General features: G+C 41.1%; 49 protein-coding genes, 9 tRNA genes, 3 rRNA genes and 1 pseudogene (2 of these 62 cut by a window edge). 54 read left to right on the forward strand and 8 right to left on the reverse strand.

From position 1 onward, the window contains the following. The 5 genes from QUF94_RS26395 to QUF94_RS26415 all read left to right on the forward strand — a co-directional run. Positions 1–485: the 3' portion of an ECF transporter S component gene (locus QUF94_RS26395; protein ID WP_289318659.1), read on the forward strand. It extends 43 nt beyond the left edge of the window; only the last 485 of its 528 coding nucleotides appear in the window; the start codon falls outside the window, past its left edge; it ends in the stop codon at positions 483–485. A 174-nt stretch (positions 486–659) separates the two neighbouring features. Then, entirely contained in the window at positions 660–809 is a 150-nt protein-coding gene (locus QUF94_RS26400) for a hypothetical protein (RefSeq protein WP_289318660.1), read from the forward strand. 464 nt (positions 810–1,273) lie between these two features. Next, complete coding sequence (locus tag QUF94_RS26405; protein ID WP_289318661.1) at positions 1,274–1,699, forward strand: DUF2521 family protein; 426 nt, start codon at positions 1,274–1,276, stop codon at positions 1,697–1,699. Positions 1,700–1,784: 85 nt separating this feature from the next. Further along, complete coding sequence (cwlD, locus tag QUF94_RS26410; protein ID WP_289318662.1) at positions 1,785–2,501, forward strand: N-acetylmuramoyl-L-alanine amidase CwlD; 717 nt, start codon at positions 1,785–1,787, stop codon at positions 2,499–2,501. Positions 2,502–2,642: 141 nt separating this feature from the next. Beyond that, positions 2,643–3,701: an Mrp/NBP35 family ATP-binding protein gene (locus QUF94_RS26415; protein WP_289318663.1), complete on the forward strand. Its 1,059-nt coding sequence runs from the start codon at positions 2,643–2,645 to the stop codon at positions 3,699–3,701. Between the two features lie 38 nt (positions 3,702–3,739). Here QUF94_RS26415 and gerD read toward each other — a convergent pair whose 3' ends face one another. Next, a complete protein-coding gene (gene gerD / locus QUF94_RS26420; protein WP_289318664.1) occupies positions 3,740–4,315 on the reverse strand; it encodes a spore germination lipoprotein GerD in 576 nt (191 codons plus the stop codon). 138 nt (positions 4,316–4,453) lie between these two features. Here gerD and QUF94_RS26425 point away from each other — a divergent pair, with 138 nt between their 5' ends. After that, on the forward strand, positions 4,454–5,140 hold the full coding sequence (locus QUF94_RS26425) for a KinB-signaling pathway activation protein (RefSeq protein ID WP_289318665.1): 687 nt from the start codon (positions 4,454–4,456) through the stop codon (positions 5,138–5,140). A 91-nt stretch (positions 5,141–5,231) separates the two neighbouring features. Here QUF94_RS26425 and pdaB read toward each other — a convergent pair whose 3' ends face one another. Then, positions 5,232–5,984, reverse strand: coding sequence for a polysaccharide deacetylase family sporulation protein PdaB (pdaB, locus tag QUF94_RS26430; RefSeq protein ID WP_289318666.1), 753 nt, complete (start codon positions 5,982–5,984; stop codon positions 5,232–5,234). A 133-nt stretch (positions 5,985–6,117) separates the two neighbouring features. Between pdaB and QUF94_RS26435 the strand changes: the two genes are divergently transcribed. The 14 genes from QUF94_RS26435 (at position 6,118) to rocF (ending at position 13,535) form a co-directional block, all read left to right on the forward strand. Then, positions 6,118–6,354 (forward strand): hypothetical protein, encoded by a 237-nt coding sequence (locus QUF94_RS26435; RefSeq protein WP_289318667.1) that lies wholly within the window; start codon positions 6,118–6,120, stop codon positions 6,352–6,354. Between the two features lie 280 nt (positions 6,355–6,634). Further along, a 16S ribosomal RNA gene (locus tag QUF94_RS26440) occupies positions 6,635–8,185 on the forward strand. Between the two features lie 175 nt (positions 8,186–8,360). After that, a 23S ribosomal RNA gene (locus QUF94_RS26445) occupies positions 8,361–11,293 on the forward strand. Positions 11,294–11,357: 64 nt separating this feature from the next. Continuing rightward, a 5S ribosomal RNA gene (gene rrf, locus QUF94_RS26450) occupies positions 11,358–11,473 on the forward strand. The 16S, 23S and 5S rRNA genes sit together here with 9 tRNA genes alongside, the layout of an rRNA operon. 45 nt (positions 11,474–11,518) lie before the next feature. Further along, positions 11,519–11,593: transfer RNA gene (locus QUF94_RS26455), tRNA-Asn, on the forward strand. Between the two features lie 3 nt (positions 11,594–11,596). Then, positions 11,597–11,669 (forward strand) — tRNA-Thr (locus tag QUF94_RS26460). A gap of 31 nt (positions 11,670–11,700) precedes the next feature. Further along, positions 11,701–11,775 (forward strand) — tRNA-Glu (locus QUF94_RS26465). A gap of 18 nt (positions 11,776–11,793) precedes the next feature. Beyond that, positions 11,794–11,869 (forward strand) — tRNA-Val (locus QUF94_RS26470). A gap of 14 nt (positions 11,870–11,883) precedes the next feature. Further along, positions 11,884–11,959 (forward strand) — tRNA-Thr (locus QUF94_RS26475). Positions 11,960–11,977: 18 nt separating this feature from the next. Next, a tRNA-Tyr gene (locus QUF94_RS26480) sits at positions 11,978–12,061 on the forward strand. Positions 12,062–12,165: 104 nt separating this feature from the next. Beyond that, a tRNA-Gln gene (locus tag QUF94_RS26485) sits at positions 12,166–12,240 on the forward strand. A 3-nt stretch (positions 12,241–12,243) separates the two neighbouring features. Then, positions 12,244–12,315 (forward strand) — tRNA-Gly (locus QUF94_RS26490). A gap of 21 nt (positions 12,316–12,336) precedes the next feature. Beyond that, positions 12,337–12,412: transfer RNA gene (locus QUF94_RS26495), tRNA-Ala, on the forward strand. A gap of 220 nt (positions 12,413–12,632) precedes the next feature. After that, positions 12,633–13,535, forward strand: a complete 903-nt coding sequence (gene rocF, locus QUF94_RS26500) for an arginase (RefSeq protein WP_289318668.1) — start codon at positions 12,633–12,635, stop codon at positions 13,533–13,535. Between the two features lie 138 nt (positions 13,536–13,673). On the opposite strand, the gene QUF94_RS26505 is transcribed toward rocF, so the two are convergent. Then, positions 13,674–13,859, reverse strand: a complete 186-nt coding sequence (locus QUF94_RS26505; protein WP_289318669.1) for an aspartyl-phosphate phosphatase Spo0E family protein — start codon at positions 13,857–13,859, stop codon at positions 13,674–13,676. A gap of 172 nt (positions 13,860–14,031) precedes the next feature. Here QUF94_RS26505 and sigW point away from each other — a divergent pair, with 172 nt between their 5' ends. From sigW to QUF94_RS26645, 28 genes and pseudogenes are all read left to right on the forward strand, one after another. Beyond that, positions 14,032–14,595 carry an RNA polymerase sigma factor SigW gene (sigW, locus tag QUF94_RS26510; RefSeq protein ID WP_289318670.1) on the forward strand — a complete coding sequence of 188 codons (564 nt, stop codon included), beginning with the start codon at positions 14,032–14,034 and terminating at the stop codon, positions 14,593–14,595. Positions 14,596–14,611: 16 nt separating this feature from the next. Next, entirely contained in the window at positions 14,612–15,235 is a 624-nt protein-coding gene (locus QUF94_RS26515) for an anti-sigma factor family protein (RefSeq protein WP_289318671.1), read from the forward strand. Positions 15,236–15,452: 217 nt separating this feature from the next. Next, entirely contained in the window at positions 15,453–16,277 is an 825-nt protein-coding gene (gene cdaA, locus QUF94_RS26520; protein ID WP_034304935.1) for a diadenylate cyclase CdaA, read from the forward strand. Next, on the forward strand, positions 16,270–17,628 hold the full coding sequence (locus QUF94_RS26525; protein ID WP_289318672.1) for a CdaR family protein: 1,359 nt from the start codon (positions 16,270–16,272) through the stop codon (positions 17,626–17,628). The genes cdaA and QUF94_RS26525 overlap by 8 nt, the downstream gene beginning before the upstream one ends. Before the next feature lie 53 nt (positions 17,629–17,681). Then, on the forward strand, positions 17,682–19,031 hold the full coding sequence (glmM, locus tag QUF94_RS26530) for a phosphoglucosamine mutase (protein WP_289318673.1): 1,350 nt from the start codon (positions 17,682–17,684) through the stop codon (positions 19,029–19,031). Positions 19,032–19,495: 464 nt separating this feature from the next. Further along, positions 19,496–21,298, forward strand: a complete 1,803-nt coding sequence (gene glmS, locus QUF94_RS26535) for a glutamine--fructose-6-phosphate transaminase (isomerizing) (protein ID WP_289318674.1) — start codon at positions 19,496–19,498, stop codon at positions 21,296–21,298. Positions 21,299–22,198: 900 nt separating this feature from the next. After that, positions 22,199–22,390: pseudogene (locus QUF94_RS26540) on the forward strand (thioredoxin-disulfide reductase); the annotation flags it as partial. Positions 22,391–24,085: 1,695 nt separating this feature from the next. Next, entirely contained in the window at positions 24,086–24,277 is a 192-nt protein-coding gene (locus QUF94_RS26545; protein WP_289318675.1) for a hypothetical protein, read from the forward strand. Between the two features lie 102 nt (positions 24,278–24,379). Then, positions 24,380–24,583, forward strand: a complete 204-nt coding sequence (locus QUF94_RS26550; RefSeq protein WP_289318676.1) for a hypothetical protein — start codon at positions 24,380–24,382, stop codon at positions 24,581–24,583. A gap of 1,284 nt (positions 24,584–25,867) precedes the next feature. Next, a complete protein-coding gene (locus QUF94_RS26555; protein WP_289318677.1) occupies positions 25,868–26,224 on the forward strand; it encodes a hypothetical protein in 357 nt (118 codons plus the stop codon). Beyond that, the gene (locus QUF94_RS26560; protein WP_289318678.1) at positions 26,208–26,870 is read left to right on the forward strand and encodes an ATP-binding cassette domain-containing protein; all 663 of its coding nucleotides are present in this window, start codon (positions 26,208–26,210) and stop codon (positions 26,868–26,870) included. Before QUF94_RS26555 ends, QUF94_RS26560 begins: the two co-directional genes overlap by 17 nt. A gap of 1 nt (position 26,871) precedes the next feature. Next, positions 26,872–27,366 carry a stage II sporulation protein M gene (locus QUF94_RS26565; protein WP_289318679.1) on the forward strand — a complete coding sequence of 165 codons (495 nt, stop codon included), beginning with the start codon at positions 26,872–26,874 and terminating at the stop codon, positions 27,364–27,366. 11 nt (positions 27,367–27,377) lie between these two features. Then, positions 27,378–27,932, forward strand: a complete 555-nt coding sequence (locus QUF94_RS26570; RefSeq protein WP_289318680.1) for a hypothetical protein — start codon at positions 27,378–27,380, stop codon at positions 27,930–27,932. A gap of 76 nt (positions 27,933–28,008) precedes the next feature. Next, positions 28,009–29,235: an efflux RND transporter periplasmic adaptor subunit gene (locus QUF94_RS26575; RefSeq protein ID WP_289318681.1), complete on the forward strand. Its 1,227-nt coding sequence runs from the start codon at positions 28,009–28,011 to the stop codon at positions 29,233–29,235. Beyond that, entirely contained in the window at positions 29,232–29,912 is a 681-nt protein-coding gene (locus QUF94_RS26580; protein WP_289318682.1) for an ABC transporter ATP-binding protein, read from the forward strand. Before QUF94_RS26575 ends, QUF94_RS26580 begins: the two co-directional genes overlap by 4 nt. After that, entirely contained in the window at positions 29,909–31,108 is a 1,200-nt protein-coding gene (locus QUF94_RS26585) for an ABC transporter permease (protein WP_289318683.1), read from the forward strand. The genes QUF94_RS26580 and QUF94_RS26585 overlap by 4 nt, the downstream gene beginning before the upstream one ends. Before the next feature lie 1,273 nt (positions 31,109–32,381). Next, on the forward strand, positions 32,382–33,551 hold the full coding sequence (locus QUF94_RS26590) for an ATP-grasp domain-containing protein (RefSeq protein ID WP_289318684.1): 1,170 nt from the start codon (positions 32,382–32,384) through the stop codon (positions 33,549–33,551). Positions 33,552–33,563: 12 nt separating this feature from the next. Further along, the gene (locus tag QUF94_RS26595) at positions 33,564–35,258 is read left to right on the forward strand and encodes a methyl-accepting chemotaxis protein (RefSeq protein ID WP_289318685.1); all 1,695 of its coding nucleotides are present in this window, start codon (positions 33,564–33,566) and stop codon (positions 35,256–35,258) included. Between the two features lie 321 nt (positions 35,259–35,579). Further along, positions 35,580–35,780 (forward strand): cold-shock protein, encoded by a 201-nt coding sequence (locus tag QUF94_RS26600; RefSeq protein ID WP_034304915.1) that lies wholly within the window; start codon positions 35,580–35,582, stop codon positions 35,778–35,780. A 536-nt stretch (positions 35,781–36,316) separates the two neighbouring features. After that, positions 36,317–36,688, forward strand: coding sequence for an ArsR/SmtB family transcription factor (locus tag QUF94_RS26605; RefSeq protein ID WP_289318686.1), 372 nt, complete (start codon positions 36,317–36,319; stop codon positions 36,686–36,688). Then, a complete protein-coding gene (locus QUF94_RS26610; RefSeq protein WP_289318687.1) occupies positions 36,681–38,804 on the forward strand; it encodes a heavy metal translocating P-type ATPase in 2,124 nt (707 codons plus the stop codon). Before QUF94_RS26605 ends, QUF94_RS26610 begins: the two co-directional genes overlap by 8 nt. Before the next feature lie 402 nt (positions 38,805–39,206). Beyond that, a complete protein-coding gene (gene hflX, locus QUF94_RS26615) occupies positions 39,207–40,472 on the forward strand; it encodes a GTPase HflX (RefSeq protein ID WP_289318688.1) in 1,266 nt (421 codons plus the stop codon). Between the two features lie 713 nt (positions 40,473–41,185). Further along, positions 41,186–42,544 (forward strand): NAD(P)-dependent oxidoreductase, encoded by a 1,359-nt coding sequence (locus QUF94_RS26620; protein WP_421156999.1) that lies wholly within the window; start codon positions 41,186–41,188, stop codon positions 42,542–42,544. Positions 42,545–42,570: 26 nt separating this feature from the next. Continuing rightward, positions 42,571–43,857, forward strand: a complete 1,287-nt coding sequence (gene preA / locus QUF94_RS26625) for an NAD-dependent dihydropyrimidine dehydrogenase subunit PreA (protein ID WP_289318690.1) — start codon at positions 42,571–42,573, stop codon at positions 43,855–43,857. A gap of 14 nt (positions 43,858–43,871) precedes the next feature. Next, on the forward strand, positions 43,872–45,290 hold the full coding sequence (gene hydA / locus QUF94_RS26630) for a dihydropyrimidinase (RefSeq protein WP_289318691.1): 1,419 nt from the start codon (positions 43,872–43,874) through the stop codon (positions 45,288–45,290). A gap of 42 nt (positions 45,291–45,332) precedes the next feature. Continuing rightward, positions 45,333–46,817: an NCS1 family transporter gene (locus QUF94_RS26635; RefSeq protein WP_289318692.1), complete on the forward strand. Its 1,485-nt coding sequence runs from the start codon at positions 45,333–45,335 to the stop codon at positions 46,815–46,817. A 17-nt stretch (positions 46,818–46,834) separates the two neighbouring features. Beyond that, positions 46,835–47,050 (forward strand): hypothetical protein, encoded by a 216-nt coding sequence (locus QUF94_RS26640; RefSeq protein WP_057915016.1) that lies wholly within the window; start codon positions 46,835–46,837, stop codon positions 47,048–47,050. Between the two features lie 265 nt (positions 47,051–47,315). Next, positions 47,316–48,950, forward strand: coding sequence for a PucR family transcriptional regulator (locus QUF94_RS26645; protein ID WP_289318693.1), 1,635 nt, complete (start codon positions 47,316–47,318; stop codon positions 48,948–48,950). Positions 48,951–49,074: 124 nt separating this feature from the next. On the opposite strand, the gene yhfH (QUF94_RS26650) is transcribed toward QUF94_RS26645, so the two are convergent. Genes yhfH (QUF94_RS26650) through yhfH (QUF94_RS26670) form a run of 5 tightly spaced genes read right to left on the reverse strand, consistent with a single transcriptional unit; the run spans position 49,075 to position 49,892 of the window. After that, entirely contained in the window at positions 49,075–49,215 is a 141-nt protein-coding gene (yhfH, locus tag QUF94_RS26650) for a protein YhfH (RefSeq protein ID WP_289318694.1), read from the reverse strand. A gap of 28 nt (positions 49,216–49,243) precedes the next feature. Next, the gene (yhfH, locus tag QUF94_RS26655; protein ID WP_289318695.1) at positions 49,244–49,381 is read right to left on the reverse strand and encodes a protein YhfH; all 138 of its coding nucleotides are present in this window, start codon (positions 49,379–49,381) and stop codon (positions 49,244–49,246) included. A gap of 27 nt (positions 49,382–49,408) precedes the next feature. Further along, positions 49,409–49,546 carry a protein YhfH gene (gene yhfH, locus QUF94_RS26660; protein ID WP_289318696.1) on the reverse strand — a complete coding sequence of 46 codons (138 nt, stop codon included), beginning with the start codon at positions 49,544–49,546 and terminating at the stop codon, positions 49,409–49,411. Positions 49,547–49,575: 29 nt separating this feature from the next. Beyond that, positions 49,576–49,713: a protein YhfH gene (gene yhfH / locus QUF94_RS26665; RefSeq protein ID WP_289318697.1), complete on the reverse strand. Its 138-nt coding sequence runs from the start codon at positions 49,711–49,713 to the stop codon at positions 49,576–49,578. A 44-nt stretch (positions 49,714–49,757) separates the two neighbouring features. Next, positions 49,758–49,892 carry a protein YhfH gene (gene yhfH / locus QUF94_RS26670; RefSeq protein WP_289318698.1) on the reverse strand — a complete coding sequence of 45 codons (135 nt, stop codon included), beginning with the start codon at positions 49,890–49,892 and terminating at the stop codon, positions 49,758–49,760. 512 nt (positions 49,893–50,404) lie between these two features. On the opposite strand from yhfH (QUF94_RS26670), the gene QUF94_RS26675 reads away from it, so the two are divergent. The 6 genes from QUF94_RS26675 to QUF94_RS26700 all read left to right on the forward strand — a co-directional run. Next, on the forward strand, positions 50,405–51,295 hold the full coding sequence (locus tag QUF94_RS26675; RefSeq protein ID WP_289318699.1) for a diacylglycerol/lipid kinase family protein: 891 nt from the start codon (positions 50,405–50,407) through the stop codon (positions 51,293–51,295). Between the two features lie 306 nt (positions 51,296–51,601). Beyond that, positions 51,602–53,635 (forward strand): Na+/H+ antiporter, encoded by a 2,034-nt coding sequence (locus tag QUF94_RS26680; protein WP_289318700.1) that lies wholly within the window; start codon positions 51,602–51,604, stop codon positions 53,633–53,635. A gap of 118 nt (positions 53,636–53,753) precedes the next feature. Then, entirely contained in the window at positions 53,754–54,272 is a 519-nt protein-coding gene (locus tag QUF94_RS26685; protein ID WP_289318701.1) for a GNAT family N-acetyltransferase, read from the forward strand. Between the two features lie 172 nt (positions 54,273–54,444). Then, on the forward strand, positions 54,445–55,830 hold the full coding sequence (locus QUF94_RS26690) for a protoporphyrinogen oxidase (RefSeq protein ID WP_289318702.1): 1,386 nt from the start codon (positions 54,445–54,447) through the stop codon (positions 55,828–55,830). Positions 55,831–56,001: 171 nt separating this feature from the next. After that, entirely contained in the window at positions 56,002–56,544 is a 543-nt protein-coding gene (locus tag QUF94_RS26695) for a helix-turn-helix domain-containing protein (protein ID WP_289318703.1), read from the forward strand. A 74-nt stretch (positions 56,545–56,618) separates the two neighbouring features. Continuing rightward, positions 56,619–57,671, forward strand: the 5' portion of a protein-coding gene (locus QUF94_RS26700; protein WP_289318704.1) for an ABC transporter ATP-binding protein. It continues 57 nt past the right edge of the window; 1,053 of the gene's 1,110 nt are visible here — the first part of the coding sequence; the start codon lies at positions 56,619–56,621; its stop codon lies off the right edge, out of view.

Raw genomic sequence — 57,671 nt, forward strand, 5'->3', positions numbered from 1 at the left:
CCTTAGTCATCAATGCCCTTTTCATCGCATTAACCATTGTAGCGACATTCATCAACATCAAGCTCCCGATAATGGGTAACGGAGGCCTAATCCATCTGGGTAACGTTCCTCTTTTTATAGCAGCCTTGGTTTACGGCAAAAAAACAGGGGCCATAGCTGGAGCATTCGGAATGGCCCTATTCGATCTTTTATCTGGTTGGGCAGCATGGGCACCGTTTACATTCATCATAGTAGGTGCAATGGGCTTTTTAGTAGGACTCATATCCGAAAAGGTACCCGGCAAAAGAGAATATGTATACACGTTGGCCATTGCCGTTGCGTTGATCATAAAAATCGTGGGCTATTATTTTGCTGAAGTTATCCTTTACGGTAACTGGATACAGCCATTCGGCTCCGTCCCTGGTAACGTAATGCAGGTCATAATAGCCGGTATAATTGTAGTGCCGCTTGTAGGCCGCTTAAAGAAAAGAGCCGGACAGATATAGGGATTGATGTTACGACCAAAAAAAGTATCCGTTTGATGACAAACTGCGCCGGGAATTCCGGACAATTAAAAATAAGATACCTGCTAATTAAGCAGCTATTAAATGACTTCGCTATTATAAAAAGTTATATCATGGACATCCGTTTATCAGGGATGTCCTTTTTATTTAATCTTAATGCCAAGATTAAAACTTTTTCACGCTTATATATTTGATCATTTTTCTACTTTCTCCATGACATCCGTCTGTTTTGTTAAAGGTGATTCATTTGTCATCCTAATCGACTCTTTACTAAGGGGGAAAGAAGAGGAAACAAAACATGGATAAGCATGATGAATAATTAGGATTGATCAATGTCCAGAGAGACATACGAAGTGAGCTACCCAAGTCGGCAAAGGCAGCCTCGGGTAGCAGCCTGAGTTGCAAGTTATCGGGGGAGAAAGTTTCTTCGGTCCAAATGATCTAAGTGTAAAAGCGAGAAAACTCCGGAATATTCAATCGTATGCCTTGTTACCCAGGAGGTGCGTTTTTAGGTACGCGCGAATCGCTTCATATTTCAAAGGTAATACTGGTTCCTTCTTAACGGCTTACATCTCTGTTCTATAATCCGTACAGGCAGTCTTCTTTTTAACAGTGTTCTTATAAAACTAGATCATCGTCCTGCGCCTGCTGAACTTATCCTCATTATTTTTTGCCAATAGAATAAATGAATGGTTCAAAATAGAACGCAAAAACTAAATTATGTCTTGGGAAATAATTTGGGAAATGGGGAAATGCCCCGGAGGTGAAATATGGCTGTGATATTAGGTTTACAGGAGATGCAAAGGGAAAGGCAACTGAAGTTCGAACGTAGATTGCTCAAGGATCTTTCTATCGAGGATATGAAGGGAAGAATCCAGCGTTACTTTGGACAGGATTTGATGGATGTCTTGGAAGAAGGCTACTTTGATGTTGCAATCGAGGCTTATTTATTAGGGGCGAACTATAGTAAGTTTGGCTATTACGGTGAGTCAGAAGACGATGTAAGGGCCAGGTCCTGGAAGGAAGAAAAGTTTTTGATCGATACTCTTTTTAACTTTATTTTGTATTGGCGGGAAGTTACAGCAAATAACGCTTTCGATGAAGGTTTGTTTTATTGCTGTGAGGGGTTTGTGGGAGAGTGGTGGCTGGACGGCTTTAAGACTGGTGAAAAACGATATAAAATGAAACTGCATTAAGAAGGCAAAAATCACTCGTTCCTTGTTCTAATTCCATGGTTTGTCCCATACTTTTTAATAGAGGGATCATGGAAGGGGAACGGTCATGCGCAAAAAGCTGAAATATACAGGAATCGCTATGGGATTGTTTGTCCTTTTTTTAATTGTGACTTTTAAATTTGTTGAAGATGATTCTTGGGACTCTTGGAACCTTCCGTTGGCAGGTAAGGTAATCATACTGGATGCTGGTCATGGAGGGATGGACGGAGGGGCAAATGTACAAAAGGTAATGGAAAAGGAAATTGCCCTTTCCGTTTCATTGAAGGTCAGGGACTATTTACAGGAACAGGGTGCCCTTGTCATCATGACCCGTGAGAAGGATGAGGATTTGGCACAGGGTAATACAAAGGGGATCCGCCAGCGCAAACAGGAAGACTTACGGAATCGGGTTGAAATGATCAATGATTCGGAAGCGGACTTATTCTTAAGCATTCATTTGAACTCTTTTCCATCAGCGTCATCGAAAGGAGCCCAAACCTTTTATACAAACAGGTTTGAGGAAAATGAACAGGTAGCAAAATTCATTCAGACTGAAATCATTAGAAACCTGGAAAATACAAAGCGTGATGCAAAAACGATCAATAATGTGTATTTGATGAATTATGCTAAAAAACCGGGAGCGCTTGTGGAAATTGGCTTTCTTTCCAATACTGAGGAAAGGGAACGCCTTATCAGTGATGGGTATCAAGAAAAGGTTGCCAGTTCGATTTATATGGGCATTTTACGTTACTTTACAGAGGAAAAACTATCGGATGAAGAGTGACGTCTGGGTCTTGTAAAGTACAAGGCCTTTTTACTATGGGAAATAATCGGTTACGAATACAGGACAGATAATAAGCTTTATTTCGGTAATATGTTATACTGAAAAATGGGAAAAAAAAACGAATTCAAAGGGGTGCTCGACTTGTTAACAGAAGAGAAAGTACTGAATTTATTGAAGGATCTTAAAGACCCTTTTTTACATAAAAACCTTGAAGAGACAAATGGAATTATAGAAATAAAAATAAAGCCTGAAAAGAATCATGTAAGCGTTAAACTTGCGATTGCGAAAACTGGGACTGCCGAGCAAATGCAAATGCAATCAGAAGTGGTGGACTTGCTGAAAACGAACGGAGCGGAATCTGTAGGCATCCGTTTCACGGAACTTTCTGAAGGTGAGTTGGCTAAGCACCGTGAAAGCATTCCGCAGGGTGAAGCGGACCAAGGTTTGCTTGGACCTAATAACAAGACACAATTCATCGCGATCGCCAGTGGTAAAGGCGGAGTGGGAAAATCTACGATTTCAGTGAATTTCGCTACTTCACTTGCCCGTTTAGGTAAAAAGGTCGGACTGGTTGATGCCGATATTTATGGATTCAGTGTACCTGATATGATGGGGATAACAAAAAGACCGGTTGTTCGTGGGGAAAAGATCATTCCTGTAGAACGGTTTGGCGTTCAAGTTATTTCAATGGGCTTTTTTGTAGAAGATAACGCGCCTATCATCTGGAGAGGACCGATGCTGGGTAAGATGCTTAACAGTTTCTTTAATGAAGTGGAATGGGGAGAATTGGACTATTTAGTCCTTGACTTACCACCAGGTACAGGCGATGTTGCATTGGACGTGCATACGATGCTCCCTTCATGTAAAGAAATCATTGTTACGACACCGCATCCGACTGCAGCCTTCGTTGCTGCAAGAGCTGGTGCAATGGCCATCAAGACAGAACATGAAGTCATAGGTGTCATTGAGAATATGTCATTCTTCGAAAGTAAAACGACCGGTGAAAAAGAATATGTATTCGGAAAAGGCGGCGGCGCGAAGCTGGCAGAAGAACTTCGTACAGAAGTTTTAGGTCAACTGCCCCTGCAACAGCCAGATTGGAATGAAGAGGACTTTGCTCCCTCCATTTACGCAGCAGACCATAGGCTTGGAAGGATATACGAGGATATTGCTAAAAAGGTCATTGAAAAGCTACAATAAAATGAAGGCTGATTCCAATTGGAATCAGCCTTATTTCATTACTTTTCCTTTTTATCCTTGTTTTCCTTCTCTACCGCTTTAGTAGCTGCTTTATCCAATCTCTCTTGCATTTTCGCTTGAACGAGAGGACTCTCCATGGTTTCTATGATCAGCTCTTTATAGACGGAGCGCATTTCCTTGGTTTTCAATAATTTATTCATTTCTTTTTCCATGTCCGGTTCTTTCATTACTTCCATGATCATTCCACGATACTGAGGATCAGCAGTTAAGTCCTTCAATACCTTTTTATGTTCATCTTCTAAAGCTTTAGCGTAAGCGGAGGCAAATTCAGGATCATTAAATGTCTTTTTCCAAAATTCCTTCCCTTTATCTGAAGTGATCATATCTTCAATGGATTTCTTAATGACATCCGAGTCCATAATAAGTTCAGCTTTCGTTTTATCATCGGAAATGATATCCTGGATGGCTTTTTTTCCATCATCTGTTTTCAAGATATCGACGACCATTTTCTTTGTCTCTTCATACTCCATTTTATCTGCGCCTGCTCCATTTTGAGCACAACCGGAACAAACGAGTAAGAATGACGTGAAAAGCAAAGCAACTCCCACTCTCATACGCAGGGCCCCTTTCATCCTTCTTATTGTTAATATGGTTCCAATCGGCGATATTATTCCTTGGTGGAATAAGTGGATTTTTCCAAATTTGGTTGGTACAATTAAGGAAATGAAATAGAAATTTTATGGAGGAAAACAATGAACAGCCGTAATTTAGTTAAATTGTTTTTAACAACATTGCTTATCGGTGGTGTAACGGGCGGAGTTGTAGGGTTCTTAGCTCGATGGAGTGAGTTTAAGCCTTATTTTTCTTCTTTTGAAGTCAGTGCCATCCTATCAACGTTTATTTGGTTATTCGGTGTTGGATTAATTTTCAGTGTCATAAGCCAAGCCGGCTTTTTTGCCTATTTAACGATACATCGTTTCGGTCTGGGAATATTTAAAAGCGCTTCCTTATGGAATGCCGTTCAAATTGTACTCATTCTTTTTGTTGTATTTGATTTGGTGTATCTGCGATATCTTAATTTTGGTTCAGGTGAGGGGATTAGTTCATACATCGTCCTGGCGTTGGTTGTATTGGCTGCAGGACTTATTACAGCTTATTTCAAAATGAAACAAACGAATAAACAATCGTTTATACCGGCCTTGTTTTTCATGGTCGTAGTCACGGTTTTGGAGTGGATACCTGTCCTAAGTTCCGATGATGAAAGCTGGCTTTACTTCATGCTGTTTCCGTTACTGGTCTGCAATGCATATCAATTATTGGTCCTAAGCAAATTGATCGAACGTTCACAAAAGGAGTTGGCCAGTAAAAGAGGACGGATGCAAACTCCAGCAAAGGGGAAGAAAATGAAGGCCGGCGAATTAGGTAAAGGCAGCAGCTAACCTATATGTAAGACGTGGGCCATACATAAGGAAGCCAACATAAAAACTGCGTACTAAAGTTCATGGAGAACATAGTACGCAGTTTTTTCAGTCAGCGGATTTCCTCACTGCTGGCTGATGAATTGGAGATCATTTCTGAAACATTAACGAAATTTAAATTTTTTGCTCGAAGTTCACCTATTAATTCAGGCAAAGCCTTATTTGTTTGTTTTGCTGAGTCTGAAGCATGTAATAAGATGATATCACCCTTTTGGGCCTTGGTGATGTTCTGAACGATTCGATCCACACCTGGATTGGTCCAATCCTTTGAATCGATACTCCAATGAACAACTGTATATCCGAAATTTTCGCTAATCTTTAAGAGGCGTTTATCAAAGTGACCGGTGGGCGCTCGTAAAAGTTCTATATTCTTTACATTCAGTTTTTTGAATGCTTCCTGAGCTTTAGAAATATCCCGGATGATTTCTTGATCTTCCATTTCGGAATAATCCTTATAATCGTAACCAAGCATACCGATTTCATATCCTTCTTTCCCAATTTCCTCTACTATGTCCGGATGACGCTCAGCCCAAGAGCCGGAAAGGAAAAAAGTGGCAGACTCAACCTTTTCCCTTTTCAATGTCTCTATTATCGGAGCGGCTTTCTCATCACCCCAGCCAATATTGAACGTGATCGCGACATTCTTTTCCCCTTTATAAACCGCTTTTGGTCCATCTTCTGTAGAAAAAACAGGGGCATGAAGAATGTTTTGTACAAAAAGGAACCAAGCGGTAAAAAGTGCCGTAAGTAAAATTAACGAATAAAATTTGATGTTCTTTGCATGAAGCACCATGAAAAATTTCATTAATCCATCCCCTTGTCCAAAAGACTCTTGTCTTCAAATTTATGCGCAAGGATTATTGTTATGCAAAAAAAATCAGTTGGAAATTCATAAAATTGAAGGGAATGGGGAAAGATATCTGGTGGAGGTGTGAATCATGCTCGGTTTATTGATTAATGACAAGGAGAAGATGGAATTGGAGTATCTGTTAAAAAGAGAGATGGATGAAATACTATTCGATTTACAGGATGACAGAATTGATCACTTAGTCAAAAGGGCAATAAACGAGAAATATAACATCCTTTTCAGACTGTTTAAAAGGGTGAGCACCGAGGAGGAATGCCTTATATATATGAGGGTGAAAACGAACTTATCCAAGGGGAATCAGTCATGATAATTAAAAGTGAAATATATTCAAAAAATCTATTGACTATTGATTTATACGCTGGTATATTATAAAAGTTGCTGCAACGTAGTAATAGCTTTTGAAAAAAGCGAAAAAAACTTTTTAAAAAAGTTATTGACGAAGTGGTAATAAGATGTTAAGATATTAAAGTCGCTAAGAGAGATGGCGAAAAAAATTGCTCTTTGAAAACTGAACAAAACAAAGCGCCAACGTTAAATTTTAAGTGAGCACACACTATCAAAAAAGCAAAATGAGCAAGTCAAACATTTCTTCGGAGAGTTTGATCCTGGCTCAGGACGAACGCTGGCGGCGTGCCTAATACATGCAAGTCGAGCGAATCGATGGGAGCTTGCTCCCTGAGATTAGCGGCGGACGGGTGAGTAACACGTGGGCAACCTGCCTATAAGACTGGGATAACTTCGGGAAACCGGAGCTAATACCGGATACGTTCTTTTCTCGCATGAGAGAAGATGGAAAGACGGTTTCGGCTGTCACTTATAGATGGGCCCGCGGCGCATTAGCTAGTTGGTGAGGTAATGGCTCACCAAGGCGACGATGCGTAGCCGACCTGAGAGGGTGATCGGCCACACTGGGACTGAGACACGGCCCAGACTCCTACGGGAGGCAGCAGTAGGGAATCTTCCGCAATGGACGAAAGTCTGACGGAGCAACGCCGCGTGAACGAAGAAGGCCTTCGGGTCGTAAAGTTCTGTTGTTAGGGAAGAACAAGTACCAGAGTAACTGCTGGTACCTTGACGGTACCTAACCAGAAAGCCACGGCTAACTACGTGCCAGCAGCCGCGGTAATACGTAGGTGGCAAGCGTTGTCCGGAATTATTGGGCGTAAAGCGCGCGCAGGTGGTTCCTTAAGTCTGATGTGAAAGCCCACGGCTCAACCGTGGAGGGTCATTGGAAACTGGGGAACTTGAGTGCAGAAGAGGAAAGTGGAATTCCAAGTGTAGCGGTGAAATGCGTAGAGATTTGGAGGAACACCAGTGGCGAAGGCGACTTTCTGGTCTGTAACTGACACTGAGGCGCGAAAGCGTGGGGAGCAAACAGGATTAGATACCCTGGTAGTCCACGCCGTAAACGATGAGTGCTAAGTGTTAGAGGGTTTCCGCCCTTTAGTGCTGCAGCTAACGCATTAAGCACTCCGCCTGGGGAGTACGGCCGCAAGGCTGAAACTCAAAGGAATTGACGGGGGCCCGCACAAGCGGTGGAGCATGTGGTTTAATTCGAAGCAACGCGAAGAACCTTACCAGGTCTTGACATCCTCTGACAACCCTAGAGATAGGGCTTTCCCCTTCGGGGGACAGAGTGACAGGTGGTGCATGGTTGTCGTCAGCTCGTGTCGTGAGATGTTGGGTTAAGTCCCGCAACGAGCGCAACCCTTGATCTTAGTTGCCAGCATTCAGTTGGGCACTCTAAGGTGACTGCCGGTGACAAACCGGAGGAAGGTGGGGATGACGTCAAATCATCATGCCCCTTATGACCTGGGCTACACACGTGCTACAATGGATGGTACAAAGGGCTGCAAACCTGCGAAGGTAAGCGAATCCCATAAAGCCATTCTCAGTTCGGATTGTAGGCTGCAACTCGCCTACATGAAGCCGGAATCGCTAGTAATCGCGGATCAGCATGCCGCGGTGAATACGTTCCCGGGCCTTGTACACACCGCCCGTCACACCACGAGAGTTTGTAACACCCGAAGTCGGTGAGGTAACCTTTATGGAGCCAGCCGCCTAAGGTGGGACAGATGATTGGGGTGAAGTCGTAACAAGGTAGCCGTATCGGAAGGTGCGGCTGGATCACCTCCTTTCTAAGGATAATTACGAGAGCGCTTTTGTTTTGTTCAGTTTTGAATGAGTAATTCATTCAGATAGGGAAGAAAAACATCACGATGTGATGGATTCTTTCTGCTTTGTTCCTTGAAAACTAGATAATAGATAGAAGGCAATTAATTTTTTTCAAAGCATCTGTAAGATCTTTTTAACGGTTAAGTTAGAAAGGGCGCACGGTGGATGCCTTGGCACTAGGAGCCGATGAAGGACGGGACTAACACCGATATGCTTCGGGGAGCTGTAAGTAAGCTTTGATCCGGAGATTTCCGAATGGGGAAACCCACTGTTCGTAATGGAACAGTATCTTTACCTGAATACATAGGGTACTGAAGGCAGACCCGGGGAACTGAAACATCTAAGTACCCGGAGGAAGAGAAAGCAAATGCGATTTCCTGAGTAGCGGCGAGCGAAACGGAATTAGCCCAAACCAAGAGGCTTGCCTCTTGGGGTTGTAGGACACTCAACATGGAGTTACAAAGGAACGGGGTAAATGAAGTGATCTGGAAAGGTCCGTCAAAGAAGGTAAAAACCCTGTAGTTGAAACTTCGTTCCCTCCTGAGTGGATCCTGAGTACGGCGGGACACGAGAAATCCCGTCGGAAGCAGGGAGGACCATCTCCCAAGGCTAAATACTCCCTAGTGACCGATAGTGAACCAGTACCGTGAGGGAAAGGTGAAAAGCACCCCGGAAGGGGAGTGAAATAGATCCTGAAACCGTGTGCCTACAAGTAGTCAAAGCCCGTTAATGGGTAATGGCGTGCCTTTTGTAGAATGAACCGGCGAGTTACGATTTCATGCGAGGTTAAGTTGATAAGACGGAGCCGCAGCGAAAGCGAGTCTGAATAGGGCGAATGAGTATGAGGTCGTAGACCCGAAACCAGGTGATCTACCCATGTCCAGGGTGAAGTTCAGGTAACACTGAATGGAGGCCCGAACCCACGCACGTTGAAAAGTGCGGGGATGAGGTGTGGGTAGCGGAGAAATTCCAATCGAACCTGGAGATAGCTGGTTCTCTCCGAAATAGCTTTAGGGCTAGCCTCAAGATGAGAGTATTGGAGGTAGAGCACTGATTGGACTAGGGGCCCCCAACGGGTTACCGAATTCAGTCAAACTCCGAATGCCAAATACTTATTCTTGGGAGTCAGACTGCGAGTGATAAGATCCGTAGTCGAAAGGGAAACAGCCCAGACCACCAGCTAAGGTCCCAAAGTATACGTTAAGTGGAAAAGGATGTGGAGTTGCTTAGACAACCAGGATGTTGGCTCAGAAGCAGCCACCATTTAAAGAGTGCGTAATAGCTCACTGGTCGAGTGACTCCGCGCCGAAAATGTACCGGGGCTAAACGTATCACCGAAGCTGTGGATTGACACCATTAGGTGTCGATGGTAGGAGAGCGTTCTAAGGGCGTTGAAGTCAGACCGGAAGGACTGGTGGAGCGCTTAGAAGTGAGAATGCCGGTATGAGTAGCGAAAGAAGGGTGAGAATCCCTTCCACCGAATGCCTAAGGTTTCCTGAGGAAGGCTCGTCCGCTCAGGGTTAGTCGGGACCTAAGCCGAGGCCGAAAGGCGTAGGCGATGGACAACAGGTTGATATTCCTGTACCACCTATACATCGTTTGAACGATGGGGGGACGCAGAAGGATAGGGTAAGCGCGCTGTTGGATATGCGCGTCCAAGCAGTTAGGCCGGAAACGAGGCAAATCCCGTTTCCATTAAGGCGGAGCTGTGATGGCGAGGGAAATATAGTACCGAAGTTCCTGATTCCACGCTGCCAAGAAAAGCCTCTAGTGAGATGTAAGGTGCCCGTACCGCAAACCGACACAGGTAGGCGAGGAGAGAATCCTAAGGTGTGCGAGAGAACTCTCGTTAAGGAACTCGGCAAAATGACCCCGTAACTTCGGGAGAAGGGGTGCTTTTTAGGGTGAATAGCCCGGAAAAGCCGCAGTGAATAGGCCCAGGCGACTGTTTAGCAAAAACACAGGTCTCTGCGAAGCCGCAAGGCGAAGTATAGGGGCTGACACCTGCCCGGTGCTGGAAGGTTAAGGGGAGAGGTTAGCGCAAGCGAAGCTTTGAACCGAAGCCCCAGTAAACGGCGGCCGTAACTATAACGGTCCTAAGGTAGCGAAATTCCTTGTCGGGTAAGTTCCGACCCGCACGAAAGGTGTAACGATCTGGGCACTGTCTCAACGAGAGACTCGGTGAAATTATAGTACCTGTGAAGATGCAGGTTACCCGCGACAGGACGGAAAGACCCCGTGGAGCTTTACTGCAGCCTGATATTGAATTTTGGTACAGCTTGTACAGGATAGGTAGGAGCCTGAGAAGCCGGAGCGCTAGCTTCGGTGGAGGCGTTGGTGGGATACTACCCTGGCTGTATTGAAATTCTAACCCGCGCCCCTTATCGGGGTGGGAGACAGTGTCAGGTGGGCAGTTTGACTGGGGCGGTCGCCTCCTAAAGAGTAACGGAGGCGCCCAAAGGTTCCCTCAGAATGGTTGGAAATCATTCGTAGAGTGTAAAGGCACAAGGGAGCTTGACTGCGAGACCTACAAGTCGAGCAGGGACGAAAGTCGGGCTTAGTGATCCGGTGGTTCCGCATGGAAGGGCCATCGCTCAACGGATAAAAGCTACCCCGGGGATAACAGGCTTATCTCCCCCAAGAGTCCACATCGACGGGGAGGTTTGGCACCTCGATGTCGGCTCATCGCATCCTGGGGCTGTAGTCGGTCCCAAGGGTTGGGCTGTTCGCCCATTAAAGCGGTACGCGAGCTGGGTTCAGAACGTCGTGAGACAGTTCGGTCCCTATCCGTCGCGGGCGCAGGAAATTTGAGAGGAGCTGTCCTTAGTACGAGAGGACCGGGATGGACGCACCGCTGGTGTACCAGTTGTCTTGCCAAAGGCATAGCTGGGTAGCTACGTGCGGACGGGATAAGTGCTGAAAGCATCTAAGCATGAAGCCCCCCTCAAGATGAGATTTCCCATGGCGCAAGCTAGTAAGATCCCTGAAAGATGATCAGGTTGATAGGTCAGAGGTGGAAGCGTGGCGACATGTGGAGCTGACTGATACTAATAGATCGAGGACTTAACCAACGCTTTTTAAAAAATGAAATACCTTCTTATTATCTAGTTTTGAAGGAACAACGTTCCTTTATTGTTTGGTGGCGATAGCGAAGAGGTCACACCCGTTCCCATTCCGAACACGGCAGTTAAGCTCTTCAGCGCCGATGGTAGTTGGGGGTTTCCCCCTGTGAGAGTAGGACGCCGCCAAGCAATTCATTTAAATCTTTAAATGGGTTTTAGGAAACATTATATTATTCCGCAGTAGCTCAGTGGTAGAGCATTCGGCTGTTAACCGAACGGTCGTAGGTTCGAGTCCTACCTGCGGAGCCATATGCTTCCATAGCTCAGTAGGTAGAGCACTTCCATGGTAAGGAAGAGGTCAGCGGTTCGAATCCGCTTGGGAGCTTCCCAATCTATCTATGTACACAAAATAGTCCGGCCCGTTGGTCAAGCGGTTAAGACACCGCCCTTTCACGGCGGTAACACGGGTTCGAATCCCGTACGGGTCACCATTCTTAATTCATTAATCCGGAGGATTAGCTCAGCTGGGAGAGCATCTGCCTTACAAGCAGAGGGTCGGCGGTTCGATCCCGTCATCCTCCACCATTTATTCTTTACTTGCCGGTGTAGCTCAACTGGTAGAGCAACTGACTTGTAATCAGTAGGTTGGGGGTTCAAGTCCTCTTGCCGGCACCATTTACAACCATATATTGCGGAGGGGTAGCGAAGTGGCTAAACGCGGCGGACTGTAAATCCGCTCCTTCGGGTTCGGCAGTTCGAATCTGCCCCCCTCCACCATTTTAATAAAATCCTGTGGATCAGTTATATATTCTCATTAATGGGGAAATATATGATTACCACCTTTTTATTTTGTTGAACATTAATTGTTACATATTATATATTGGGCTATAGCCAAGCGGTAAGGCAACGGATTTTGATTCCGTCATGCGAAGGTTCGATCCCTTCTAGCCCAGCCATTTGCGGAAGTAGTTCAGTGGTAGAATACAACCTTGCCAAGGTTGGGGTCGCGGGTTCGAATCCCGTCTTCCGCTTAATATATTTTAAATTCCTTAGGGGCCTTAGCTCAGCTGGGAGAGCGCCTGCCTTGCACGCAGGAGGTCAGCGGTTCGATCCCGCTAGGCTCCACCATCAACTACATACACCAAAACTTACGTCTTAAGCCAAAATGGTTTAAGACTTTTTTTTGTATAAAAGCATTTTTGGGTTAACCTATGTCTAGAAAGGTTTTTTTTCATAGGTCTTATAAAAAAAGCGTATTAGGTATGAAAAGGTTGCATCATTATACATGGAAATGTCGAGTTGAACCACTTGGCATATACGATATAAAATGGGTGAAAGGGGGAATTATATGTCTATTCAGAAAATTTCCGTCATTGGATTGCCTATGGACCTTGGTCAAGCAAGGCGGGGCGTGGATATGGGACCTAGTGCCATTCGCTGCGCAGATATTTTCGAGCGTCTTGAACAGTTAAATATAGAAGTAGAGGATTTAGGAGATATAATTGTAGGACGGCCTGAAAATGCAAATAAGCCTGGGACCAACCTGAAAAACTTATCGCTTGTTGCAAAGGGTAACGCCCTGTTAGCTGCAAGGGTTGATGAAATAATAGAAGGTGGTTCCTTCCCGCTTGTATTGGGAGGAGACCATTCAATAGCTATAGGAACACTGGCGGGAGTCGCAAAGCACTATGAAAATGTAGGTGTGATTTGGTATGACGCACATGGGGATTTAAATACGGAAGAAACCTCGCCATCGGGGAATATACATGGAATGCCCTTAGCTGTCAGTATTGGAATTGGACATCCGGACCTAATCAATATCCATGGTTCCGGTCCAAAAGTGAAACCGGAAAACATCGTAATAATTGGGGCAAGGTCTTTGGATGAAGGGGAAAAAGAACTTATCCGTGATAAAGGGATTAAAGTATTTACGATGCATGAGATCGATCGTATGGGAATGACAAAGGTCATGGAAGAATGCATAGATTATTTAAGGGAAAGAACGGATGGTGTCCATCTTTCATTGGATTTGGATGGAGTTGACCCAGCAGATGCTCCCGGAGTGGGGACACCGGTGATTGGTGGCATAAGTTACCGGGAAAGTCATTTGGCCATGGAAATGCTCGCTGAAGCCAACTTGATTACATCAGCTGAATTCGTTGAAGTGAACCCCATTTTAGATGAGCGGAATAAAACGGCAATCGTTGCGGTGGCTCTAATGGGTTCGCTATTTGGAGAAAAGTTATTATAACTGAAAAAATAAAAGAAACAGTAACCGGCTTGTAATGGGTTACTGTTTTTTATATGCTAGAAGACGTAGGTTTATTTTCCAGGGTGTATGTAACATGAACATATCTATAAATAGATGGTTGCAATCCCATATCCATATTCACTTAAGAGCACGTCGGTGTGTGAGATCTCCATTTTTAGTTAAATGGAGGTATTCGTTGATTAAAGTATCCAGTTTGCTGCTAACTTCAATAACTTCATTATCAACCATCGAAGAACGGGAAGCCAAAATCATCATCTTCTGTCTGTATTGTTCAATATGGTCTAAAATTTGTTCAGCAGTCATATAGAGATTCACTCCCTCGAATTTTACAATTTCTTACTATATAGCCCTGTTCTTTTTTTCTTAAACATTAAATGTAAAACTTTGTTAAAATTAATGTATTAAATTTTTGAAACCTTTTAGCTTACGATTCGTAGTAATCGTATAGCCGCATGAGCGGGGGTAATACCGGAAAATGGATGCACTCATTAAAGAGAGAATTAATCAAGTATTAAAGGGAGACCATAATGCATTTGGGGAAATTGTCGAAATTTACAAGGACAAAGTTTTCCAGATATGTTTCAGGATGCTCGGAAACAGGCAAGAAGCAGAGGATTTGGCACAAGAGGCCTTTGTAAGGGCCTTCGTGAATATTCGTAGTTTCAATATACAAATGAAATTTTCTACATGGTTATATCGGATTGCGACCAATCTTTGTATTGACCGCCTTCGCAAGAAAAAGCCGGATTACTATCTAGATGCAGAGGTGGCAGGGACAGAGGGATTGAATATGTATTCCCAAATAGCATCAGATATGGCGAAACCCGAGGAAGAAGTTGAATCTTTAGAACTACAGGAAACCATTCAAGTGGAAATAATGAAATTGCCCGAGAAATACCGATCGGTTATCGTATTGAAGTATATTGAAGAGTTATCTTTAAAGGAAATCAGTGAAATATTAGATTTGCCAGTCGGTACGGTTAAGACGAGAATACATCGTGGTCGGGAAGCCTTGCGTAAACAACTACGCCATTTATAAAAAGAAGGTGAGAAAAATGAACTGCCATGAGGAAATCATTGAATATATGCATGATTATTTAGATGAGGACATCAAACCGGAGCATAAAGAAGTTTTACGGGAGCACTTGCACAACTGTGCTGAATGCCGGAATTACTTTCATGAAATGAAAAAGGCGGTCGCTCTTGTACAAAGCACTTCCCATATTAAGGCACCGGATGACTTTACAGCAAAGGTTATGGCTCAATTGCCAAAGGAAACGAAAACAACGGGCGCCAAACGTTGGTTCAAAAGCCATCCCTTCATGACAGCGGCAGCGATGTTCATCATATTGATGACAGGATCTGTTTTTTCCACTTATAATCAGGACGAACATTTTTCAGTATCAAAGCAGCCTAACTTAGTGGTCGCAGGTGAAACGGTGATTGTGCCTGCGGGTGAGACAATCAAGGGTGATGTGGTAGTTCAAAATGGCAACATTCAAATAGATGGTGAAGTAGAGGGAGATGTGACAGTCATAAATGGGCATAAATATATGTCTAAGGCAGGGAATGTGACTGGGAGCATCCATGTTATTGACCAAGCTTTTGAGTGGATGTGGTATAAAGTAAAGGATACTGCAACCTCGTTGGTTCCTGCTAAAGAGGAAAAAAATGAATAAGGAATAGAGCTGGGAGGAGAGCATCGTTTTCATATACGGTGACTTCGCTCAGCTTTATTTTTTTAAGGGAAGGGAACCATTTTGCATGGTTCGTTCTTGCCATGTAAATTTACCACACTAGTTTTTAGATGTATCATTTAAAAAATGGTATACTATTAAGGTTATCGTATAAAGATTGTAATTGGTATTTGGAGTAATACTGACTGGAGGAAACAACATGTCTTTAACCAATTTGACTGTTTGGGACTATGTAGTAAATTTCATTGATATTCTCCTTGTATGGTTTGTGATATATAAATTGTTAACTATTATTCGAGGCACGAAGGCTATTCAGCTGCTAAAAGGAATTTTTGTAATTGTCATTGTAAAAAGCTTAAGCAACCTGTTTGGTTTCAATACACTCGGATGGTTAATGGCACAAGTCATGAATTGGGGAGTATTGGCGATTCTCGTCATTTTTCAACCTGAACTGAGAAGGGCACTAGAACAATTAGGACGCGGGAAGCTCTTTGCAAGGGGCACCGTTCCAGAAGAGAATCAGCAAGAGCGTTTAGTCGAAGAAATCCTAAAGGCGTCCACTTATATGGCAAAAAGGCGGATTGGGGCCTTGATTACGATAGAGAAGGGTACAGAGCTGGGGGATTATGTTGAAACGGGAATACCCCTAAAATCCTATATTTCTTCAGAACTGCTCATTAATATTTTCATCCCTAATACGCCGCTCCATGATGGCGCAGTTATTTTACAAAATAACCAGGTGGCGGCTGCAGCTTGCTACTTGCCATTATCAGAGAGTCCATTCATATCAAAGGAGCTTGGCACACGGCATAGGGCAGCCATAGGCATGAGTGAAGTTACGGATAGTCTTACGATTGTCGTTTCAGAAGAAACGGGAGGGATATCCGTCACTAAAAACGGGGAACTTTACCGGGATTTGAATCAAGAATCATTTAGGGCCATGCTTACAAGTGAACTGGTAGTGGAAAACATCAAATCAACTTCCTCAAGCATCTTTAACTGGAGGGGGAAAAAGAATGGATAAATACACCAATAGCGCTTGGTTTATGAGAATCGTAGCTTTTGCCTTGGCAGCACTTTTGTTCATTTCCATTAACTTTGAGATGGAGTCGGATAAAAAATCCCTTGGTTTATCGACGGCCCCTGAAATCAGTACGGAGACCATCGAAAATGTACCGGTTGAAGTGTACTATGACCGTGAGAATCTAGTGGTCAGCGGAGTGCCGGAAACGGTTGATGTTACTCTAAAGGGAGCAAAAAGCCTATTGATAAATGCGAAAAACCAAAGGGACTTTAAAGTGTATGTAGACCTTTCTGATCCTGCAATCTCAATGGGGGACAGAACCGTCACATTTAAAATAAGTGAGTTGAATGAAAAGTTAGTGGCGACGATCGATCCGGAATATGCGGAAGTCAACGTTCAGGAACGGGTGACGAAGGAATTCTCCGTTGAAGCCGAGTATAATAGCTCTTTACTTGAAGAGGGATATACTGCCGGTCAACCAACAGTTAGCCCAAAAACTGTCAAAATTACGGGTGCTAAAGATGCGATTGAACAAATTTCCTATGTAAAGGCAAACCTTGAAATAAGTAAGGGACTTAACGAAACGGTGAACGGCAAGGCAACCGTTAAAGCCCTGGACAGGGACTTGAATAAGTTGGACGTGACGATCGAGCCCGCTTCAGTTGCCGTTTCCTTAAAAGTGAGCATTCCTTCCAAAACGGTGTCTATAACACCAAAGCAAACTGGGAAGGCAAAGGATGGCATCAGGATCAAGAGTATAAGTGTCGATCCAAAAGAGGTCACCTTATTTGGGTCAGAAACGAGCCTTGGGGATATAAGTGAAATAAATCTTCCTGTAAATATCTCGAAAATTGATGGTGATACAGAATTGGAACTCGATCTTACTAAACCGGAAAATGTACAAAAAATGTCCTTGGGTAAGGCAAAGGTCAAGATTCGTACAGAGAAAGTGGATGTAGATGAAGATGAAGTGACTGCAGAGCCAGTTGAAGAAGAGGAAGAACCAGAAACTGAACCAAAACAAGAAGAAAAAGAGCAAGTAGTCGAAGAAGATGAACCGGCTGCCATTGAGTCTAAAACATTCAGCAATATAAAAATAGTTCCTGTGGGCATACAGGATGACAAAGATGCCGAATTGGAATCCGATGTAACAAGCATCACCTTGCTTGGTGAGGCGGATGACTTGAAGAAAATAACTAAAGACGACATTAATCTTACAGTAGATGTGAGTAATTTAGATGAAGGTACGCATGATGTAGAACTGGTGGTAAACGTGCCTGAGGGAGTGGACTGGGAGCTGGATTCTGAAACGGTTTCGGTCACCATTACTCCAAAAGCCGAAGAGACATAACCTTCCTTTAACATCATTTAATTCAGTAACGATTCGAAGAAGGAGCGATAAAGATGGGTAAATATTTTGGAACAGACGGAGTAAGGGGTATAGCGAATAGTGAATTAACACCGGAGTTGGCATTTAAACTGGGCCGATTTGGTGGCTACGTTCTTACTAGAAATACAGAAAAACCCAAAGTGCTCATAGGGCGCGATACACGAATTTCAGGTGAAATGCTGGAAGGTGCACTTGTTGCCGGTCTATTATCCATTGGGGCTGAAGTGATGCGCCTGGGTGTAATTTCGACACCGGGAGTTGCCTATTTAACAAAGGCCTTAAGTGCCGAAGCAGGTGTCATGATTTCCGCTTCGCATAATCCGGTAGAGGATAATGGCATTAAATTCTTTGGACCGGATGGTTTTAAGCTATCCGATGATCAAGAAGAGGAAATTGAAACATTGTTAGATTTGGAAAAGGATGAACTTCCACGCCCGGTTGGCGGAGATTTAGGCCATTTGAACGATTATTTCGAAGGTGGGCAAAAGTATCTCCAGTACTTGAAACAATCAGTGGATGAAGACTTTACAGGCATTCATGTTGCGCTCGATTGTGCACATGGGGCGACATCAGCCTTGGCCATGCATTTGTTTGCGGATCTTGATGCAGACATCTCTACAATGGGGGCATCGCCCAATGGCTTGAACATCAATGACAAGGTAGGTTCCACCCACCCTGAAGCACTTGCTGAATTCTTAAAAGAAAAAGGTGCGGATGTTGGACTTGCTTTCGATGGTGACGGAGACCGCGTCATTGCCATAGATGAAAAAGGAAATATAGTGGACGGCGACCAAATCATGTATATATGTGCGAAATACTTGAAAGAAAATAATCGTTTGAAACAGGGAACAGTGGTTTCTACGATCATGAGCAACCTTGGTTTTTATAAAGGTCTTGAAGAGCACGGTATACAAAGCGCCCAAACGGCAGTGGGGGATCGCTATGTGGTGGAAGAGATGCGAAAAGGCGGCTATAACCTTGGCGGCGAACAATCCGGACATATCATCTTCCTGGACTATAACACCACAGGAGATGGCTTATTGACGGGCTTACAGCTTGTGAACATCATGAGTGACACCCAAAAAACCTTATCAGAGCTCGCTGGCGAGATGAAGAAATATCCACAGACACTCATCAACGTCAGAGTTACCGATAAGCATGCTGTAACTGATAATGAAAAGGTACAGGAAGTCATTAAGGCAGTCGAAGGGGAAATGAACGGAAACGGTCGCATTTTGGTGAGACCATCCGGTACGGAACCGCTAGTCCGTGTTATGGCTGAAGCACCGACTGCTGAAGAATGCACTAATTATGTAGATCGCATCGTCTCGGTGGTAAGAGCGGAAATGGGAATAAACGAATAACCAATCCAATGCATAAAAGGAACGAAATTTCCTTTTATGCATATTTTTATAAAGAAGTTCTTTTTCGTAGGTCTTGGTAATAAAGAATTGACCCATGTCCCTTGTTTAAGGTATGATTATCCTGATTTACAACTCATTTTCTCTAAAATGGTTGTTTTTAAAAAGGAGGGTAGGCAAGGAGAAACAGATTTACAAAAGCGCCTGAACTAAGTCTGGTCGAGAAAGGCTTAGTTGACGAGGAGGAGGTTTATCGAATGATCGGCGGATACCTCCCGGCTGAAGTGCACAGCCGCAGTAATTCCAATCTTAAAACAGTAGGGCAACTTACTGCACAAAGGATCGGAAATGTACAATGGGAAAAAGTGCTTTAGGGCATTTCCTTTATAAAAATATATTAGAGATGAGGGGGCAGGGATGCCCCCGTGCATTCCTGTTCCCTCGAATCGGTTGGAGGAACAGAAATTATGTGTGGAATTGTTGGATATATTGGACTTAATGATGCAAAGGAAATTTTATTAAAGGGTCTTGAAAAACTTGAATACCGCGGATATGACTCTTCAGGGATTGCTGTGAAAAATGATGCAGGCGTGACAATCTTCAAGGAAAAGGGACGAATCGCGGACTTACGCGGAGCCGTGGATGATAACACTATTGCATATACTGGAATAGGACATACACGCTGGGCCACCCATGGTGTGCCAAGCCGTGAGAATGCTCATCCTCACCAAAGTAATTCAGGTCGCTTGACTCTAGTTCATAATGGGGTCATTGAAAACTATGCGATTCTAAAACGTGAATATTTGAAGGATGTTGCCTTTAAAAGCGAAACGGATACGGAAGTCATCGTTCAACTCATTGAGAAGTTCGTAAACGATGGTATGGAAGTGGAAGAGGCGTTCCGTCAAACACTCACTCTATTAGAAGGCTCATATGCCATTGCCCTTTTGGATGCTGAAAATGATGAAACCATTTTTGTCGCAAAAAATAAAAGCCCGCTGCTGATCGGTGTGGGAAATGATTTTAACGTTATCGCTTCAGATGCAATGGCCATGTTGCAAGTCACAGATCAATTCCTTGAACTGATGGATAAAGAAATGGTTATCGTGACAAGTGAAAAGGTAACGATTAAGAACCTTTCCAACGAAGAAGTTATGCGAGCTCCATATACTGCTGAACTGGATGCAAGTGATATTGAAAAAGGTACGTATCCTCACTATATGCTTAAAGAAGTCGACGAGCAGCCAGCTGTCATTCGTAAAATCATTCAAGCATACCAAAATGAAGAAGGTAAACTGGCAATCGATTATAGCATTACTGAAGCGGTAAGTGAGGCTGACCGAATTTATATCATCGCTTGCGGAACCAGCTATCATGCAGGATTGATTGGTAAGCAGTTCATCGAAAAAATGACTGAAATTCCGGTTGAGGTCCATGTGGCATCGGAATTCACTTACAATATGCCGTTATTATCGAAAAAACCGTTATTCATCTTCATTTCACAAAGTGGTGAAACTGCAGATAGCCGTGCCGTATTAGTGTCCATCAAAGCGCTTGGTCATAAAGCCCTGACCATCACCAACGTACCGGGCTCTACATTGTCACGTGAAGCGGATTATACGCTCTTGCTGCATGCTGGACCTGAAATAGCCGTGGCCTCTACAAAGGCTTACACAGCTCAAGTGGCAGTCCTGTCCATATTAGCAAATGTAACTGGCCAATTCCGTAAAATGGAGTATGATTTCGACCTTGTAAAAGAGCTTGGAATCGTTGCGACAGCAATGGAAGCCCTCTGTGATTCGAAAGAAGAGATGGAAGCCATTGCCCGTGAATATTTGTCCGTTACAAGAAACTGCTTCTTCATTGGCCGTTCCCTTGACTACTATGTTGTTCTTGAAGGGGCCCTTAAGCTGAAGGAGATATCATACATCCAGGCAGAAGGCTTTGCTGGAGGAGAGCTTAAACACGGAACGATCGCCTTGATTGAAGAAGGTACACCTGTCATAGCCCTTGCCACTCAAGCAGGCGTCAACCTAAGCATCCGTGGAAATGTCAAAGAAGTGGTTGCCCGCGGCGCCAACCCTTGCATCATTTCCATGAAGGGTCTGGAAGAAGAGGATGACCGTTTCGTCATCCCGGAAGTGAATGAACTATTAACACCCCTTATCTCTGTTATCCCGCTGCAGCTCATTGCTTACTACGCTGCCTTGCACCGCGAATGTGACGTGGATAAACCACGTAACCTTGCGAAAAGTGTAACGGTTGAGTAAGTTGGAATGAATGCAATGTATGTTTTGTAGATTTGAAAATTGCGAAGCTACACCCCTTTGGTTATGATCCAAAGGGGTGTTTTTTTATGTCCAAAAGAAAAAGAACATCTAAAATTGAGAAGTGGATTAAAGAAGGCCGAGGATTTTGTGTGCAGTGACAATAAAGTTGTTTGATTTACAATAAAGTCGTTTAATACCACATATCAAATCTATCTTTAGGTAATTGAAGCATTTTCAAGAGCAAAATTGAACAACTTTATTATCTATATACACAATGAGGTTCGATTACAAACCGATTGTACATATAGAAAAAGTTAAACCTAAAAAAGTGTCTGTGGACTTTGCCGAAATTGAAGAAGAAGTAAAAAAAACTATGGCTGAACAAAAGGCGATTTTTGAGGTGTCTAAGTATCCTGGATGCCATTCGAGGTAACCGAGTGACACCGGAAAATATTCAGACGGTTAAAGATTTGGATAAGGCGCTGGCTTATAAACGATTGATTTCCAATGGTGAATTGTTGCCATAAGGCATTAAAATTAGAAGATGTGGAAGATGGCGATTTAATTCATATTGATGATACGGATGAGGTTGCGAATGGTGTTTAAAACAAAGTTCGATTATTTAAAATAAAGACTGATAATTTATAATAAAGTTTGATAAATAACCTCTTCGGTATGATGTCTACAAGAGGTTATTTTAAATTTTCTGAAAAATGAGCGGTAGTATGAAGAAAGAAGGAAAAGTCATTTTGGTAAATGGAAGATATCTGGTAGTAACATTGAACTGAACTGGTTCCTTAAAATAGAACCTCGTCAATTTGAGTTTCTTCAGATTTGGAACGAAACTACTTTTGTTTGTTGGAATATCCCTAAATGCAAAGGGAGGGCTTACTTCACATTAAATTCAGTGCGGAATATGCTTATGGGGATGTTAAGGAAATAATTGACGGTGAAGAGTATAAAACGATCGTTGCCGGTTCCAAGGCATTCAAAGCACGTTCAAAATCATTATTTCATGGTGCCGAATACAAGAAAATCGGCGTTCCTGGCCAAAAAGAATTGGACGGAAATGTTGTATTGTATTGTATTGTGATGGTGTATTTTAATAAAAATTGTTAGACGATTCTTAACTAATATACTATTTAAGTAAGACATTTACACATTCAAATCACTAATAATTGAATAGAAAGGGTATAGGACTTGAGTCTCTAACATTTTTATTAATGGTAAAACATGTAATATATATATGTATATAATTACAATAGTCATCTAATTGATTTTATATTTAATACATTAAAAGGAAGGACAATAAAATTCATTAACCTCTTATAGTAGGAAAATCATATTCTGTAAATGGTTACTCTAGTACATTGACATAAGGTTTTGATACTTGTATTATTAGTAAAAGTTTCCTAATAATCCTATCTCATCTTTTAAAAGATTAGCTGAATTTCTATGGGAATAGAAATCTGGTAATGAGGATATTGATAAACAATGGAGTGGAATCATCTGACAAAAGAGAAGGGAGTTAAGTAAATGGAGCCAACTTGCTTAAAATGTGGTATTACAATGACTGAGGGAGAGCTAGATCATGCAGGTCCTTTCCGGGTTTATAAAAAGGAGAATAAAAAAAGTCTGCTCGGGCCAAATTCAAATGCTATTACTGATATTAAGCCATACATATGCCCTAAATGCGGATTAGTACAATTTTATGTGGAAAATCCTCAAAAGTTTCAGTAGAGGGCGAATAGTAGGCTTATGAATACGAGTGAAATGAAGGAATATATAAACAGCAAGAGGTGATTAGTAGTGGAAAATAACAAAAAGGGACTAGTGAAATCTCTTTTTAAAAACGGTTTTTTTACAGCGATAGCAATCTGCTTAATTGGAGTCCTCGCACTTTTGTACGCCATAGTTGGATGATCCGTGTAAACCCTTTTCACATAAAAAAATATTTGCCACAAAACATATCCCATGGAAGATTGATAATCTCTCATGGGATTTTTTTGAATAAATCCCAATGCCTCTTAACAAAGGTTCTATAATATTAGGGTAAAAAGGTATTCGGGCATAAAAACTTCATCTAATTTTATATTGCTTGAATTGTAGAGGAACAACAAAAGGATGCTGCATTTACACGTTTGGTTGAAAAGGGGTTATCCATTATTGCCAAGAAAGTGGAAGAACGAATTCGGATTTTTGGGTAGGGAAGCCTAAGGTAAACCGTTGCGTTAATGGCCCTAAAAAACACCGAAATCCACGTCTATGAAACGAAGAGTGTCATTAAAGTCTTTATAAACGGGCAGATAGAGATATCTAATAGTTTTGAGCATTCCTACTCTAATGTTTAGAGAGGATATATGATTCAACAGTATAAAAGGAAAAGCTTTAATTGATTTTAGGAGGTGCAGAAACCAAAAATTTGGATTCACAAAGGATAAGTTCAGGATTGCAAATTCATATGAAAGAGGACAAAAAACGACAACATCTGTAGATATTCTTAGTTATATTAAGTGCAGAATAAAAAATGAAAGATTCAAAAAAGGATTAGAGTCACATGCATACATACACATTTTCTTTTTGGAGTAGGGTTAAATGCCTGGTTCATGAATAGGTATTTTTATCTATATCCTACATTTTTAATAAAAATATTCCTATAATGGATAATATTGTGATATATTCTTATAGGGATTTACAAATTATCTGATTTTTATAAGTAATTTGTAACTTCCATTTATGTAAAATGTATTTATAAGGAAGGAGGTATTAGGAAAGATGAATCATATCATGAAGCTCACTGGTTTAAGTTTTGCAGCGGCAAGTGCCGTTTTTGCAGTGCTTGATTATGCAAGTTACATTAGTATTTTGATGGCACTAACCGGAATCGGCATAGGAGCAGCCGCAGCAATCATTACTTATCGTTACACGATTCAAAAGCTGGCAATGTCAGTCGGCAAATATGCTGCTATCCAACTATAGTTCAAAAGAAAACTAGCAAGATAGTATTTATTAATCAATGCGCTATTAATACATACTGTATGAACTAGTAAAAAAACGATGGAATTTGAGAGGGGAAATATCATGAATCGTATTATGAATTTAACTGGATTAAGCTTTGGTGCTGCAAGTGTAGTTTTTAAAGTGTTGGATTATGCAAGCTACATCAGCCTTTTAATGGCTTTAACAGGAATTGGAATTACTGCAGCTGCTGCAATCATTGCTTATCGATATACAATTCAAAAACTGGCTATGACTGCTGGTAAATACGCCGCAATTCAATTATAAGGCTCGGAAAGTGCAGGAAATAGGATTTAATTTATTTCCTGCACTCTTACTATAAGAGGGTGAACAAGAGAAATGAAAAAAGTATCATACTTTAAGTATATTCGATTGAATAATAACAGGAGAAGCAAGGATAGTCTTTATTTAATGTATAAGGGCTTCCTCGATATTTTTTTAGAAGAAGATAAAAATAAAATCATGGACTTTTTATTAAAGTCCGCCAAATGCTTAATAGTTGTTCCAGTCTTCTTTATGCTAGCTTTATATACAATTTTGGGATCATTGTATTCCGCCCACATCATAGAAGGTTTATTATTTAGCGGGTTAATAAGTATCCTCCACTCCATATTCCTGATTCACTCCAAATATGGAGAGGTCAATATTTCAGCCATAAAGAAAGATTTCGAATTTGTCTTGAGGCTTATTCCAAAAAGAAAAGTCAATGCTTTTATTATACATAAAATTAGTCTGGAATATTTCCATAGTTCGTTTATTTATACAGGAATTACATATTTAATAGCTGTATTCATTTTATACATATTTGTTAACCAGTCATTATGGGTATTAAGTGGCGGTATCCTGCTGGTTCTTTTAAATTTTTTGATGGGCTTTACGTTCTTATTTATTAACATCACCCGGCTACATGAACGAGTGGTAAAAGGACTAATAACACTTTTCGTTGCAGCCTTTTCTATTATTCTGCTAAATTCCTTTAACTTAAAAAGGATATACCCATTTGATCTAGATCAGTTAATAATTCCTTATTTCCGTGATAGCGGGGATATTTTTATTGATACCAAGGTGATCTTTCTTTTTTCAATGATAATGGGGGGAATTTTTCTTAGCCTCAGCTTTGTCTTTTATTGTCTCCAAACAAAATCAGTCGTACCAGCCATCCTTGTTATAAACGAAGAAAGTTTTTATAAGCTTTTTAGCAAGAAGCACATCTTCCAGCGTCTGTTGCTAAGGGGGTTTGATTCTAAAAGAAAACTTTTGTACATAAGAGGTGGTAGCCTTTTACTAACAAGCATCATTATCCTGCTTTATCCTTTTTTAAACCAGAATGATAAAATACCGCTCGCTTTAACCATTCTATTATTGTGTTACAGTCCCGCAATATTCAATTTATTGATTACTCATTATTTATATAATGAACTTTTACAAAAACCGTTTACGAGAACAACCTATTACTTTATTAAGAAATACTCATGTAAAAAGTATTTGTATAAATATACAATCCAAACAACATTCTCTCAACTTTTTATCTTATTGCTTCCATTCCTTACATTGACTCTGCTGTATAGACCGCTAAATGTTTATTGGACGGTTTCCAGTTATGTTCTGGTCTTTATCATTATAGTCACAATCCTGGTAGCAAGGATCTTTAATACTGGAAAGTTCAGCTATGAGGAAATCAAAATCATGGAAGCACCAGTGCTCACCTCTAAATCAACAGAAAATTTTATTGTATTTGGAATACCGATTTTCTATGCGATACCTGTATTATCTCTAACTCTCGCCCAATCACAGCTTCTATATATCTATATCAGTACACTAATCTATACATTTGTACTGCTGCTGTTTTGTGTCATCAAGTTATATCTGTCTTTAGCTAAGGAGGGTAAAAATGCTGCATCTTTGTGAAATATCGAAGGAATACTCTAGTAGGAAGGTATTTGATCACATCAGTTTGAAGGTACCTTCATCCTCTATCGTAACTGTTACCGGGAAAAATGGGATTGGTAAAACCACTTTATTAAACATTATTGGCGGGATATCTAAATTTCAAGGGGACGTCTTACTAGAAGAGATTAGTTTAAAGAATAACTATAAAGAGTTTATTAAGTTGACTACACTGATTCCCAATGATCCATTTTTGTATGACTATCTTACTGTAATAGAAATGATCGACTTAGTAATATCCCTATGTGATGCAGATGAAAAAAAGGCAAAAGAATTTGCCAATAATATGCTATTGGAATTAGAGCTTTTAGATTTCAAGCCCGTTCTGATTAAAAATTTGTCTCTAGGGACAAAACAGAAAGTAGCATTTATTACAGCTTTTATCAATACCCCGAAATTAGTATTGATTGATGAACCCTTTGTGAACTTTGATCGTTCATCCATGGGGAAGGTCCTGAAGTTTATTAAGGAATTTGTGACTGAAACTGGAGCAGTCGTCATTTTCTCCACACATTCTGAGGAGAAAAGTGTCAATGATATTGTGACTCATAATATCCAAATCAATGCAAGCCAGGATATATTTTTATCAAAAGTTAGCGGGATTTAAAATGACTTTCAAAAAAGTTGTCTCGTTGGTCACTCTTATTGCTCTCCTATTATATATATTAGGCTTATTTTTCCCCATGGACCTGGAGAAAGAGCCAATAGATGAAAGCTTTGGTTTCACAGCATTGTTTTTTCATAATTTGCAGGCACAGTTTACGGCAATCCTTTTGGGTTGTATTACCTTGGGTGTCTATTCTATTATCTATTTGTTTATTAATTTCTTTTCTATGGGTTTCATCACAGCTACATTGCTTACTGAGGATTCAGTGGGTGATGTAGTCAGCATGTTTATGGTTCATGGTATATTCGAAATCCCAGCCATGATTTTATCGATTTCATTAGGGATTTATATTCCTTGGAAATTAATAGGGATGATTAGGAATAAAGCATTTAATCAATTTGCCATTAGAAATACAGCAAGAATATTTATTATCATCTTGCTTCTGACGGTATTTGCGGCAGCCGTTGAAGCATTTATTACTCCTAAATTAATATGAGGTGATCCTACATGGTTTTAGAGAAATTTAAGGGTATGCCTTTAATTGGCAGCCTGCTGATTGCACTTTTGGTATCTTGTTACATTCAAATATCCTATATTCCCGATATTATCCCAGAGTACGACCGATTTTTAACAACATTCGGAAAAGATATTAAAAATCTAGACGTATTAATGTTGATTATTTCTTTTTTCTCTCAGCTTTTTATTCTGGTGGCAACATTGGGAATGGAAATGCTCTTAATCTACATGGGTGTATATTTCCTTTACAAACGGAAGCTCAGGATAAAACAGTTTACCCAACCCATCATGCTTGCATCATTATGTGTCATGGTAATTAATATCATCATGTCCACAATCCTGCTGCCAACAACACAAGATATAGAAATGTTGAAGAACATCACTCTATTTTCACCAGTAAACTTTTTGGTGAAGCCTGTTATTATATGCTACTTTTTATATGAAAAGGGTATTCTACCAGGCAAACTGCTGGAATGGATTAAATTAAGCCTTATCTACGTATTGGTTACTTGTGTTCCAGGCTTCATATTCATCTATTTCATTTAATAGACTATCACAGGAGCATCCTTCCTAATTCACGCATATACAAAATTTTTTTTAGAAATCAAGAAGGGAAAATGAAATGAACATGCAGCCAGAATCCATAAAAAGTTCAAAAAAGAAATGGATTTTCATTGGAGTAATCGTTTTTATAATAGCAGCTCTTGGAGCCAATATAGCCATCGTAAAAAATAAAGCAATAAAAACAGCAGAAAACATAAAGTTTGCAAGTGTAACTGAAAAAGAGATCACAAATACTAAGCTCATCTCTGGAATGATAGCCCCTGGAAAAAGGGAGATGATTTATGCGGATACCGCAAAGGGAAAAATAAACGAAGTATATGTGAAAGAAGGGCAAAAAGTAAAAGCCGATCAAAAACTCTTTTCATACCAAAATCCTGAAATAACGACTCAAATCAAACAGAATCAAATTGATAGACGGATGGCTGACACCCGGTATGAACAGAATCAAAGCAAAATAAATTTTATAAATGAACAAATTCGAGATGAAAAAAAGAAAAGCAAGGAACAGGTTACCGATCCGCTTCAGAATGAAATTCAGGAGACACAATCACAGCAGACTATGACAGACCTGGAAGCGCAATTAAAAGACGCGGAATACCAGCAAAGAACCATTGCTCTGGAGCTCGAGAAAATTAAATTGCAGGCCGATGATTTACAAAGGAAATTCGCCGACTTAGTCGTTTACAGTTCGATGGAGGGACTGATACAAAGTGTAAACAAGGATTCATTAAATGGTTCCTCGCAAACAGCCGAAGTCAGCAACCCTATTGTCCAAATCATCGCAGAGGGTGACTACCTGATAGAAGGAACATTGACAGAATTACAAAAAATGTATATTAAGCCGAACCAGCCGATCACCATACGTTCAAAAGCGAATACGAGTGGAACATGGAAAGGAAAAATAACCGAGGTAAGTGAATTTCCAACCTCTGAAAATGGTAGTGCCGCAGAATTCTCTTCGTCAGGACAAGGTACCCAAAATATTTCCCATTATAATTTCAAAGCATCTGTTAACTCTAAGGAAGGCTTATCCACTGGTTACCATGTATCCATTCAGGTTGAACTCCCTGGTACCGTGAGTTCTGCTGTGCGTCGAACCAGTATAATTAAAGATGAGGAATCTCAATATGTTTTCGTCCTGGACGGTAAGAGACTTCGCAGGCAGCAGGTGGCAACAGGAGTCAGTAATGGGGATTGGGTTGAAGTCACAGAAGGCCTTGACTTTAAAGACAAGGTTGTTTTGAATCCGACTTCTAAGGTCCATGATGGGATGGAAGTACGATGATTTGCCTGCAAAACATCTCTAAAACTTATAATCAAGGAACGCTTGAAGTTCCCGTTCTGTATGATATCAATATGATAGTAGAGAAGGGTGAATTTGTTTCGATTATGGGTCCATCAGGATCAGGGAAATCGACCTTAATGAATATCATAGGCTGCCTTGATCGTCCAACAGCTGGTACCTATACTTTAAATGGTATGAATATACCGGAAACCGAAGAAGCGCATATCGCTCTTATACGGAACAAATACATAGGGTTTGTATTCCAGCACTTCCACCTGCTTCCTAGGCTAACAGCTGCGGAAAATGTCGAGTTGCCCCTAATCTATGGTGGCCTTCCTAAAAAGGAAAGGCGAGAGAAGGCACTGATGGTACTTGAAAAAGTAGGATTGTCGGACCGGACCAGCCATCTTCCCAATCAGCTATCTGGCGGACAGAAACAGCGTGTTGCCATTGCCCGTTCTATGGTCAATAATCCCTCATTTATCTTGGCAGATGAGCCTACCGGGGCTTTGGACTCGAAATCTGGAGAACAAGTTTTAAATCTCTTCGCTAAGCTGAATAAGGAAGGGACAACTATCTTGATGGTCACACATGAAGATACAGTTGCAGCTTTCTCCTCCCGCTGTATTTTCTTAAAAGATGGGAAAATCTTAGAGGACCGGAGGAGTAAGGCATGACTTTACTTGATAGTATGAAAATTGCCTTTTCCTCTATTATTGCTCACAAACTGCGTTCTGCCCTTACCATGCTGGGCATTATCATTGGAGTGGGTTCAATTATCATGGTAGTAGCAATCGGAAAGGGCGGAGAAGCCGCTTTAAAATCCCAGTTTGCGGGAGATGGAAACAATACGATTGAAATTAACTATTTACCTAATAGTGAAGATCCAATGGGCATGGCCTTAAATCAGGCCCTTGCTTTCTCTCAAGAAAACTTAATACAGCTTAAGAATATTCCTGAAGTAGCAGAAGTCATCACCACAAATAACGCAATGGAGACCCTTTCGATAAACGAAAAGAAGATTGACAGTCAAATCTACGGGGTAACTGATACCTATTTCTCTGTGAATGCGCTAAATATTATTTCAGGGAGACAGCTGCACGAAGGTGACATTGCTCAATCAAACCAATTCATTATGATTAATGAGGTGGCGGCAAGTAAGTTTTTTAATCAACACAAAGCTGTCGGTCAGATTATAGAAATCAAAGGGCAGCCTTTCCAAGTAGCTGGAGTGTATAAGGTAAATGATGACTTAATGGGGATGGGCATGCCAGAAATTCTAATGCCTCTGTCATTATGGCCTGTTTTGTACGGAACAGAAGATATTCAATCTGTAACTATCCAAGCAAAGGATGCAAGTAAAATTGAATTGGCTGGGGAAAAAGCTACAAATCTATTAAATGATACAAAGTCAGATGATTTGGATGGAACCTATAAAGTGTTTAATATTGAAGAAATCCAGAAAGGCATTTCAACAGTCACTAATATTATGACTATGATAATTGGAGGAATTGCAAGTATTTCTCTCGTAGTTGGTGGTATAGGTGTAATGAATATTATGCTTGTTTCGGTGACGGAACGAACACGTGAAATCGGAATACGGAAAGCCTTGGGGGCTACAAGAGGGAAAATTCTATTACAATTTCTAATTGAATCGGTGATGATTACCCTGATTGGTGGGGTTATTGGGATTGCTTTAGGAGTAGGTGGAGCTTACATAATCTCTTCCTTTGCGAAATGGCCACCACTTATATCTGGACCAATCGTAATTTTAGGAGTTGTCTTTTCGATATTTCTTGGTATTGTTTTTGGGCTTTTGCCCGCAAACAGAGCAGCAAAGCTCGAGCCAATCGATGCTTTGCGTTATGAATAATCTCGTACGGTAAAAATAGGAGCTCCCTATTGAAGATGGCATTTTCCACGATGAAGAGTTAAATTTTTTCGATGGTAATTGGCAAAGAGATGAGGAAGGCATCTTAGATAGACTTATAGAAAAACTTAATTTTATTTCGTTTGTTCATTCAGTAGAACCAGATGATCCTTCTCGACCGATAAAAGCAAAAGAACTCCTAAAGGAATTAAAACCTCTTCGTGAGGAGGTAGAAATTAAACACAAATAATAGTATTTTCTGCCTCTAAGTAATTGTTTTCTAGAGAATTGTACTTCAACTAACGGGTGCGTTCGTATTATAAGGTTAACCAGTTATTACTGGTTGACCCTTTTTAATAGAATCTATTATATCAGTAGCTAGGGTAGGAAGTCCGGGTGCGTGGAACATTGATCCCGTCAACTAAACTGTCCACCCCTAATTGTAGAAACATGTTTTAGGCTGGGTGGGACGTAGATCTCGTATAACAGCGGCTGCGGCACTACATGTAGGACTAAGAGGTGCAATTGGTGGATGAGAGGACGATGAATCCAATAAGTTGGTCTAGATGTGGCAAAGGGAGAAAGCCAATTTCAGGCGTTTTTAGATAAATCAAAACCGTATGGAAAAAGTTTTTCAAGAAAGATAAAAGAGAGGAATTGGATCATTTTATAGGCTTTTGTGACAGGGTAAATGCCTATGGTCATTTTTGAATCTACAGGGCATTATCATTCAGCTGTCATTCAATACTTGGAGGAACGTGGAATAACTATATATTTTGCTCCCCCCCCCTCCTGTTTCATTACCAAGGATACCTTTTAGATTTGGAAGATCGTATAGTGACCTTGGCAAATGAATTGAAGAATATAAGATGCCACATAAAACGGCTAGGTACAAGGAGTGGCGCAGTCTACTGGATCCTCTTTTGGTGATTCGATTTATCTTAGTTCTACAGATATCAGATAAGCCGTACCGCTACAGGAGGCTTTTCACAATAGTGATCTGGACGATCTTCCAATAAAGGGCATCTAGATGTATACTCATCCAGGGATTATATTCAGCATGACCAATAGGAAAATGGAGCTCAGAGCAAAAAATCTGGGCTTTTTCTATGTCCTCAAATGATTTTTAAGTTGGAGTCGATAGGTAAAAAGGTATATTGAAATTTTATTTTTCATTGTGAAGTTAATAATAAATTACCTTTAAAAGCTAAATACTTACCGCTTTTAACCGATTAAATATGGAGATACAAAAAACAGAATAAGTTAGGTGGAAAAAATGATTATTTTGAATGAGTCCATTGTGTCACCAATTCTTCTAAAGGTGTTGGAGGAACAACAAATTCCAGTGCTGGAACAAGGGCAATGGGGAGAAACATTAACATCAGAAAAGCTAAACATTCAAAAAGATACTGAATTTTTCAAGTCTATGGAAATGGGCCAAAGAATTCTTACAAACTCTGAAAATGGCATTACATTATTAGGTCATTTTCAACCAAATAGCAATGAGTACATATGGTCAAAGTTATTGAAGGATAAGAGTCAGGTGCGGAATTTAACGAAATCTTTATATCCTGATTTCTATTTCCAAGATATTGATTTATCCATGATAAGTGATCTGGATAAAAATCAAATACCGTTTCCGGTAGTTATCAAACCCAATATTGGCTATTCAAGTGTAGGGGTGCATAAAGTCAAGAATGAACAGGACTGGGATATAGCCGTGAACCAGCTTAAAGCGGATTTACTTCATTCGGATGGATTATATGATTCAGAAGTGGTCGGTTCCCAGACCGTTTTAATAGAGGAGTGGATTCAGGGTGAAGAGTATGCCATTGATGGTTATTACAATCAAGATGGCGAACCGGTCATTTTGAATGTCTTCAAACGATTATTCAAGGACGATTACGATACTTCCGATCGAATTTATTATACTTCGAAGTTGACCATTAATGAAATCTATAATGATGCACTAAAGTTCATGAAGAATATCCTAACGGTCCTTCCACTTAGGAATTACCCTGTACACTTAGAAATTCGCAAAAAAGGAAACCGGGTGATACCTATCGAAATCAATCCTCTGCGTTTTGCTGGAGCGGGTACAACGGATCTAGGGTACCATGCGTATGGGATGAATATGTATGAACATTATTTTTCAGGTACCAAACCCGATTGGAATCGGATATTGGAAGAGATGGACGATAATATATATAGCTTTTTCTTTGCAGAGGCACCACTGGAAATAAATCTGGAAGATGTTGCACGAATTGATCATGATGCACTTTGTCGTGAATTTGAACATGTTTTGGAATATAGGCAGCTTCCTTTTCAAAATGACCGGAGCATGGCAATCATATTTTATAGAAGTGAGGATTTGAACGAAAATCTCCAGTTGCTTCATTTGGATTTAATACCATATTTGACTATAAAACATCTGGCTTTTATCTAAGGGGGGATGGGAATGAGATTTTCAAAGCTGAATCCTAAAAAATCTTTACTGGCAAAACTATTCTTGTTTTATATCATTCCATTCATACTTTTCGCAGGGGCGATGGGCCTTTGCTTTTCCTATATTACTAATAAAATGATCAATGAGCATGTCCTTCCGCAATTCGATGAGCGTCTTTCTGAAAATGCCCACAGTTTAGCAGCAAGCCTCAACCCTACTTTGATAAAGAATGCTTCGGAACGGGGAGAAGTGATTGTGAGGCAGCTAGATGCTTTTGTTGAAAATAAAAAGGGAATTGAGTACGTTTATGTTTTGAAGCGGGTGAATGATGCCGACGTGATTGTAGCCTTGAACGGCAGCATGGATTTCATGGTGGAATCCCCTTTCACGCCGGAACAGGCAATATCGATAAATGGAAAAGAAGACGTATTGAGTGAAATATATAAAGATAAGTGGGGCACACACAAGTCGTACTTTACGCCAATCGAAGGAACCGACGCCATTGTGGGAATCGATATGGATGCAAAATTCATTGATGAATTGAAGAGCACAATGTTATTCTATAATATCTTATTTCTTGCAAGTGCCATTATATTAGGTGTGCTATGCGCCGTTGTCATCGGGAAAAAGATCTCGGGACCCGTTAATGAACTTGTAGGTTACACGAATGAAATGGCAGAAGGGAACTTAAGTAAATCGATACGCATTGGTAGACAGGATGAGATTGGCGATCTGTCAAATGGATTCGAAGATATGAGATTAAGTTTGTCCCATATAATTCAGAATGTCCGTGAACACGCTCAAACGATGAATCAAACGACAGTGTCCACTCAACAATCCTTTGAGGAGATGGTGGAATCCTATGGGCAGATAGTGACTGGGACAATGGAAGAAGCAAAAGCCTCAGAAGAACGTGCCCATCATATTGACCGAATTTCCAATATGATCAGTGACTTAACGGATACAATCCGTTTAATGAGCGAACAAACGAATGAAATGAATGAATTTACGATGCATACGAATACACTTGCTGAACAAGGAAGTAAACAAGTGCAGGATGTAACGAGCCAGATGGATAAAATCATGGAAAACGGCCAATCGAATAAAGTGAATTTGGTGAGCCTGGAAGCTGATGTAGTGAAGATAAACGAAGTGATTGGTTTAATAAGGGGCATTGCTTCCCAAACCAACCTGCTATCATTGAATGCTTCCATTGAAGCGGCACAGGCGGGGGATGCCGGCAGAGGTTTTGCTGTAGTCGCTCAAGAGGTGCAAAAATTGGCTGTGCAAACAGATGAATCCATCGATATCATTTCGGAGTCGATTACGCGGATCAATGAACAAACAGCCAAAGTCATCCAAAATAATGATGAAAGTTTTCAGGATATAATAAATGGTGTTTCCTTAGTGGAAAACAATGGAGAGATTTTCAATAAGATATTCGAATCCGTAGAGAAATTGTTGAAAGGCACAGAACAATTAGCAAACCATTCGAAAAAAATCAGTGAATCTTCGGATGAAAGCCTAGCATCCATTCAGGAAATTGCAGCGATTTCAGAAGAAGGAGTCGCAACAACGGAGCAAATATCGGCAGCGGCAATTCAACAAAGTACCATAATGACTGGATTGAAGGAGCAAAACGAAGAGTTAGCAAATGAATCGGCCATATTAGAGGGGATGGTAGAAAAGTTCACTACGGAAAAATGATATATTTGATGTGAAAAAACCCTCTTGTTAACGTTGTTTAGAAGAGGTTTTTTTTGTGGAAATGGCATGTGGGTCATTTGCTGTAATAGATAGAGTCACATTAGACCAAGATTATTTCTATGTGAATTTATAGAGTATTAAAAATTGCTTGAAAAAAGTTTATCCAAACCATTTGCAATCGCTGCCATTTAATGTTATGCTTAGTCTTAATTATTTTTGTTCGGTACTAAGGATACTAAAAGTACTACTTTTCGTTTTCGATGATGACTTAGAGCAAGGATAGTAATACAATGTGCTTAAATGCACTAGGAGGCAACAACAATGGAACAAGGTAAAGTAAAATGGTTTAACGCAGAAAAAGGTTTTGGATTCATCGAACGCGAAAACGGAGACGACGTATTCGTACATTTCTCAGCTATCCAAAGCGAAGGTTTCAAATCTTTAGACGAAGGCCAAGAAGTTACTTTTGAAGTAGAACAAGGTCAACGTGGACCTCAAGCTTCTAACGTTCAAAAAGCATAATTTCAAAAACAAAAAAAGACAGATCCTAGTAATGGGATTTGTCTTTTTTTGTTTTGAAAAAAAACATTACAAAAAACCCTGCTCAACGAAAAGCAGGGTAAACGGTACAAGTAAAGTAAAACGCTTAAAAAGGTTTGACTAAGTATATCATAGTTTTTCTAGAAAATACTAAATTAAATATATAATACTTATCAAGGTACTGTTAGGGAATTACTGAAATCATTGGATTGAAGGGGCATGAAGGAATTTCTGTCCCTTCTTTTTTTTGTCACCGGAAGATAAAAGTTTCGTTACGAAGATTCGGGAAGGTTGGATGGGTTCCTGGAAAGAGGACAGCCTGCCCTTTAAGGGCGGATCAAAATCGTGGGAAGTGAAACAAAAAACGATGGCCCACATATAAAGGCATATAGGGCACTTTCGTTAAGGTATCTAAAAAGGAGAAGGAAGAATAGTAAACATTCAAATATGGATTTGAATATTCAGGAAATTATGTTATATTATAATCAAACGAAGATTTGAATGAGAGGTGTGAGAAGATGGCAGAACTGAAAGATATATGTGATGTCCACCTGCATGATGAAGTGAAGGTTAATCGCATTCAAGAAGAAATGAGCCAGGTGAATATATCCAGCATGTCGAAGCTGTTTAAAGTGATAGGCGACGAAAATAGGGCAAAGATAGCTTATGCGCTCTGTACGGACGAGGAATTATGTGTGTGCGATCTGGCCAATATCATTGGTGCTTCGATGGCGACAACGTCACATCATCTTCGTACCCTTTATAAACATGCAATCGTAAAATACCGAAAAGAAGGAAAGTTAGCTTTTTATTCTTTGGACGATCACCATATTAAACAATTGATTCTCATTGCATTAGAACATCAGCAGGAGGTAAGGGTCGATGGCTGAGTCCCCATTAAAAACATATCGTATTCAAGGTCTATCTTGCACGAACTGTGCGGCTAAATTTGAGAACAATGTCCGTGATCTGGAGGGTGTGGAGGATGCCAAAATCAACTTTGGGGCTTCAAAGATTTCGGTACAGGGTAGCGCGACCATTGAAGAGATTGAAAAGGCGGGTGCTTTTGATAACCTGAGAATCCGTGGTGAGCAGGAACGGGTGACGCAAAAGGAACCATTTTGGAAGCAAAAAGAAAATATTAAAGTGGTGTTCTCGGTTATCCTTTTGCTAATCAGCTGGATATTGGATAATCGATATGCTGATGGAGGCATCATGCCGGTAATCGGTTATGCGGCTGCAATCATTGTTGGCGGATATTCATTATTTGTCAATGGGTTGAAAAACCTCGTCAGACTTCGCTTTGATATGCACACCCTTATGACGGTTGCCATCATCGGAGCGGCTGTGCTGGGTGAATGGGGTGAGGGGGCAACTGTTGTCATTCTATTTGCAATAAGTGAAGCACTGGAAAAGTATTCGATGGATAAAGCCCGGAAATCTATAGAATCATTAATGAATATCGCACCTAAAGAAGCCTTGATCCGTAGAGGACATCACGAAATGATGGTTGCTGTTGATGAGATTGAAGTGGGCGACATCATGATCGTTAAACCCGGTCAAAAACTTGCTATGGATGGCAGGATCATGAAAGGGGCGTCGACACTTAATCAAGCAGCCATTACAGGGGAGTCCGAGCCGGTTTTTAAAACGGTTGAGGGTGAAGTATTTGCCGGAACCTTAAATGGTGAAGGATTGCTCGAAGTGAAGGTCACGAAGCGAGTCGAGGATACGACTATTGCAAAAATCATCCACCTTGTTGAAGAAGCACAGGCTGAAAAGGCCCCTTCCCAAGCATTCGTGGATAGATTCGCAAAATTCTATACTCCGGCCATTATGCTTATAGCCTTGGCCATTGCCGTGGTACCCCCGATTGTGATGAACGGGGATTGGAGTGAATGGATTTACCGGGGATTGGCTGTACTGGTTGTCGGTTGTCCATGTGCATTGGTCATTTCTACCCCCATCGCCATTGTGACAGCTATCGGAAATGCCGCGAAACATGGTGTGTTGATTAAAGGCGGGGTCCATTTGGAGGAAACAGGAGCCTTAAAGGCGATTGCATTCGATAAAACGGGTACTTTAACAAAGGGCGTACCGGAAGTGACTGATTTCAAAGTGTTATCCGATGTGTTGAATGAACAGGAGGTGTTAGCGATCGCTGCTGCTTTAGAAAGCAGATCACAGCACCCCCTTGCCACGGCCATTCTTCAAAAGGCGGCAAATCATGATGTGGATTATCATTCTGTAGTGGTAGAGGATTTTACTGCGATCACGGGTAAAGGTATAAAAGGGAAAATCAATCAAGAAATCTATTACATTGGTAAACCCCATCTCTTGGAGGAAGTGGCAGGCCTAGTATTCTCTGATGATGTCCTTAATTTAATCAGCGGCTATCAAAATGCAGGGAAAACGGTGATGGTGCTTGGCGATCAAATGAAGCTCCTGGCACTTATTGCTGTGGCAGATGAAATAAGGGAAAGCAGTAAGGAAGCAATTCGGAAACTGCATGCATTGGGCATTGAAAAAACGATAATGCTGACCGGGGATAATATCGGAACGGCAAAAGCTATTGGAGCGGCAGCAGGCGTTCATGAGATCGAGGCGGAGCTATTGCCACAAGATAAACTGACCATCATCAAACAATGGAAACAAAAATATGATCGAGTGGCCATGATAGGCGATGGTGTCAATGATGCTCCGGCCTTGGCAGCTTCCACGGTAGGAATTGCAATGGGCGGGGCGGGTACTGATACGGCCCTGGAAACAGCCGATATTGCCTTGATGGGTGATGACTTATCGAAGCTGCCGTATACAATCAGCTTAAGTCGCAAAACATTAAAAATCATTAAGCAGAACATCACGTTTTCATTGGTGATAAAAATCCTGGCGTTATTATTGATAGCACCGGGCTGGTTAACACTTTGGATGGCAATTTTTGCCGACATGGGTGCGACGTTATTAGTTACATTGAACAGTCTTAGATTACTGAGAATAAAAGAATAGAATGATATGGGCTTCCTGGTGCTTATTAAGGTGCTGGGAAGCTTTTTTTTATGCACTTTCCAATTGTTTCATGTGAAACTTTGAAAAAATGCATCCATTTTTCCTTTGAAAACGTAAATAGATCAGAGCACTGAAAATGTTAAGGGTGTACCAAGGGAAAAATCATGATAGTCAATTTATAGTAAAAATATCAATAGGATATAAAATGACAGGTCCTAATCAGTCTGTTATTTTTTTGTTGAATTTTCTTTTAAGTAAAAGGAATTCTAATAAGAACATTTTGCTTGGGCAAGATCGTTATCCAAGAGATGGTCAGTATGCTACAATGTGGCTGACTTAGAAGCATGGTAGGTTTGTTTAAGTATAATATAGGGAGTAAGGTATGTACGGAAAGGATTTGAAATGATGGAATTACAGCAGAGGGCAATCTTGGTTGGAGTCAATCTCAACGGTCAAAAGGATTTTGAGTATTCAATGGAGGAATTGGCCAATTTAACGGAAGCGTGTGAGGTAGAGGTTGCAGGGACCATCACACAAAATTTGCATCGGGTGAACTCATCACATTTTATCGGTACCGGGAAGATTGAGGAAGTAAAAAATCTCGTTGAGTATAAAGAAGCTAATGTCGTCATTTTTAATGACCAGCTCTCCCCTTCGCAACTTCGGAATCTGGAGAGGGACATGGATTGCAAGGTGATCGATCGGACAATCTTGATTCTGGACATCTTCGCGCATCGGGCGAAAACGAAGGAATCGCAGCTTCAGGTGGAAGTGGCGAAGCTTCAGTATATGCTCCCGCGTCTCGTTGGTTTAAGGGAGTCATTAGGGCGTCAAAGTGGTGGAGTCGGTACAAACAAAGGGGCAGGTGAAAAGCAGTTAGAGCTTGACCGCAGGAGAATCGAGGAAAATATAAGTGTTTTGAATAAAGAACTGGAAGACCTTGTTGCACACCGGCAAACGCAGAGGAAACAGCGAAAAAGGAATGCCATCCCTGTCGTATCCTTAGTCGGTTATACCAATGCAGGGAAATCTTCGATCATGAATGCTCTGATTGGGATGTACCATCCAACAGCCGAGAAGCAGGTTTTGGAAAAGGATATGCTTTTCGCTACACTTGAGACATCCGTACGAAACATACCGCTGCCGGATAACAAGGAATTCTTATTGACGGATACGGTGGGCTTTGTGTCTAAATTGCCTCATCATCTTGTGAAAGCATTCCGATCCACATTAGAAGAAGTGGTGGAAGCGGATTTGTTGATCCATGTTGTCGATTTTTCCAATCCTAATCATGAACAGCAAATAGAGATAACTGATAAGACGTTAAATGAGATAGGCATTAAAGGGATTCCAACGATTTTTGCCTATAATAAAGCGGACCTTACCGATTTGGAAATCCCTCAGGTGAATCGTGGCTCTGTATATATGTCAGCGAAAAACAAAGTTGGCATCGAGGAATTGATCAATCAAATTCGCAAGCATATTTTTGTCGACTATACTCACTGTGAAATGCTGATTCCATTTGATCAAGGACAGCTGGTTTCCTATTTCAATGAAAATGGTCATATTACGGAAACTGAATATGAGGCAAACGGATATCGAATTAAGCTTGAGTGCAGGAAAACAGATTATGAGAAATATAATCGGTACGTTATTCATCAAGAATGAGACTGGTTGTTGATAAGTTGTTAACAGCTTGTTGATAAGTGGAAAAATAAATTGGTAAATGTGGATAACTTTTGTATATGTGCTTCTATTCTGCGAAAACAAAGAGAATAAAGCAATATATTTTGTGTATAAGTTGTGGATAAAAATAAAAGTCCTAGGGAATCTTGAATAAAGTTTCTGGGCTTTTTTTTATGTGGACAAAGTGTTGATAAGTAGATTTTCGGAACAAATCATCAAAGAATATCATTAGGTATGATGAATAATAAGTTTGAATGTAGAAAAATGACGATGTTTATCATTTATTGTTAGGAAATATAACATGGATATTACATATTGCATACCTTACAGCTGGCAATACTTTACACTTTGTATAATGTAACTTACTTTTCAACATTATAAAATAAAGAATACTCATTTCTAAGATAATCATCGGGATTTGAGTTTTTAAGATTAGTAGGGGGGCTTTTTATGGCCGAAGGAAGTGGGGACCGAGGCATGGCCAGTGAGAGAATGATAGAAAATAATAAACGGAACGAGAGAATTTTGGCAAGGAAATCGCCATGACTGTCTGTTGAATAAATTGGTGAAAACCATGTGGCAAATTTTTCAATCCTTTAAATGTGTGAGAATTGTCTTTTTAGAGTAATGGATGCAAATCCTCCCTTTTTATTTTTCAAAAAATAAATTTTTGGAAGGAGAAATAGTGGATGAGTATGACTAGCCCGTTAAAAGGTGGCCTAGAGATTAACTTTCAGGAAGCGGAGAGGGGTTTGTCCCCTAGGGAAGCTTTGGAAGAATCGAATCGATGTTTATACTGCTATGACGCCCCATGTATCCAAGCCTGTCCGACAGGGATAGATATTCCAAGTTTTATTAAGAAGATAGCTTCAGGTAATTTTAAAGGTTCGGCCAAGACGATCATGACGGCCAATCCTGTCGGTGCCAGCTGCGCGCGGGTATGTCCGACAGAAGAGTTATGTGAGGGGGCATGTGTCCTGAACCATTCTACAAAGCCAATAATGATTGGCGATCTCCAGCGTTATTCCACAGATTGGGCCATCCAAAATAAACAAGCCCTGTTCAAGGCCGGGAAGAAGAATGGCAAAAAAGTTGCCATTGTAGGAAGCGGTCCAGCGGGCTTATCTGCAGCAAGGGAATTAGCCTTGCTTGGCTACAGTGTAACCATTTTCGAAGCTGAAAAAAATCCAGGCGGTTTAAATACTTACGGAATTGTGTCTTTCCGTTTGCCCCAGAGCATTTCTTATTGGGAAGTCGAACAAGTGAAGAGTTTGGATGTTGAAATTAAAACGAGTACACGGGTCGGGGTTGATGTTTCCGTAAATCAGCTGACTGCCGATTATGATGCGGTCATTTTAGCGATTGGCATGTCCGATGTTCCGAAGCTTGGAATTGAAGGAGAAGATCTGGATGGAGTTTATGATGCAATCGATTTCGTCAAGGCAACGAAAACGGAGGCCATTACTGATAAATTCATTGGGAAGAAGATGGCGGTAATAGGGGCTGGAAACACGGCGATCGATGCAGCGACCTGCTCTGTCCGACTGGGTGCCGAACAAGTGAGTATTATTTATCGTCGTACCCAAAAGGAAATGACAGCTTATGATTTTGAATATGAGTTTGCCAAACAAGAGGGTGTCGGGTTTCACTGGCTGACTAACCCCTCCAGGATTCTATCGGATGAAAGCGGTCAGGTAACGGGCATCGAGTGTGTGAAAATGGTTCTTAGCGAGGCAGGGGATGATGGCCGCCGCCGTCCAGTCCCGATTTCGGGATCAGAGTTCGTCATACCGGTCGATGGAGTCATTCGTGCTATAGGCCAATCCAGGTATATAGGATTGATTGAACAGTTTGGCATACAACATGAAGATGGTGTCGTTACATTGGAGGGAGATTCCTACAGAACATCTAATGAAAAAGTTTTTGCGTGCGGGGACGTGATCTTTGGAAAAGGCCAAGGTGAAGCAATGGTTGTTTCAGCTGCCCAGCAAGGGAAGAAGACTGCCTATGAAATTGACTCGATTTTAATGAGCGAAGCGGTGGATATTGCTTAATAACTATGAAAATTAGGAGGCTTAACATGGCTGATTTATCAATTGATCTTGCAGGTATTAAATCTCCCAATCCTTTTTGGCTTGCTTCAGCACCACCTACTAATTCGGGTTATCAAGTCCAGCGGGCATTTGAAGCTGGCTGGGGAGGAGCTGTTTGGAAGACATTGGGTGACCCCATCCTGAATGTCTCATCACGTTTTGCAGCTGTCAGTTTTAATGGACAGAGAGTCGCCGGGTTCAACAATATAGAATTGATTACGGATCGTCCGCTTGAAGTGAATTTGAAAGAAATATATGAAACGAAGAAGAGATTCCCTGATCATGCAATCATTGCATCAGTGATGGTAGAGCCACAACAGGAAAAGTGGCATGAGATCATCAAGCGAATAGAAGATGTAGGGGTTGATGGTTACGAATTGAACTTTGGCTGCCCGCACGGTATGGCAGAGCGGGGGATGGGAGCTGCTTCGGGACAGGTTCCCGAACTTGTGGAAAAGCAAACATATTGGGCGAAGGAAGCTGCATCCAAACCGGTCATAGTCAAGCTTACACCGAATATAACCGACATTACGGTTACGGCTGAAGCGGCGGTGCGCGGCGGTGCGGATGCAATAAGCATGATCAATACAATTAACAGCTTGGCAGGAGTGGATATCCATTCATGGAATACGATTCCCCATGTAGGCGGAAAGGGAGCTCACGGAGGGTATTGTGGTCCTGCTGTGAAGCCAATTGCATTGAACATGGTGGCAGAGTGTGCAAGGAATCCAATGATTAATGTTCCCATTTCCGGAATAGGCGGCATTTCAAATTGGCAGGATACAGTGGAATTTTTATTGATGGGTTCAACGGGAGTGCAAATTTGTACGGCTGCCATGCATCACGGTTTTAGGATAGTGGAGGACATGATTGATGGCCTGTCCAATTATCTTGATGAAAAAGGGATCTCGTCTGTGATGGATATTGTCGGTAAGTCAGTACCGCGCTATTCCGATTGGGGGAATTTAGACCTTAATTATAAAGTCGTTGCACGCATTAATAATGATGTGTGCATTAACTGCAACAAATGCCATATTGCCTGTGAAGATACTTCTCATCAATGTATAGATATGTTAAAGGACACGTCAGGCAGCTCCTTCTTGCGAGTGCGCGAGGAAGATTGCGTAGGCTGTAATCTTTGCTCGATCGTTTGTCCGGTGGATGGGGCTATCGATATGATCGAATTGACAAATGAATTACCGCCAATGACGTGGAATGAACGCCAATCGTTCCTTGGGGGCATCGGCAGTGAAAGTGTTGATTTCGTAAAATGATGGAGGGGACGAATTTGAAGAAAATCATTAAAAATGGAACGATCGCTACGGCTGCAGATACGTATCAAGCCGATATATTAATTGAAAATGAGAAGATCGCAATGATTGGCATGGACCTGACTGCTGAGGGGGCTGAAATCATTGATGCAAAAGGTGCTTATATTTTTCCGGGAGGCATTGACCCACATACCCATCTCGATATGCCGTTTGGGGGGACAACGACAAAGGATGATTATGAAACGGGGACGATTGCTGCTGCCTATGGAGGCACGACAACGATCATTGACTTTTGTTTGACCGAAAAAGGGGTGCCGTTAAAGAAAGCGATAGAAACATGGCATGAAAAGGCCAATGAAAAAGCCGCCATAGATTATGGTTTTCATTTAATGATCAGTGAGATTAATGATGAGGTATTGTCTGAGTTGCCAAGCATCATCGATAATGAAGGGATTTCTTCCTTTAAAGTGTTCATGGCTTACAAGAATGTTTTTCAAGCCGATGATGCCACGCTATACCGCACTTTGTTGCAAGCGAAGGAACTTGGTGCACTTGTCATGGTTCACGCTGAAAATGGTGATGTCATCGATTATCTTACAAAGCAGGCGCTTGCTGAAGGTAACACAGATCCAATTTATCATGCGTTAACAAGACCGCCGGAGCTTGAAGGGGAAGCAACTGGACGGGCAGCTAAACTGACGGAAATGGCAAACGGTCAGCTCTATGTCGTTCATGTCACCTGTGCAGATGCAGTTGAAAAGATTATCGAGGCCAGAAATAAAGGGGTGGATATTTGGGGGGAGACTTGTCCGCAATATTTGGTCCTTGACCAATCTTATCTCGAAAAGCCCCATTTCGAAGGATCCAAGTATGTATGGTCCCCGCCGTTAAGGGAGAAGAAAAACCAGGAAGTGCTTTGGAATGCTTTAAAAATGGGACAGCTGCAAACGATCGGCTCAGATCAATGCTCTTTTGACTTTAAGGGACAGAAGGACCTTGGACGTGAAGATTTCACGAAAATACCGAACGGCGGTCCAACGATTGAGGACCGCATGAGTATCCTTTTTTCAGAAGGCGTCAAGAAAGAGCGTATTACCTTGAATCAATTTGTCGACCTGACTTCCACGCGTGCTGCGAAACTATTCGGGTTATTCCCTAAAAAAGGGACGATTGCAGTAGGGTCTGATGCTGATATTGTCATTTTTGACCCAGAAGTGGAAAGGACCCTTTCTGCAGATACTCATCACATGGCTGTGGATTATAATGCGTTTGAAGGTATGGAAATTACAGGTGAACCGGTTTCCGTCTTATCCAGAGGTCAATTCGTCATTAAAGACAAACAATTTGTAGGTGAGGCTGGAAAAGGGCAATTCCTGAAACGGGCAAAATATAATACGGCGCTGAAGCCGCATTCAGGGAAAAAGCTTCCAGTCTGACTTCGGTAAGGAATCATGCAAATTAATATAGGGGGATTTTATATGAGTGAGAAGAAAGATTATTTAAAGTCTCCCGATTTGCTGCCTATACCTCATAGTGAGAAAAACATAAGTGCAGCCGGATTTGGTTTTATTTGGGTGGGCATGGCTGTAGTATTGGCTGCCTTCGCGATCGGTGGGAACGGTGTTCAAAGTTTATCTTTAGGCTGGGTCGTTCTTGCAACGATCATTGCCTGTGTGGTTCTCGGCTTCCTGATGACAATGACAGGGGATATTGGTGTTGAGCACGGAATATCCTTCCCAGTTTATATGAGGGCGCCGTTCGGTACGATTGGCACCCATATCCCTTCGGTTGTACGGGGGTTTGTAGCTTCATGCTGGTTTGGCCTTAACACATACTTTGGAGCTACCGCAATGAATGCTATCTTTACAACCCTTTTTGATTTTGATAATTGGTTTATCTGCTTCCTCATTTTTGCCGTTTTACAATTGGTCAACACAGCAATGGGAATAAAGTCGATTGAACGTTTTGCCGACTTGGCAGCGCCCGTTATCATTTTAATTTCTGGCTGGATGTATTTCACTCTTTCCGATCAAGCTGTGGCCCAAGGAAGGGATGTATGGTCCTGGATTGAAAGTCCGGTCACTGGCGGGGCTGCCGTTACGGCATTCATGGTCGTCATTATGGCCAATATGGGATTTTGGGGCACATTAACTGCAGATATGCCAACACTCTCCCGCTATATAAAGGCACCAAAAAATGAAAAAAATTGGTTCAAGCGCAATAAGGGGCAGATAATTGGGAATATTATCACCTATCCCATCACTCAGACTTTCATGGTCATAATCGGAGCGGTTTCTTATATGGCTGTTTCCAATTATGATCCCGTAGTTGCTATTCAGGGATCAGCAAGTGGAATTGCTCTCGGCGTCTTATTAATCATGATCGTATTTGCTCAATGGTCGACGAATACTACGGCTAATGTCATTCCCGCAGCTACCATTTTCTCCAATATCATGGGTCCTAAAATGCCATTTTGGGCAGGCGTCGTTGTAGCAGGGGTTATTGGGATAGTAGTTCAGCCATGGAGCCTGTTCGGCATCATAATAGAAGTTTTATTAATAATAGGTGGAATCTTGGCATCCATTGTCGGCATCCTGGTAGCGGATTATTATTTTCTCCGTAAACGGCGGGTTAATGTCCAGGAGCTCTATGAGCGTGAAGGTCAGTATAAATACTTGAATGGAGTGAATTGGGCAGGAATCATTTCTTGGGTGATTGGAGGAATCGGTGCAACGATTTTTTCAAATTATTCGTTTATTATTGGCTTTGTTCTTGGCAGTGCAAGTTATTATATCTTGGCTAAGTATTGGTGGTTCAAGAAATATGAACAAGCTGAAATCACTGATCCAAGCGATGAGAAATATTTGGGTATTTCCGTCGGCAGGGATTGGAAAATCGAAACAGGTCCAGAACTTGAAGAAGAGATGGTTATTACGGCTTCAGCTGGTAAGGGGAACGTGTAAAAAAAGGGGGAATGGAAATGTCCGAATATCAAGAGTATCGCTTAGAAAGGGAACAAATCGATTTTTTACTTGAAAGAGGATATCGAATCACCCGGGTTTCAGAAAATTTAAGCGGAGCTTTTCTCGATTTTGAACTGATTGAAGGAACGAAGCAGGAATGGAAGCAATTGAACATCAAAACCCCTGAAGGAAGAAAATACTTCTCTACCCTGCTTTTCAGGAAATTGAATTGAAATAGTTATGAACCGGGCCTATTCCACATGAATGGGTCCTTTTTCTTGTACCTGTTTAGACTTTCATTAAAAGAGGGTAATGATAGATGTTGAAAGTGAATGAACAGGTAATGTGGATTTTTGTTTTCCAGGAGCCAGGGTGTGTGGAAAAGTGGCGAATTTTTTGTAGAATTTTGACGTTAGATTTTCTGACAAGTGTCTGGAGATTTAAGGATTGTCCGTTTATAATAGATTTTAAAGCAGTTTTATAAAAGGATGTGGATGGATGAATACATCGATAACAATCGAGGAAATTCTAACACGCAAGCATTTTAATCTGACGGATATAATTGCAGGTGGCAGTGGGATAAAGCGTCAAGTGAAGTGGGTCCACTGCATGGAAGTCACCCAAATCAGCCATTTGTTAAATGGAAATGAACTGATTCTGACTACCGGTTTAGGGTGGAAAGATTGCGATGACACATTCCTATCTTACTTAAAACAGTTAATTGAATGTAATGCAGCTGGACTCTGTATAGAGATTGGCGCCAACACCATGGCAGTGCCGCAATGTGCAATTGATCTTGCAAATGAACAGCAATTCCCTATCATCCTTTTTCATGAAGAAGTCCCTTTCGTGGAAATCACTCAGGATATTCATTCCCTTATCATCAATAAACAATATCAAATGATCTCCAACTTAGAAAACTACTCCCAGCAGTTAAATAAAAATCTCCTCGAAATTGACCATTATGAACCAATTCTAAAATTTCTCCACAGCTATTTAAATGTACAGGTTATTCTTATCTTCAATGAGAACGATATAGCCAGCATTCCAAAAACAAAGAAAAAAATAACCTATCAAATGGTAGCGGACATATACGAGGAAAAGCGAAAATTGGATAAAAACGTTTTTAGACAGCCAATTAAAGTACTTGGTGAAAATTATGCGGAACTGCTTATTTGCAGCAACGACAGAGAACTGACGGACTTTGATTCACTGATTTTGGATCGAACGGCTACCGCATTGGCACAACATCTATTAAGGGAATTATATATAGAAGAAAAGAAAATGTCGGAGGAGAGTAAATGGCTTACAAATTGGATTGAAGGTGAGTATAGTGACGAAGCAATCCGGGAGAGGCTTTCCTATATTGATCCGAAAATGCAGTTGGATGGAGGAATTGTTTGCATTTGCAAACAACACCCAAGGTATAATAAAAGTTCTGCAAAATTAGATGGAACCTATTTTAAGATAATGTTTAAGACAGTTTTTGAACAGTACGGCTTTCAGATATTTTCTATGGAAATACATCAGCATCTAGTTTTTATTTTAGGTGATAATCGTTCATCTGAAGATTGGAAATCAAGGGTGACAAGCGCAGTGGACCGAATCATGAAAATGGATGTAAGCGGGCGTAATCGTATGAGTCTGCTTTCCATTGGTTTTGGAAAGCATGTTCAAAGGTTAAGTGAGATTTATAAAAGTTATGAAACGGCCCGCGAGACTCTGCTGCTTCAGGATACCTTACCAGAGGATAACAGGAGCTTCTTTTATCAGGATTTACATATGCATCGTATGATTTCGCTCATAAATAAACATGGTAATCTGGAGGAAACGGTGCATGAGTATTTAGGTCCCGTCATTGAATATGACAAGCAAAACAATGGTGAGTTAATGCCTACCCTGAAGACCTATCTTGCTTGTAATGGTTCTAAACAGGAAACATCAAAACAACTATTCATTGTCCGGCAAACGCTATATCATAGGCTCGAAAAATTGGAGAAACTTTTAGGTGCGGATTTTATGCGTTCAGATAAGCGTCTTGGCCTTGAATTCATGATTTTTGCATTGGACTTCTTACAGTACAGCAGCAGGAAGGTCAGTGGAAAATATGTAGATAAATATATTGGTAAGTAAAGAATAGTTGCGACTGCAGGGTGTCCCAAGGACATCCTTTTTTGAATGTAAGGAAAGGAAACTAATACAAGGTTAATGCTGACATCAAAATGGCTTTTTAGCTTTTTGATGTCAGCATCTTTTTTTAATATTCATCTTTTTTGGAAAGGCAGTGGTCACATTCCAAGAGGTAGGACTCTGCTTGTTCAGTGATATGAGTGCCGCATTCCGTACATTGTTTAGGTGGCAGTGACCTGAAGAATTCCAATGGGTTTTTAGTTTGCATGATGGTTCCTCCTTATGATTTGGTTTAGTTAGTCTTCGCGTTTGGAAAGGCAGTGGTCACATTCCAAGAGGTAGGATTCAGCTTGTTCGATGATATGGGTGCCGCATTCCGTACATTGTTTAGGTGGCAGTGACCTGAAGAATTCCAATGGGTTTTTAGTTTGCATGATGGTTCCTCCTTATGATTTGGTTAATTAGTCTTCGCGTTTGGAAAGGCAGCGGTCACATTCCAAGAGGTAAGATTCAGCTTGTTCGATGATATGGGTGCCGCATTCCGTACATTGTTTAGGTGGCAGTGACCTGAAGAATTCCAATGGGTTTTTAGTTTGCATGATGGTTCCTCCTTTTTGAATTGGTTTAATTAGTCTTCACGTTTGGAAAGGCAGCGGTCACATTCCATTAAGTAGGATTCGGAGTGTTCAATAATATGGTCACCGCACTCAGGACAATTTTTAGCTCGGATATTGTTGAAAAATTCAATGGATTTTTTCAGTTGCATGATGATTTCCTCCTTTATAATGTTCTTTATTTTTTTCGACCGAATTATTCTTCACGTTTGGAAAGGCAGCGATCGCATTCCAACAGATAGGAATCTGAGTGGTCCACATGTGTTTCACCACATTCAGGGCAATATTTAAATGAATCGATTATGAATGAATCTGATTGATAATCTTGCATGTCTCGCACCTCCTCTTTATAGTACAGTTATTGTTGTTTGTTTGTTGTTATAATACAGTATATACCCGAATTTGGAAAATGTATAGGTATTTTACAGAAAATTTGAAATTTATTTCATAAAGAGTCTGAAAACCCTATAGATAAGGGGTTTATCATCTATTATTCTTTGTGTTTTTCTCATGGTAAGGAGGGATTTGAAGTGAAAATTCATTTTGTAGATGAAAAATAATACGAAGGAGCGAAAGGGACAGACAATTTTCAATTGATATGCAAAGGTATAAATGTAACAGATGTAGAACAGGAAGATCAGTGATCAATGAATGCCTGTTTCACAGGTCATGTAACAATAAGAGCTTGTTCTAAAATGACTGCAAACCGTCAAAACTGGAGCGATTAAATAAAAGTTACTGGAAACTCCTTTATTCAACAATCAGAAAAATTTTCCGTTTGGTTTTAGTACTTCAGTAAAGAGGTAACTTGCTAATAGAAGTACAAATAATGGGAGGTAGCATATGTCGAAAGTGATGATTATCATAAATCCATCTTCAGGTAAGGAAAAGGCAGGAAAGATTTTGCCGAAAGCGGAAAAGGCGCTTGGTGATATTTATGATGAGGTGTCCGTTCGAAAAACCGAAGGAGAGGGGGATGCTACGGGTTTTGCTATAGAAGCCTGTGAAGAAAGGTTCGATGCTGTCATTTCCATGGGTGGGGATGGAACGGTGAACGAGATAGTGAATGGCTTGGGCGAGCAGCAACATCGGCCAATTTTCGGAATCATTCCACTAGGAACCATTAATGATTTTGCTAGATCATTGGGTATACCCATGAATCCCGATGCAGCTATTGAGATACTAAAGGATATGCATATTAAGGAATCGGACATAGGGAAGATCAATGATCGTTACTTCATGAATGTGTTGGCAGTAGGGGCAATCGCCGAGGCTACCTATAATGTATCCGTTGAACAAAAAACCCGTCTGGGGTCTTTTGCATATTTCATTGAAGGAGCAAAAGCAATCATTAAAAAGAATCCGTTTCCTTTAACGGTTGAACATGATCAGGGCAGGTGGATGGGCGAGGCTCATTTACTGATTGCGACAATGACTAACTCTGTCGGCGGTTTCGAACAACTTGCACCTGAGGCGGAAGTGAATGATGGAAAGCTGCACACATTCATCATTAAGGATTTATCTCTTCCTCTTATCGTCAAGATCATTCCCAGTTTAATGAGGGGAGAGATCAAAGGACATGATGAGGTTGAATATATTCAAACATCCAAGCTCCATTTATCCACAACAGAGGAACTTGCAGTCAATATAGATGGTGATGAAGGCTTTCTTCTTCCTTTTAAGGCGAATGTACTGCACAAACATCTTCGTCTGTTTGTTCCGGGAACAAAATGAGCGTGTTAGTGCCAACTTGTTATGTGGGTCATATTTTTCACAATGACCATTGTCATTATCATGTGGGAAAAGCTGATTAGGGTAGCCAATCAGCTTTTTTCCATTCATAGACGGTCACCAAATTTCCCGATGTAAATCCGTTGAGGTATTGGGTTGATTTTGTATTCATAAGATCCTTTGCTTATATAAAAGGCATCATTATTCAGGAGGGTTCTAGGTTAGAATAGTTAATGCATGAATGGTTGGGTATAAATATGTTACGCTTATAGTTATGATAATAGATGAGAGAGGAAGTTTGATGTTTGTATGGAGTTTTTCCTTGTTATATTAGCCCTTCTTATATTGATTGGAGTGTCTAATGTAATTAACCATTTTATACCTTTTATACCTGTACCATTAATACAAATAGCACTAGGTGTCATACTGGCACTTTTACCCCTGGGTATGCATGTTGAGATGGAGACGGAATTGTTTTTGCTGTTATTCATCGCGCCCCTTTTATTCAATGATGGCAAAAATGTACCCCGCACAGCGCTATGGAAGTTGAGAGCACCCATTCTAATGCTTGCACTGGGCCTAGTATTCATAACGGTTTGGGCAGGGGGGTATTTAATTAATTGGATGATTCCATCGATTCCATTGCCGGCAGCATTCGCTTTAGCTGCCATTTTGTCACCTACAGATGTAGTGGCAGTAAGCGCTTTGGCGAGTCGGGTTAAGCTGCCTAAGAGCATTATGCACCTTCTCGAAGGAGAGGGGCTAATGAATGATGCCTCTGGTCTGGTTGCCTTCAAGTTTGCCGTAGCAGCTACAGTCACTGGTGTTTTCTCCTTAGTCGACGCAACCTTCAGTTTCATATGGATTGCAATTGGTGGGTTTGTAGGTGGAGCAATACTTGCTTTCGTCGTAATCAGGCTTCGTGTATTTCTTCGCCGCTTAGGGATGGAAGACGTCACGATGCATATGCTGATCCAAATCCTAACTCCTTTTATTATTTTCCTCGCTGTGGAACATTTCCACCTTTCTGGGATTTTAGCGGTCGTGGCTGGGGGAATTGTCCATGCCATTGAACGAGATCGGGAAATATCACCAACTGTAGAACTTCAGGTCGTTTCAAAAAGTACATGGTCCGTCATTTTATATGTATTGAATGGACTTGTATTCGTTTTGCTTGGCTTGCAAATCCCAAGCGTTGCGAAGACTATCTTTCAAGATCCAGCCTTCAATAATGGACAAGTGATCCTTTATATCGTGATCATTACACTTTTCCTCTTCGCTTTACGATTCATTTGGCTTACGGCTGCCTGGTCGATTGGTTGGATGACGAAAAAAGCAGGAGCCCAAAAACCAGACTTCAAAGCGGCCGGAATCATTACCATTTCCGGTGTTCGCGGAGCTGTAACGTTAGCGGGTTCGTTCTCGATTCCATATGTATTGGCAGATGGAAGTCCTTTTCCTGAGCGTTCGTTAATCATCTTCATTGCAGCAGGTGTCATATTGCTGACCTTGATTGTTGCGAGTGTATTTCTGCCAATCGTAGCACGATCCGAAGAGGAGGATGTAGTGGACAAGCAGGCTGACAAAACGAAAGCTGCTGCCATTCACACACATCAAGCGGCCATCCGGGTGGTTGAGTCCCAAATGACAGATGAAAACCGTGAAGCAGCTTTATCGATTATTTCGAGGTACTGTTCAAAGATCAATGAATTGTCCTATGTAGAACAGGAGAAAGAGCCAGCTGCATTAAGGGAAGAAGAGAAGGTCCTTCGCTTCAAGGCCCTTGAAGCAGAGGAAAGATTCCTTGATAAACTTATTAAGGATGAAAAAGTGGACCGGGAGACGGCGTATATATGCAAGGAATACATCCAGCGTATGGAAGGCGCGGTCACAAACCGAATGAAATTCCGTTTTTTCAGGTCAGTAACGCTTTTCAGAAGAAGTATGCTGAGGGTTTTTAAATTATTTTTCCCTAATAAAAGTGAAATAAGAAGGATCAATATAGAGAGATTGGAAAAGGTGAGAGACCTTAAAATCAGGATGTACAAAGCCGCCATCCAAGAGATGCAAGCGGGTATCACTTCTGAAAATCATGAGACATCTTCGATGATCATAGAAGAGTATAAAGTGTTGATTTTAAAATGTAAGCGGGAAAATAGAGGCCGGATCCCTAGTAAAATGGTCGATTATGAGAGGGAGCTATTTTATAAAGCGATTCAGGTGGAGCGGGACGAAGTGCAGGATATGTTTGAAAGACGACAAATTTCCCGTGATGTTGCCAATATACTCCGCCAGCAAATCAATTTACGAGAAGCACTGACAATCAATGAAAACACCCATTGATTGATTTAAGGAGCGCTGTCGAAATATTCGGCAGTGCTTCTTCCTGTTAGGGGAGGGATTTTAAGACGAGGCATCGAATCTTTAAGGTATCCAATAATTGATGAAAGTGGTATGCCCAATGGAACAGGACAAGGAAATCGAGACCATCACCTTAACGCCTTATTTACCGGAACATCTTCACGAGCTTTCCCAGTTTTATTTACCGGATACACAAACCCCTTTTTCAGCTCTGCCCGAAGAGTCACTGAAATATTGCCGGGAAGATTGTGACAGGCATCCTATCGTAATATTGGTTGAGGGTATCCCGGTTGGCTTTTTCGTTTTACATATTGGCGAGACCATCACACCTTTCACCAACGATAAAAAAGCGATATTACTCCGTGGATTTCTTGTTGATCAAAAGCATCAAGGTAAAGGGGTTGCAATGAAAGCTTTGCAAATCCTTCCGGAATTCGCAAAAGGGATTTTTCCAAACAAGGATTCGATCATTCTGGCAGTGGACGTCATGAACGTGATTGCAAAAACGCTTTATGCGAAAGCGGGGTATCAGGATACAGGGATTCAAAAAGAAGGCAGAAGCGGGTTGATGGAAATAATGGAGTATAGATTAGATACGATGAACAAGGATATGGAATAAGAAACGACAAATTGGCATGTAGACTTTTCCAAAGAGGAGAGGTCTTTTTTTGTCCAATTTGTTACAGGTTTCGTTACGAAACTAATGATTTAGAAGGGCCGTTTTTAATATTGCTGCTGCCTTATGGTACACTTTAATTAATGAAAATTTCGTTAATCGAGGTGTAGTCCTAATGAAAACAATCGTAGTCGTAGGTGGAGGCATTACCGGTTTATCAACCATGTATTATTTACAAAAAACGGCTAAAGCGAATAGTCTCTCCGTACGATTGATATTAATAGAAGGAAATGAGAAATTAGGCGGTAAAATCAGGACAGTGCATGATGGTCCTTTTAAAATCGAAGCGGGTGCCGATTCGATTGTCGCAAGGAAGCAAAATATAGTACCATTTCTTGAAGAGTTGAACCTAGAGGACCAAGTTGTCTATAATGCGACGGGAAAATCATTTATCCATACGGATGGCATGCTGAAGGGAATCCCGGAAGATGCCTTATTCGGAATTCCAATGAGCCTGGAGTCCCTGGCGAAAAGTGATCTGGTTTCCGCACAAGGGAAGGTCGACGCCTTAAAGGATTTCTATACAAAAAATGAGACGTTTACGAAAAATGACTCAATCGGTTTATTCCTTGAAAGTTTCTTAGGTAAGGAATTGGTGCAAAAACAGATATCACCTATCCTATCGGGTGTTTATTCAGGGAAATTAAATGAATTGACCATTGCCAAAACACTGCCTGAGATGCTGGATTATAAAAATGAATATGGCAGTATAATACGTGGTTTATCGGAAAATAAGCAGAAATACCAAAGCAAGGGAAATAGGAAGTTCCTTTCGTTTAAAAATGGCTTATCGGCATTGATTGAACGTATTGAAGAGAGCCTCGATATGGTGGAAATCTTAAAAGGGATCAAGGCAGAAAAAATTAGAAAGAATGATCAGGGGTATATCATTTCATTGGCAAACGGTGAAACGCTGGAAACGGACTTCATTGTTTTGAGTACACCGCATTCAGCTGCCCAGAAACTATTGGGTGATCGGGAGTTGGATCTAGACTTCGCTAGCTTGATTGATAGTTCAATGATTAGCGTTTATCTTGGATTCGATATCCCGGACAGTAAGCTTCCTAAAGACGGGACTGGTTTCATTGCAGGTGATAATAGTGATTTGATCTGTAATGCATGTACCTGGACAAGCCGGAAATGGGAGCATACTTCTGAAAACAGTCAGCTTTTAGTAAGGCTTTTTTATAAAAGCTCAAGTCCGGAATATGAACGATTACGGTCCCTTACAAACCAGGAATTAATTCAGGTGGCTTTACGCGACATTAAAAATAGTTTAAGTATTTCTGGAACTCCAATTACAAGTGAAGTGACGAAATGGCATGAAAATATGCCAAACTACCATATAAAACATCCTCAAATCGTTCAATCCCTGGAGACGAAAATCTCCGAGAATTATCCGAATGTTTTACTTGCGGGCTGTTCATACAATGGTGTTGGAATCCCGGACTGTATCGCAGATGGCGAAAAGAAAGCGCAAGAGATTTGTCGGAAGTTGTAAAAGAAGGACTGCCAGTAGGCGGTCCTTTTTTCATGCATTCCTGGAACTTTCAATTGAAGTTTCCAGTATTTCCTGTATAATAATATTCGTAAAATTAAACTGGAAGTTTACTTATATAAAACTTTATCTACTATGGGTTTACTATAAGTAAACCAATTGAGGGTAAATAGGATGCAAATTGGAAAAAAAATAAAGAATCTTCGCTTGAAAAAAGGATTGACCCAGGAAGAATTGGGGGAAAGAACGGATTTAAGCAAAGGGTATATTTCACAGTTAGAAAGGGACCTTAGTTCCCCTTCAATTGAAACTCTTTTCAACATTTTAGAAGTACTCGGCTGCAAGCCGAAGCAGTTCTTCGATGAAGAGGATCACGTCCAAAAAGTGGTGTATGAAGAAGAAGAGCAAACATTTTTCATTGATGAGGAACGAGGGTATCAAATTCAGTGGCTCGTGCCTGAATCGAATGAGAAGGAAATAGAACCGATTCGCTTGACTCTTCAGGAAAAAGGGGAGTTCAAACAATTTGAACCATCCTTGTCGGAAACATTCGGTTATGTATTAAGCGGAAGAGTCATTGTAAAGCTTGGTACTCATGCGTATTTCGTCAAGGCAGGGGAATCTATTTATTTTCATGCTTCAGATGAACATCAAATCATCAATGATTTTAAAGGTCCATCCGAGTTATTGCTAGTGGTGACGGAATCCTACTTGTAGAATTCAAGACAAATGCATTGGTTCATTTAAGGTAAAGATGGATGAAGTAAGGGAATGGAAAGAGGGAAGTAGCTATGGCAAACGGGAATATAATACGCTTCGATCAGGTTACGAAGCAATTCGATGATGATACGATAGTTCTCGATAATGTTAGTTTTGAAATCGAGAGAGGGAAGTTCTATACGCTCTTGGGTCCTTCCGGCTGTGGGAAGACCACGATCCTTCGCTTGATTGCTGGATTTACGGAGGCATCCAAAGGTGATATTTACTTTGAAGGAAAAAGGATCAATGATGTACCAGCCAATAAAAGGCAAGTAAATACGGTATTTCAAGATTACGCACTTTTTCCGCATTTAAATGTGTTTGAAAATGTAGCATTCGGCCTTCGGATCAAGAAAATGAAAAATACGGAAGTGGAAAAAAAGGTGAAGGAAGCCCTTAGCTTTGTTAATTTGGAGGGTTATGATAAACGGGAGATCAGGGAAATGTCCGGTGGTCAACGGCAAAGGGTAGCGATTGCCAGGGCGATTGTTAATGAACCGGCAGTCATCCTTCTGGATGAACCGCTATCTGCCCTCGATTTGAAATTGCGTACAGAAATGCAATATGAATTGCGGGAGCTGCAACAAAGACTTGGAATCACGTTTATCTTCGTCACTCATGACCAAGAGGAAGCATTAGCGATGTCAGATGAGATTTTTGTCCTTAACAAAGGGAAAATTCAGCAAAGTGGGACCCCTACGGATATTTATGATGAACCGCTGAATCGATTCGTTGCCGATTTCATCGGTGAGTCTAATATTGTAAAAGGAAAAATGATTGAAGATTACCTCGTGGAATTCGTCGGCAGACAGTTCGAATGTGTCGACCAAGGATTGAACAGTAATGAAGCTGTCGATATTGTCATCCGCCCGGAAGATTTAGAGATAACCTCCGTCGATCGCGGAAAACTGCAAGTTCGGGTGGACTCCCAGCTATTTCGTGGTGTTCATTATGAAATCAGCTGTTATGACCATGATGGAAATGAATGGCTTGTCCAATCAACGAAAAAAGTGGCGGTGGGAGATGAAATAGGTCTTTATTTCGATCCAGAATCGATTCATGTCATGCGATTGGGTGAAACTGAA

The organism is Peribacillus sp. NJ4 (genome assembly GCF_030348345.1).
In the GTDB taxonomy this organism is placed as follows: domain Bacteria; phylum Bacillota; class Bacilli; order Bacillales; family DSM-1321; genus Peribacillus.

Bases quoted from the DNA above. Each gene is read 5' to 3' on its own strand.
- sigW (WP_289318670.1), top strand. From the start codon at position 14,032: ATGGATGCACTCATTAAAGAGAGAATTAATCAAGTATTAAAGGGAGAC.
- QUF94_RS26605 (WP_289318686.1), top strand. From the start codon at position 36,317: ATGGCAGAACTGAAAGATATATGTGATGTCCACCTGCATGATGAAGTG.
- QUF94_RS26570 (WP_289318680.1), top strand. From the start codon at position 27,378: ATGGTTTTAGAGAAATTTAAGGGTATGCCTTTAATTGGCAGCCTGCTG.
- QUF94_RS26595 (WP_289318685.1), top strand. From the start codon at position 33,564: ATGAGATTTTCAAAGCTGAATCCTAAAAAATCTTTACTGGCAAAACTA.
- QUF94_RS26685 (WP_289318701.1), top strand. From the start codon at position 53,754: ATGGAACAGGACAAGGAAATCGAGACCATCACCTTAACGCCTTATTTA.
- QUF94_RS26590 (WP_289318684.1), top strand. From the start codon at position 32,382: ATGATTATTTTGAATGAGTCCATTGTGTCACCAATTCTTCTAAAGGTG.
- QUF94_RS26600 (WP_034304915.1), top strand. From the start codon at position 35,580: ATGGAACAAGGTAAAGTAAAATGGTTTAACGCAGAAAAAGGTTTTGGA.
- rocF (WP_289318668.1), top strand. From the start codon at position 12,633: ATGTCTATTCAGAAAATTTCCGTCATTGGATTGCCTATGGACCTTGGT.
- QUF94_RS26695 (WP_289318703.1), top strand. From the start codon at position 56,002: ATGCAAATTGGAAAAAAAATAAAGAATCTTCGCTTGAAAAAAGGATTG.
- QUF94_RS26620 (WP_421156999.1), top strand. From the start codon at position 41,186: ATGACTAGCCCGTTAAAAGGTGGCCTAGAGATTAACTTTCAGGAAGCG.
- QUF94_RS26575 (WP_289318681.1), top strand. From the start codon at position 28,009: ATGAACATGCAGCCAGAATCCATAAAAAGTTCAAAAAAGAAATGGATT.
- cwlD (WP_289318662.1), top strand. From the start codon at position 1,785: ATGCGCAAAAAGCTGAAATATACAGGAATCGCTATGGGATTGTTTGTC.
- preA (WP_289318690.1), top strand. From the start codon at position 42,571: ATGGCTGATTTATCAATTGATCTTGCAGGTATTAAATCTCCCAATCCT.
- pdaB (WP_289318666.1), bottom strand. From the start codon at position 5,984: ATGAAATTTTTCATGGTGCTTCATGCAAAGAACATCAAATTTTATTCG.
- QUF94_RS26640 (WP_057915016.1), top strand. From the start codon at position 46,835: ATGTCCGAATATCAAGAGTATCGCTTAGAAAGGGAACAAATCGATTTT.
- yhfH (WP_289318696.1), bottom strand. From the start codon at position 49,546: ATGCAAACTAAAAACCCATTGGAATTCTTCAGGTCACTGCCACCTAAA.
- QUF94_RS26505 (WP_289318669.1), bottom strand. From the start codon at position 13,859: ATGACTGCTGAACAAATTTTAGACCATATTGAACAATACAGACAGAAG.
- yhfH (WP_289318697.1), bottom strand. From the start codon at position 49,713: ATGCAACTGAAAAAATCCATTGAATTTTTCAACAATATCCGAGCTAAA.
- QUF94_RS26645 (WP_289318693.1), top strand. From the start codon at position 47,316: ATGAATACATCGATAACAATCGAGGAAATTCTAACACGCAAGCATTTT.
- yhfH (WP_289318695.1), bottom strand. From the start codon at position 49,381: ATGCAAACTAAAAACCCATTGGAATTCTTCAGGTCACTGCCACCTAAA.
- QUF94_RS26610 (WP_289318687.1), top strand. From the start codon at position 36,681: ATGGCTGAGTCCCCATTAAAAACATATCGTATTCAAGGTCTATCTTGC.
- QUF94_RS26525 (WP_289318672.1), top strand. From the start codon at position 16,270: ATGGATAAATACACCAATAGCGCTTGGTTTATGAGAATCGTAGCTTTT.
- QUF94_RS26565 (WP_289318679.1), top strand. From the start codon at position 26,872: ATGACTTTCAAAAAAGTTGTCTCGTTGGTCACTCTTATTGCTCTCCTA.
- QUF94_RS26435 (WP_289318667.1), top strand. From the start codon at position 6,118: ATGCTCGGTTTATTGATTAATGACAAGGAGAAGATGGAATTGGAGTAT.
- QUF94_RS26675 (WP_289318699.1), top strand. From the start codon at position 50,405: ATGTCGAAAGTGATGATTATCATAAATCCATCTTCAGGTAAGGAAAAG.
- yhfH (WP_289318698.1), bottom strand. From the start codon at position 49,892: ATGCAAGATTATCAATCAGATTCATTCATAATCGATTCATTTAAATAT.
- QUF94_RS26515 (WP_289318671.1), top strand. From the start codon at position 14,612: ATGAACTGCCATGAGGAAATCATTGAATATATGCATGATTATTTAGAT.
- QUF94_RS26580 (WP_289318682.1), top strand. From the start codon at position 29,232: ATGATTTGCCTGCAAAACATCTCTAAAACTTATAATCAAGGAACGCTT.
- gerD (WP_289318664.1), bottom strand. From the start codon at position 4,315: ATGAGAGTGGGAGTTGCTTTGCTTTTCACGTCATTCTTACTCGTTTGT.
- QUF94_RS26680 (WP_289318700.1), top strand. From the start codon at position 51,602: ATGGAGTTTTTCCTTGTTATATTAGCCCTTCTTATATTGATTGGAGTG.
- QUF94_RS26560 (WP_289318678.1), top strand. From the start codon at position 26,208: ATGCTGCATCTTTGTGAAATATCGAAGGAATACTCTAGTAGGAAGGTA.
- QUF94_RS26550 (WP_289318676.1), top strand. From the start codon at position 24,380: ATGAATCGTATTATGAATTTAACTGGATTAAGCTTTGGTGCTGCAAGT.
- hflX (WP_289318688.1), top strand. From the start codon at position 39,207: ATGATGGAATTACAGCAGAGGGCAATCTTGGTTGGAGTCAATCTCAAC.
- QUF94_RS26585 (WP_289318683.1), top strand. From the start codon at position 29,909: ATGACTTTACTTGATAGTATGAAAATTGCCTTTTCCTCTATTATTGCT.
- QUF94_RS26690 (WP_289318702.1), top strand. From the start codon at position 54,445: ATGAAAACAATCGTAGTCGTAGGTGGAGGCATTACCGGTTTATCAACC.
- QUF94_RS26425 (WP_289318665.1), top strand. From the start codon at position 4,454: ATGAACAGCCGTAATTTAGTTAAATTGTTTTTAACAACATTGCTTATC.
- glmS (WP_289318674.1), top strand. From the start codon at position 19,496: ATGTGTGGAATTGTTGGATATATTGGACTTAATGATGCAAAGGAAATT.
- cdaA (WP_034304935.1), top strand. From the start codon at position 15,453: ATGTCTTTAACCAATTTGACTGTTTGGGACTATGTAGTAAATTTCATT.
- glmM (WP_289318673.1), top strand. From the start codon at position 17,682: ATGGGTAAATATTTTGGAACAGACGGAGTAAGGGGTATAGCGAATAGT.
- QUF94_RS26400 (WP_289318660.1), top strand. From the start codon at position 660: ATGCCAAGATTAAAACTTTTTCACGCTTATATATTTGATCATTTTTCT.
- QUF94_RS26405 (WP_289318661.1), top strand. From the start codon at position 1,274: ATGGCTGTGATATTAGGTTTACAGGAGATGCAAAGGGAAAGGCAACTG.
- QUF94_RS26635 (WP_289318692.1), top strand. From the start codon at position 45,333: ATGAGTGAGAAGAAAGATTATTTAAAGTCTCCCGATTTGCTGCCTATA.
- QUF94_RS26545 (WP_289318675.1), top strand. From the start codon at position 24,086: ATGAAGCTCACTGGTTTAAGTTTTGCAGCGGCAAGTGCCGTTTTTGCA.
- yhfH (WP_289318694.1), bottom strand. From the start codon at position 49,215: ATGCAAACTAAAAACCCATTGGAATTCTTCAGGTCACTGCCACCTAAA.